46 protein-coding genes and 1 tRNA gene (2 of these 47 only partly in view) are annotated in these 57,671 nt (G+C 72.5%); 32 read left to right on the top strand and 15 right to left on the bottom strand.

The features are described from left to right. On the top strand, positions 1–425 hold the 3' portion of the coding sequence (locus TAE01_RS06720) for a type 1 glutamine amidotransferase domain-containing protein (RefSeq protein ID WP_147064718.1). 136 nt of this gene lie to the left of the window's left edge; 425 of the gene's 561 nt are visible here — the last part of the coding sequence; its start codon lies off the left edge, out of view; the stop codon is at positions 423–425. A 109-nt stretch (positions 426–534) separates the two neighbouring features. Here the strand turns inward: TAE01_RS06720 and TAE01_RS06715 are convergent, their stop codons facing one another. Beyond that, complete coding sequence (locus tag TAE01_RS06715; protein ID WP_147064716.1) at positions 535–2,172, bottom strand: LLM class flavin-dependent oxidoreductase; 1,638 nt, start codon at positions 2,170–2,172, stop codon at positions 535–537. Positions 2,173–2,200: 28 nt separating this feature from the next. On the opposite strand from TAE01_RS06715, the gene TAE01_RS06710 reads away from it, so the two are divergent. From TAE01_RS06710 to TAE01_RS06700, 3 genes are all read left to right on the top strand, one after another. Further along, on the top strand, positions 2,201–3,526 hold the full coding sequence (locus TAE01_RS06710; protein ID WP_147064714.1) for a M20/M25/M40 family metallo-hydrolase: 1,326 nt from the start codon (positions 2,201–2,203) through the stop codon (positions 3,524–3,526). A 33-nt stretch (positions 3,527–3,559) separates the two neighbouring features. Beyond that, positions 3,560–5,014 (top strand): MFS transporter, encoded by a 1,455-nt coding sequence (locus TAE01_RS06705; protein ID WP_147064711.1) that lies wholly within the window; start codon positions 3,560–3,562, stop codon positions 5,012–5,014. A gap of 125 nt (positions 5,015–5,139) precedes the next feature. Beyond that, positions 5,140–5,517: a TfoX/Sxy family protein gene (locus TAE01_RS06700; protein WP_147064709.1), complete on the top strand. Its 378-nt coding sequence runs from the start codon at positions 5,140–5,142 to the stop codon at positions 5,515–5,517. 83 nt (positions 5,518–5,600) lie between these two features. Here the strand turns inward: TAE01_RS06700 and TAE01_RS06695 are convergent, their stop codons facing one another. Next, positions 5,601–6,998, bottom strand: a complete 1,398-nt coding sequence (locus tag TAE01_RS06695) for a DUF2786 domain-containing protein (RefSeq protein ID WP_147064707.1) — start codon at positions 6,996–6,998, stop codon at positions 5,601–5,603. 525 nt (positions 6,999–7,523) lie between these two features. Here TAE01_RS06695 and TAE01_RS06690 point away from each other — a divergent pair. From TAE01_RS06690 to TAE01_RS06675, 4 genes are all read left to right on the top strand, one after another. Beyond that, positions 7,524–8,204 (top strand): SPFH domain-containing protein, encoded by a 681-nt coding sequence (locus TAE01_RS06690; protein ID WP_147064705.1) that lies wholly within the window; start codon positions 7,524–7,526, stop codon positions 8,202–8,204. 228 nt (positions 8,205–8,432) lie between these two features. After that, positions 8,433–10,751 (top strand): hypothetical protein, encoded by a 2,319-nt coding sequence (locus tag TAE01_RS06685; protein ID WP_147064704.1) that lies wholly within the window; start codon positions 8,433–8,435, stop codon positions 10,749–10,751. Positions 10,752–10,781: 30 nt separating this feature from the next. After that, a complete protein-coding gene (locus TAE01_RS06680; RefSeq protein WP_147064702.1) occupies positions 10,782–11,516 on the top strand; it encodes an alpha/beta hydrolase in 735 nt (244 codons plus the stop codon). Continuing rightward, a complete protein-coding gene (locus TAE01_RS06675; protein WP_147064700.1) occupies positions 11,513–12,766 on the top strand; it encodes an ATP-grasp domain-containing protein in 1,254 nt (417 codons plus the stop codon). Before TAE01_RS06680 ends, TAE01_RS06675 begins: the two co-directional genes overlap by 4 nt. Here the strand turns inward: TAE01_RS06675 and TAE01_RS06670 are convergent. After that, positions 12,759–13,025: a hypothetical protein gene (locus TAE01_RS06670; protein WP_147064698.1), complete on the bottom strand. Its 267-nt coding sequence runs from the start codon at positions 13,023–13,025 to the stop codon at positions 12,759–12,761. The two genes, TAE01_RS06675 and TAE01_RS06670, sit on opposite strands and share 8 nt — an antisense overlap. 275 nt (positions 13,026–13,300) lie before the next feature. On the opposite strand from TAE01_RS06670, the gene TAE01_RS06665 reads away from it, so the two are divergent. Further along, positions 13,301–13,741: a DUF5994 family protein gene (locus tag TAE01_RS06665; RefSeq protein ID WP_246111198.1), complete on the top strand. Its 441-nt coding sequence runs from the start codon at positions 13,301–13,303 to the stop codon at positions 13,739–13,741. 47 nt (positions 13,742–13,788) lie between these two features. Here the strand turns inward: TAE01_RS06665 and TAE01_RS06660 are convergent, their stop codons facing one another. Further along, positions 13,789–14,436, bottom strand: a complete 648-nt coding sequence (locus tag TAE01_RS06660; RefSeq protein WP_147064694.1) for a DUF1345 domain-containing protein — start codon at positions 14,434–14,436, stop codon at positions 13,789–13,791. Between the two features lie 150 nt (positions 14,437–14,586). On the opposite strand from TAE01_RS06660, the gene TAE01_RS06655 reads away from it, so the two are divergent. Genes TAE01_RS06655 through TAE01_RS06645 form a run of 3 tightly spaced genes read left to right on the top strand, consistent with a single transcriptional unit; the run spans position 14,587 to position 17,079 of the window. Beyond that, positions 14,587–15,615 (top strand): diacylglycerol/lipid kinase family protein, encoded by a 1,029-nt coding sequence (locus tag TAE01_RS06655; RefSeq protein WP_147064693.1) that lies wholly within the window; start codon positions 14,587–14,589, stop codon positions 15,613–15,615. Between the two features lie 13 nt (positions 15,616–15,628). Beyond that, complete coding sequence (locus TAE01_RS06650; RefSeq protein WP_246111186.1) at positions 15,629–16,351, top strand: phosphatase PAP2 family protein; 723 nt, start codon at positions 15,629–15,631, stop codon at positions 16,349–16,351. Next, the gene (locus TAE01_RS06645) at positions 16,348–17,079 is read left to right on the top strand and encodes a phosphatase PAP2 family protein (protein ID WP_147064688.1); all 732 of its coding nucleotides are present in this window, start codon (positions 16,348–16,350) and stop codon (positions 17,077–17,079) included. Before TAE01_RS06650 ends, TAE01_RS06645 begins: the two co-directional genes overlap by 4 nt. An 89-nt stretch (positions 17,080–17,168) precedes the next feature. Here TAE01_RS06645 and TAE01_RS06640 read toward each other — a convergent pair whose 3' ends face one another. After that, positions 17,169–17,954, bottom strand: coding sequence for a DUF1206 domain-containing protein (locus tag TAE01_RS06640; RefSeq protein WP_147064687.1), 786 nt, complete (start codon positions 17,952–17,954; stop codon positions 17,169–17,171). Positions 17,955–18,103: 149 nt separating this feature from the next. Beyond that, positions 18,104–18,946: an acyl-CoA thioester hydrolase/BAAT C-terminal domain-containing protein gene (locus TAE01_RS06635; RefSeq protein WP_222594083.1), complete on the bottom strand. Its 843-nt coding sequence runs from the start codon at positions 18,944–18,946 to the stop codon at positions 18,104–18,106. A 77-nt stretch (positions 18,947–19,023) separates the two neighbouring features. On the opposite strand from TAE01_RS06635, the gene TAE01_RS06630 reads away from it, so the two are divergent. Then, the gene (locus TAE01_RS06630; RefSeq protein ID WP_147064685.1) at positions 19,024–19,467 is read left to right on the top strand and encodes an SRPBCC family protein; all 444 of its coding nucleotides are present in this window, start codon (positions 19,024–19,026) and stop codon (positions 19,465–19,467) included. 72 nt (positions 19,468–19,539) lie between these two features. Here the strand turns inward: TAE01_RS06630 and TAE01_RS06625 are convergent, their stop codons facing one another. Beyond that, on the bottom strand, positions 19,540–22,089 hold the full coding sequence (locus TAE01_RS06625; protein ID WP_147064683.1) for a DEAD/DEAH box helicase: 2,550 nt from the start codon (positions 22,087–22,089) through the stop codon (positions 19,540–19,542). Positions 22,090–22,146: 57 nt separating this feature from the next. After that, positions 22,147–23,115 (bottom strand): FUSC family protein, encoded by a 969-nt coding sequence (locus TAE01_RS06620; protein ID WP_246111185.1) that lies wholly within the window; start codon positions 23,113–23,115, stop codon positions 22,147–22,149. Positions 23,116–23,378: 263 nt separating this feature from the next. On the opposite strand from TAE01_RS06620, the gene fdh reads away from it, so the two are divergent. Genes fdh through TAE01_RS06600 form a run of 4 tightly spaced genes read left to right on the top strand, consistent with a single transcriptional unit; the run spans position 23,379 to position 30,350 of the window. Continuing rightward, positions 23,379–26,705 carry a formate dehydrogenase gene (gene fdh, locus TAE01_RS06615; RefSeq protein ID WP_147064679.1) on the top strand — a complete coding sequence of 1,109 codons (3,327 nt, stop codon included), beginning with the start codon at positions 23,379–23,381 and terminating at the stop codon, positions 26,703–26,705. 3 nt (positions 26,706–26,708) lie between these two features. Then, the gene (locus tag TAE01_RS06610; RefSeq protein ID WP_147064677.1) at positions 26,709–27,893 is read left to right on the top strand and encodes a 4Fe-4S dicluster domain-containing protein; all 1,185 of its coding nucleotides are present in this window, start codon (positions 26,709–26,711) and stop codon (positions 27,891–27,893) included. Next, the gene (gene nrfD / locus TAE01_RS06605; RefSeq protein ID WP_147064675.1) at positions 27,890–28,987 is read left to right on the top strand and encodes an NrfD/PsrC family molybdoenzyme membrane anchor subunit; all 1,098 of its coding nucleotides are present in this window, start codon (positions 27,890–27,892) and stop codon (positions 28,985–28,987) included. Before TAE01_RS06610 ends, nrfD begins: the two co-directional genes overlap by 4 nt. A 43-nt stretch (positions 28,988–29,030) precedes the next feature. After that, entirely contained in the window at positions 29,031–30,350 is a 1,320-nt protein-coding gene (locus tag TAE01_RS06600) for an L-lactate MFS transporter (RefSeq protein ID WP_147064673.1), read from the top strand. A gap of 142 nt (positions 30,351–30,492) precedes the next feature. On the opposite strand, the gene selD is transcribed toward TAE01_RS06600, so the two are convergent. After that, positions 30,493–31,473: a selenide, water dikinase SelD gene (gene selD / locus TAE01_RS06595; protein ID WP_147064671.1), complete on the bottom strand. Its 981-nt coding sequence runs from the start codon at positions 31,471–31,473 to the stop codon at positions 30,493–30,495. Between the two features lie 112 nt (positions 31,474–31,585). On the opposite strand from selD, the gene TAE01_RS06590 reads away from it, so the two are divergent. From TAE01_RS06590 to selB, 3 genes are all read left to right on the top strand, one after another. Further along, positions 31,586–31,681: transfer RNA gene (locus TAE01_RS06590), tRNA-Sec, on the top strand. Positions 31,682–31,706: 25 nt separating this feature from the next. Further along, positions 31,707–33,038, top strand: a complete 1,332-nt coding sequence (selA, locus tag TAE01_RS06585; protein ID WP_147064669.1) for an L-seryl-tRNA(Sec) selenium transferase — start codon at positions 31,707–31,709, stop codon at positions 33,036–33,038. Between the two features lie 2 nt (positions 33,039–33,040). Continuing rightward, positions 33,041–34,918 (top strand): selenocysteine-specific translation elongation factor, encoded by a 1,878-nt coding sequence (gene selB, locus TAE01_RS06580; RefSeq protein WP_147064667.1) that lies wholly within the window; start codon positions 33,041–33,043, stop codon positions 34,916–34,918. A 24-nt stretch (positions 34,919–34,942) separates the two neighbouring features. On the opposite strand, the gene TAE01_RS06575 is transcribed toward selB, so the two are convergent. Further along, on the bottom strand, positions 34,943–35,755 hold the full coding sequence (locus TAE01_RS06575) for a DeoR/GlpR family DNA-binding transcription regulator (protein WP_147064665.1): 813 nt from the start codon (positions 35,753–35,755) through the stop codon (positions 34,943–34,945). 244 nt (positions 35,756–35,999) lie between these two features. Between TAE01_RS06575 and TAE01_RS06570 the strand changes: the two genes are divergently transcribed. From TAE01_RS06570 to TAE01_RS06525, 10 genes are all read left to right on the top strand, one after another. Further along, positions 36,000–37,277 carry an ABC transporter substrate-binding protein gene (locus TAE01_RS06570; protein ID WP_246111183.1) on the top strand — a complete coding sequence of 426 codons (1,278 nt, stop codon included), beginning with the start codon at positions 36,000–36,002 and terminating at the stop codon, positions 37,275–37,277. Positions 37,278–37,332: 55 nt separating this feature from the next. Further along, positions 37,333–38,295 carry a carbohydrate ABC transporter permease gene (locus tag TAE01_RS06565; protein WP_147064664.1) on the top strand — a complete coding sequence of 321 codons (963 nt, stop codon included), beginning with the start codon at positions 37,333–37,335 and terminating at the stop codon, positions 38,293–38,295. 2 nt (positions 38,296–38,297) lie between these two features. Next, positions 38,298–39,182, top strand: coding sequence for a carbohydrate ABC transporter permease (locus TAE01_RS06560; RefSeq protein ID WP_147064662.1), 885 nt, complete (start codon positions 38,298–38,300; stop codon positions 39,180–39,182). A gap of 42 nt (positions 39,183–39,224) precedes the next feature. Next, positions 39,225–40,085 carry a ketose-bisphosphate aldolase gene (locus TAE01_RS06555; RefSeq protein WP_147064659.1) on the top strand — a complete coding sequence of 287 codons (861 nt, stop codon included), beginning with the start codon at positions 39,225–39,227 and terminating at the stop codon, positions 40,083–40,085. Then, positions 40,082–41,308 (top strand): ADP-dependent glucokinase/phosphofructokinase, encoded by a 1,227-nt coding sequence (locus TAE01_RS06550; protein ID WP_186815072.1) that lies wholly within the window; start codon positions 40,082–40,084, stop codon positions 41,306–41,308. The genes TAE01_RS06555 and TAE01_RS06550 overlap by 4 nt, the downstream gene beginning before the upstream one ends. A 1-nt stretch (position 41,309) precedes the next feature. After that, entirely contained in the window at positions 41,310–42,626 is a 1,317-nt protein-coding gene (locus TAE01_RS06545; protein ID WP_147064655.1) for an AGE family epimerase/isomerase, read from the top strand. A gap of 100 nt (positions 42,627–42,726) precedes the next feature. Beyond that, a complete protein-coding gene (locus TAE01_RS06540) occupies positions 42,727–43,239 on the top strand; it encodes a universal stress protein (protein ID WP_147064652.1) in 513 nt (170 codons plus the stop codon). Between the two features lie 78 nt (positions 43,240–43,317). Beyond that, on the top strand, positions 43,318–48,243 hold the full coding sequence (locus TAE01_RS06535; protein WP_147064650.1) for an ATP-dependent helicase: 4,926 nt from the start codon (positions 43,318–43,320) through the stop codon (positions 48,241–48,243). A gap of 196 nt (positions 48,244–48,439) precedes the next feature. Next, positions 48,440–49,309 (top strand): DNA-formamidopyrimidine glycosylase family protein, encoded by an 870-nt coding sequence (locus TAE01_RS06530; RefSeq protein ID WP_147064899.1) that lies wholly within the window; start codon positions 48,440–48,442, stop codon positions 49,307–49,309. A 68-nt stretch (positions 49,310–49,377) separates the two neighbouring features. Beyond that, on the top strand, positions 49,378–49,803 hold the full coding sequence (locus TAE01_RS06525) for a VOC family protein (protein ID WP_147064648.1): 426 nt from the start codon (positions 49,378–49,380) through the stop codon (positions 49,801–49,803). 78 nt (positions 49,804–49,881) lie between these two features. Here TAE01_RS06525 and TAE01_RS06520 read toward each other — a convergent pair whose 3' ends face one another. From TAE01_RS06520 to TAE01_RS06510, 3 genes are all read right to left on the bottom strand, one after another. After that, positions 49,882–50,793, bottom strand: coding sequence for a carbohydrate kinase family protein (locus TAE01_RS06520; RefSeq protein ID WP_147064646.1), 912 nt, complete (start codon positions 50,791–50,793; stop codon positions 49,882–49,884). A 37-nt stretch (positions 50,794–50,830) separates the two neighbouring features. Continuing rightward, entirely contained in the window at positions 50,831–52,066 is a 1,236-nt protein-coding gene (locus TAE01_RS06515) for a hypothetical protein (RefSeq protein WP_147064644.1), read from the bottom strand. Positions 52,067–52,154: 88 nt separating this feature from the next. Continuing rightward, entirely contained in the window at positions 52,155–53,879 is a 1,725-nt protein-coding gene (locus TAE01_RS06510; protein WP_147064642.1) for a glycerol-3-phosphate dehydrogenase/oxidase, read from the bottom strand. A 136-nt stretch (positions 53,880–54,015) separates the two neighbouring features. On the opposite strand from TAE01_RS06510, the gene glpK reads away from it, so the two are divergent. Next, entirely contained in the window at positions 54,016–55,542 is a 1,527-nt protein-coding gene (glpK, locus tag TAE01_RS06505) for a glycerol kinase GlpK (protein WP_147064641.1), read from the top strand. Positions 55,543–55,550: 8 nt separating this feature from the next. On the opposite strand, the gene TAE01_RS06500 is transcribed toward glpK, so the two are convergent. Beyond that, entirely contained in the window at positions 55,551–56,057 is a 507-nt protein-coding gene (locus TAE01_RS06500; protein WP_147064639.1) for a MarR family winged helix-turn-helix transcriptional regulator, read from the bottom strand. 91 nt (positions 56,058–56,148) lie between these two features. Here TAE01_RS06500 and TAE01_RS06495 point away from each other — a divergent pair, with 91 nt between their 5' ends. Continuing rightward, positions 56,149–57,417, top strand: a complete 1,269-nt coding sequence (locus TAE01_RS06495; protein ID WP_147064637.1) for an MFS transporter — start codon at positions 56,149–56,151, stop codon at positions 57,415–57,417. Here the strand turns inward: TAE01_RS06495 and tpx are convergent. Next, positions 57,387–57,671, bottom strand: the 3' portion of a protein-coding gene (tpx, locus tag TAE01_RS06490; protein WP_147064635.1) for a thiol peroxidase. It continues 210 nt past the right edge of the window; only the last 285 of its 495 coding nucleotides appear in the window; the start codon falls outside the window, past its right edge; its stop codon occupies positions 57,387–57,389. The genes TAE01_RS06495 and tpx overlap by 31 nt on opposite strands.

Below are 57,671 nucleotides of genomic sequence, written 5' to 3'. Positions count from 1 at the left end.
TCAACCACCTCGACAAGGGCGACACCAAGCCCGTCGACGTGACGGTCGCCGACGCCAAGGTCGAGGACTTCGACGCCCTCGTGCTGCCCGGCGGCGTCGCGAACCCCGACAACCTGCGCACCCACGAGGGCGCGGTCGCCCTCGTGCGTGACTTCGTCGCATCCGGTCGCCCGGTCGCGGCCATCTGTCACGCTCCGTGGACGCTCATCGAGGCCGATGTCGTCAAGGGCCGTCGCCTCACGTCGTGGCCGAGCCTGCAGACCGACCTCCGCAATGCGGGCGGCGAGTGGGTCGACGAGTCCCTCGTCGTCGATGGCAACCTCATCACGAGCCGCAACCCCGACGACCTGCCGGACTTCTGCGGCGCCGTCGTCGAGGCGCTCGAGCACGGCTCCGCCGCCGCCACCGCGGCCCCGTCGGCCTGACCGACGCCGCACCGGCCGCGCCGCGGCCCCATGGTCGACCGCCCCTCCCGGACCCCTGCCGGGAGGGGCGGTCCCGTGTCCGGGCGCGTCGTGTCCGGTCTCGGTGCGCTCAGCCGAACCCGTGGCGGGCGAGCGGGTGCAGCAGCTCGCGCTCCTCGTAGGCGAGGTGCGACAGCAGGGTGTCGGTGAGCAGGTCGAGGGCGCGCTGGATCTCGTCCAGGGCCTCCTGCCCGGACCGGCCGTACGCGTCGGTGCCGACGAGCCCGACGAGCGCGTCGTCGACCTGCTCGAGCACGTCCGCGATAACGTGGTGCTCCTGCTCCAGCCGGTCGATGACCGGAGCGAGGTCGGGCTGGGCCCCGCGCAGGTGGACGAAGATGCTCCGGTCCTCGAGCGTGTGGTGCCCGGTCACGAGACGGCAGTACGTCTCGCAGTAGGCGCCGAGGGTCCAGTTGTTCTGTCGCAGGGCCATCGTGTTGATGACCGACCGGGCCGCGCCCGTCGACAGGGAGCCGCGCCGCACCTGACCCACGACGTCGCGCAGCTGGGCGAGCTCACCACGGAGGTGGTCGTGCACGTCGACGAGGTGCTGGGGCACGGCCTGCTGCGCGGGGGTATATGCCGTCCCCTCGGGCTTCGTGGTCACCGGTCGCTCGTCCTCGCGCCAGGGGAGGGCGCGGCTGAGCCGGACCCCGTCGTCGGGGGTGGGTCGGACGATGAGCGGGGAGACGTCGGCGCGAGTCGTCGGCGTCGGGTCGGGCAGCGACTCCCCTGCGGACACGGGGGTGGACTCGGGGGTGGACTCGGGGGTGGACTCGGGGGTGGTGGGGTTCGCGGATGCGCCGGCGCGACGGGCGCGCTCGGCGTCGACGAGGTCACGCACGGCCGGGGCGACCTCGGCGGCATACCGCCTGACGACGTCGGGGTCGTCGGTGCCGAGGACGTAGGTGCTCATGCCCTCGGTGAGCGTCAGCTCGGCGAGCTGCTCGGCCCACGCGTCCGCCGTGCCGCGCAGGAAGCCGCTGCCCGTCCCGAACGAGCCGAAGACGTTGTACATCCGCCGGATCGTCCGGGGTCCCCGGCCCGCGCGCTCGGCAGCCTCGTCGATGACCGCGTTCATGGCCGCGAGCGCCTCCGGGTCGGCGTAGCCCATGCTGGGCAGCCACCCGTCGGCGAGCCGAGCGGTGACGCGCAGCATCCGGGGCCGGTAGGCACCGAGCCAGATGCCGACGTGGTGCACGGGGAACGGGCCGGCGTGCATCCCGGTGACGGAGTAGTGCTCACCCCCGAGCGTGACCGACCGGGCGCCGGGGTGCTGCGGGTCCTGGCCCCAGGTGGCGCGGATGACGTGGATGGCCTCGACGAGGGCGTCGACCGCCTCTGCGGGCGTGCGGCGCTCGCCGCCCGCGGCCACGATGGCGTCCCAGAAGGCGCCCGTGCCGAGGCCCAGCTCGGCGCGTCCGCCGCTGACGATGTCGAGGCTCGCGACCTGCTTCGCGAGACCGACTGGAGGTCGCAACGGCAGGTTGGCGACGTTGGCCGCCACGCGGATGGCGCTCGTCCGGGCCGCCACCGCGGTGAGCAGCGTCGAGGTGTCGAGGTGCTTCGCGTTGTAGGGGTGGTCCTGGACCGTGAACAGGTCGAGACCCACGACGTCGGCCAGCTGTGCCAGCTCGAGGGTCTCGTGCACGCGGGAAGCCTCCGGGCTCGCGAACACACCGAACTGCAGCTCGTGCCCATAGTCCATGCGGCCAGCGTGGCATACGCTCCCGGTCATGAACGGGGACGACGCTGCGGTCGAGGCGCTGCGGGCGCTCATCCGCATCCCGACCGTGTCGGACTGGGACCCGGCGAAGGAGGACCGCGCCGTCTTCGAGGCACTCCTCGCCGAGCTGCGCTCGCGGTTCCCGCGTCTCCACGCGACGTGCGAGGTCGAGCGGATCAGCGGGGACGCCCTGCTCGTGCGATGGCCCGGTCTCACCCGCGAGGCACCGGTCGTGCTCATGGCGCACCTCGACGTCGTCCCCGTCGACGACCCGTCGGTGTGGACGCACCCACCGTTCGCCGGTGAGCTGGTGGACGGGCACGTCTGGGGCCGTGGGGCGCTCGACTGCAAGGGCTCGCTCGTCGCGACCTGTCAGGCGGTCGAGGACCTCCTCGCCGACGGTGTGACCCCCGGCAGGGACGTCTGGCTCTCCTTCGGCTGCAACGAGGAGGTCTCGGGGCGTGCGGCCAAGGACGCCGTCGCGGTCCTGCGCGAGCGAGGCGTCGAGCCGTGGTTCGTCGTCGACGAGGGTGGCGCGATCGTGCAGGGAGCGCTGCCGGGCATCGAGGCCCCGATGGCCGTCATCGGCGTCTCCGAGAAGGGCACGGTCGACGTCGAGCTCGTCGCGCGAGGCGACGGCGGCCACGCGTCGGCTCCACGCCGCATGGGGGCGACGAGCCGGCTCGCGCGCGCCATCCTGCGGCTCGAGCGCAACCCCTTCCCCAGCCACCTGCCCGACGCCACGGTCGACATGCTCGAACGCGCCGGCGCCCACGCGCGCCTGCCGTATGCCGCGGTCTTCGGTCGGGCGCGGCGCCTGCGGCCCGTGCTCTCCCGGGTGCTCCCGCGGCTCGGGCACGAGACGGCCGCGCTGACGAGGACGACCGTCGCCGTCACCCAGCTGTCGGGGTCCTCGGGGGCGAACGTCATCGCCGCGACGGCGCGCGCCCACGTCAACATGAGGGTCATGGTCGGCGAGACCGTCGCCGGTGCCCTCGCGCGAGTTCGCAGCACCATCAAGGACCCTCACGTCGAGGTGACCCTCGTCAGCGGCGACGAGCCGAGCCCGGTGTCACCGACGGACGACCCGGCATACGCCCTCCTCGAGTCGACGCTCGAGGACGTCTTCCCGGGGACGGTCGCGGTGCCCTACGTCATGCTCGCGGCCACGGACTCGCGGCACTTCCACCGGGTGTGGCCGCGCGTCTACCGCTTCACGCCCTTCCGCATGACCGATGCCCAGCGCGCCTCCATCCACGGCGTCGACGAGCGCATCGGCGTCGACGACCTCCACGAAGGCGTGCGGTGGTACCGCCGCCTCATCGAACAGCTCTGACGTCGAGCACCCCACCGCGAGAACAGGATCCGCATGTCAGACAGCACGGCCGTCTCCGACGCTGCCCGGGCCGTGGCCCACAGCCCGATCACCAGGGTCGTCGGCTTCCTCATCTGCGTCGAGCTGGCGAGCGGAGTGCTGCAGGGCTACTACACCCCGGTCTTCACCGACATCGCCCGGCACCTGTCGGTCAAGGACGCCGACGTCAACTGGTTCGAGGCCGCCCAGCTCATCGTGTCGGCGCTCGTCGTCCCGCTCCTCGCACGGCTCGGGGACCTCATCGGGCACCGCAAGGTGCTCCTGCTCTCCACGGTCGTCACGGCCCTCGCGTCGTGGGGCGTGGCCTTCGCGCCGACCTTCGGGCTCTTCCTCGTGGCCTGGGCGATCCAGGGCTTCTACGTCGTGTGGCTACCGATGGAGGTCGCGATCATCCACCGCCGCACCGGCGGCTCGGAGCGGCGCGTGCGCGGCGCGGCCGGTCTCCTCGTCGCCGGACTCGAGCTCGGGGTGATCGCCGGCGCGCTGACGAGTGGGGCGCTGGCCGAGTCGCTCGGCCTGACCGCCCTGCTGGCGCTGCCCGCCGTCGTCGTGACCCTGGCCCTCGTCGCGATCTGGTTCGGCGTCGAGGAGTCGCCGGTGCTCGCCGGCGGCTCGGTCGACTGGCGCGGCTTCTGGCTCGTCACCCTCGCCCTCGGTCTCGTCATGGGTGGCCTCGTCCTGGTGCGCGTCGTCGGTCCGGGCAGTCCGTGGCCGTGGGTGCTCCTCGTCGCCGGTGGCGCGGTGCTGCTGCCCTTCGCCCGGGTCGAGCTCGCCCACCCGGAGCCGCTCGTCGACCTCCGGATCCTCGGGGCCCGTGGGCAGTGGCCCGTGCAGGCGACCGCCTTCCTCTTCGGCGTCTCCGTGCTGGGCGCCCAGATCCCGCTGTCGACGTTCGCGCGCACCGACCCGGCCGTCACCGGCTACGGGCTCGGGGCCTCCGCGGGCCGGGTGTCGATCATCATCGGCGGCTACGTGCTGTCGCTCGCGGTCGGCGCCCTGCTGCTGCACCTGCTCGCACACCGCACCGGCACCCGGGTGGCGATGGTCGTCGCGGCCCTGCTCGTCGCGGTCGGCTACCTGCTCTTCCTGCCGTTCCACGCCAGCCTCGCCCAGACGATGACCAACATGGTCGTCGCGGGCCTGGGCTCCGGCGCTCTCGTCGCCGGCCTCCCGACCGCGGCTGCGGCCCAGGCGCCGCCGACCCACACCGGCCTGACGACGGGAATGACCAACACGACCAAGACGATCGGCGGGGCCTTCGCATCGAGCGTCTTCGCGATCGCGCTCGCCTCGACCGGTTCGGTCGACACGGAGGCGACGGGCCACGCGTCGCTGTCGGGCTACCTGGCGGTGTGGGCGATCTGCGGCGTGACGGCCCTCGTCGCCGCGGTCTTCCTCGCCGTCGTGCGGCCTGTCGGGTCCCGGCCCGCCGTCGGGGTGCCCGGCTGAGCACGGCGTCAGCGCTGCTGCGGGAGCTGTCCGGCCTCGAGCTGCACCGACCCAGCGCCCGGGGGTGCCGCCCGGGGTGCCGGTCCGGGCTGGTCCGTGAGGCCCGTCGGTGGTGTCATGGACGGGTGGACCTGCCGAAGCACAGCGACGAGGCCAAGGAGCGCTTCCGCTCCCTCGTGACGCCCGCACCGGGGGTAGAGGTCAGGCCGATGTTCGGGAGCGTCGGGGCCTTCGTCAACGGCACGATGTTCGCCGGTCTCTTCGGCGCCGACGTCGGCGTCAAGCTCGACGAGGCGGGGCTCGAGGAGCTGCGGGCGCTACCCGGCAGCGGACCGTTCGGTCCCGAGGGGCGACCCATGGGTGGCTGGCTGTCGCTGCCGGCCGAGCTCGACGACACGGCTCGGTCGGCGTGGGTCGACCGCGCCCGCGACCACGTGGCCACGCTTCCGCCCAAGGTCCGCAAGCCGAAGCGCCAGGCGCCCCGACGCCCCGAACGAGCCTGAGGACGCTCGGGATCCGGTGCCGTGCGGGACGCGTGAGCGCGCACGGGCGCGCACGGGCGCGCACGAGCACGCCGAGGGTGGTGTCAGGCCCGGAGCCGGGGTGCGGCGCCGAGCTGGGCCCGGTCCGCGGCGGATCGCCCCGAGTGCCAGCCCTCGGCGTCACGCGCCGCGCTGACCCTGGCCTGGCGCACCTCCGGGAACCAGGCACCCAGCGCCTCGTCGACCCGCTCGGCCCGGGCCGCCAGGAGCGGCACGAGCTCTCGGCCCTGCGAGTGCGAGGCCATGGCGGACTCCTCCTCCTGGGCCGTGGCCTCGTGGAGCCGCTCGCCGATGCGGTCGGCGAAGGCTGAGAGGAACGACTGCCGGAAGGAGCGCGTGCGGCTCCCGCCGTGGACGGCGCTGCGCGAGCCCGCGGCGGCGAGCGTGCGCGTCGCCTGGACGAGGAGCGAGGTGAAGAGCAGCTCGACGGCGTCGAGGTCGGCCTCGAAGCCGACGACGGTGCCGAACCCCAGCTCGCGCGACCACACCATCCGGCACCGGTTGGCCGAGGCCACGGCCTGGAGCAGGACGGCCTTCGGACCCTCGTAGGGGTTGTCGATCCCGATGCGCCTGCCCTGGGGGCCGTCCCGATCGGGTCGTTCGGCCTGCCGCGTCAGCAGGGCGGCGTCGATGCTGTGGCGGGCCATGAGCGACTGGGCGCCGGCGGTGAAGGTGGCCGCCTCGGCCTCGAACGTCGTCGACTCGGCCTTGGCCAGCAGCATGCGGACCCGGCTCAGGATGCGCTCGTCGGCCGCCGGTGCCTCGGCGTCGCCCGGACCGCCCGGACCGCCCGGACCGCCCGGACCGCCCGGATCGGGGCGAGCTTCTCCCGGCACCGAGGTCAGGTGCTCGAGCGCGGGCAGGCGCACGAGCAGGTGCAGCACGGTGACGACCTGTGACACGAGGGTGAACCAGTCGGTGCCGCCGGATCTCCGGGCCTCGATCCAGGTGCTGGATCGGGGAACCGGCAGCCCGTCGCCCAGCTCTCGCAGCTGCGCCAGCCACCGACGGTCGACCGTGGCGGGTGCGTACTGCCGCAGCTCGTGGGCCATGGCGTCGACCACGACCTCCTGCTCCGCCGCCGCGAGACGGCGTCCCACGAGGCGGTGGAGGTCGGCGGGCTGCCGGCCGAGCTGCCAGGCCCGGGTGGTCGCCGTCGTCACCGAGTCGAGCAGCCCCAGTACGACGGTGCGCCGGGTGTCCGGTCCGGCGCAGAGGGCGGCCACCGAGGCCGCCACGTCGTCGAGCGTGTGCTCGTCAGCCCGGTCGAGGGCGTCGTAGGCCCGGGCCAGCAGCTCGTGCAGCGCCTGGCGGACTGCATCGGCCGGTGCGGGTGTCGGCGCGCCGGCAGCCGGCGAGGGGGTGCGGAAGGCGGAACCTTCCCGTGGGTCGCGCCGGCTGCTCGGCGCCCCCTGCCGTCGACCGCGACGTGCCTTGCCCATGAGTCCTCCTCGGTCCGGGTCCCCATGGTGTCATCGCCGGGACGTGCACCGAGACACCGTCTCCGAGGCCTGTGGAGGGTGGTCGGCGGCCGGCAGGGGTGTGGACGAGGGTGTCGCCACGACTCGTCCACACGCCCGAGAGCCCCTGCTGCGCGTCGTGCGCGAAAACCATTGGCGCGCAGCCGCCCCGAGGCGCGACCCTTGAGGCGTACGGGGTGCTCGAGCAGCCGCGGTGGCGTGCCACCCGCGGTCCTGCGTGTCGGACCCACCCCGGGATGCGGCGCTCTCGAAGCGCCGACTGCAGGTAACGGTGCACTGCACCAGAGGTTCAAGTCCTCAGGGTGTCGCCGCCCGTCACCCCTCGTGGGTCGCCCTGCAGGCAGCCTCGTGGCCGTGCCCTCGCCCGGCCACGAGCAGGTCCTCCGCGGCCCGCGCCGCGGTCGGCGGCACCCGCACGGCCACGAATCCCACAGCATGGCCCGCACCACTACAGTCCACCGAACGGCACCGAAGGAGGTCGCCCGAATGTCCCTGACACGTTTCACGATCGAGCCGCGCCACTGCGCGCTGCGCTACCGACACGGCATCCTCGACCAGGTGCTGCCGGCCGGGCGGCACCGGCGCCTGCGCGGCCAGCGGCTCCTGGTCCTCGACCTGAGAGAGCGGCTGACCCAGCTGGCGCCCCAGGAGGTCCTGACGTCCGACAGTGTGTCGGTCCGGGTGTCAGCGGTCGTTCGTTGGGCCGTCGGGGACCCCGTCGCGTTCGCCGAGGTCTCCGAGGACCCGACGTCGACCGTGTACCTCGCAGCACAGGTGGCCCTGCGCGACGCGCTCGCGACGTCGACCGCGGACGACCTCGTGCGTCGCGCCGCCTCGCTGCCGACCGCACGGATCACGGCGGCGACGGTCGAGGTCGCCCGTCGCGTCGGTGCGGACGTGGCGGAGGTCGTCGTCAAGGACGTCATCGTGCCGCCGGAGCTGCGTGCCGCGGCCGCCGAGCTCGCGACGGCCCGTCGTCGTGGCGAGGCCCAGCTCGAGTCGGCCCGCGCGGAGACGGCGGCCCTGCGCTCCCTGGCCAACGGCGCCAAGCTGCTCGACGCCCACCCCGCCCTCGCCCGGCTGCGCCTGGTGCAGGCGGCCCCGCCCGGGACGCGCATCGTCATCGGCCTCCCCGACACGGCCGCCACCGGCGACGACGAGCCCTGAGGGCCTGAGCCCCTGAGCCCCTGAGTCCTGCTTCGAGGTGCTGGCGACGCCGTCGTCGGTGTCGCCAGCACCTCGAACGGGCCCGTACGCCGGATACCATCTGCAGAACCCATCGTCCTTACAGAGACCTGCCAGGGCGGCAGGGGAGAATCTCTGCAGGAAGGGGTCGGAAGCGCATCGTCCAGGTGCCCCGGCCGATCGCCGGGTTGAGGATCAGGGGGGACGGCCGTGACCGCTGTGTCGGTGCCCGGCGTCGACCCCGCGAGCCGGCTCCGGATCGTGGGCCCGCGTCTCGTGCCGTGGTTGCTGGCCCTCGTGGCCGTCACCGTGGCGATGGCGCAGACGGGCGTCCCGGCCCTCGACCTGCTGCGCTACGGCGCCTACCTCGTCCTCGGGCTGGCCCTGCCCGGCACGCTCGTGCTGCGCAGCCTCGTGCGGCAGCGCCGCTCGCTCGTCGAGGACGCCGCCCTCGGTACCGTCGTCGGCTGCGTGCTCGAGCTCGTCTCGCTCGTCGCGGCGACGCTCCTCGGGGTGCAGCACTGGCTCCGCGTGTGGCCGGCCGCCGTCATCGTCGTCTTCGCCGCGGTGCCGCGCCTGCGCCGGCACTGGCGCCGGCTGCCGGGGGAGACGACGTCGGCGCTCCCGCGGCTCTGGCACTGGGGTGTCGCCACGGCATCCGCCGTCAGTGCGGTCGGCGTCGTCCGGCTGCTCGGGGGCTACCGGCTTCCGCCGTCGGACGGCTCGTACTACCAGGACCTTCTCTGGCACCTCGGGATCGTGCGCTCGATCGAGCGCTCGATCCCGCCCGAGATCCCGCAGGTCAGCGGCGAGCTGCTGCGCTACCACTGGTTCTCGCACGCCCAGATGGCGGCGGGCCACCTCGTCTCGGGTGCGCCGGACGCGACCATCATCATGCGCCTGTGGCCGGCTGCCTTCACCGTGCTGGCGATCCTGGCCGCGGCGACCCTCGCCCGCGAGCTCTCGGGCGTCTGGTGGACCGGTCCGGTCGCCGCCTGGATCATCGCCGTCGCCGGTGTCGCCCAGATCCTGCCCGTCACGGCCTACGTCAACGCCCTGAGCCTGCTCAGCTTCTCGCAGACGTACGTCGTCGCCATCGCCCTCGCCGCCGCCACCCTGACGGCACGGGCCCTGCGCGGCGAGCGCCTGGGCGCAGGGTGGGTCGCGGTCGCCGGCATGCTCGTGCTCGCGAGCGGTTCCAAGCCGACCGCGGTGCCCATGCTCGTCGCGGGGGCCGCGGCCGTCATCGTCATCGGCCTGCTCCTCGACCGCTCCTGGATCCGTCCGGCGCTGGTCCTCCTCGGCATCGGCGCGGTCATCCTCCCGGTGTCGTCCCGGCTCGTGTCAGGCAGCGACTCGGGCTCCAGGATCAGCCTCTTCGACTTCATGGAGTGGGTCCCGCTCTACCACCAGCTCACCGGAGCATCGTTCAGACCGGCCACCGGCCCGATCCTCCCCGAGGGCGTCAGCGACCTCTCGACGCGGTCGGTCGAGGTGCTCGCGCTCGTGCTCGTCACCCAGTTCGTCCCGTTGGCCGCGGTGCTCGCCTCCGCCGTCGCCTTCCGTCACCGCAGCGTGCGCTCGGACCCCGCGGCGTGGTTCATGCTCGGCATCATCGGCTCGGGGCTGACGGTCTACCTCGTGCTCTCGCACCCGGCTCTCAGCCAGCTCTACTTCCTCTCCCTCGCCGTGGCGTTCTTCGGTCCGGTCCTCGCCTGGGGGATGGCCGCAACCGTCGAACGGGTCCCCGGCCGACCGGCCGTGCGCGCGGCGGTCGTCGTGGCCGGGGTGGCGATCGGCTGGTCGACCGCCGTTCTGGCCCTGCACGCAGCTCCCGTCGTGCCCGCCGGGCAGGAGCACAGCCTGGAGGCGTGGACCCGGTCGATCCTCGTCCCCATCGGCGTCGTCGTCGCCGTCGTGCTCGTCCTCGGCCTCGTCGTCCTCGTGCTGCGCCGGACCGGCCGGCTGCCCGCTCACGTCGGCGTCGCCCTGCTCGTGACCGCGGCGGTCCTCGGCGCGCCGATGGCAGCCTCGGGACCGGTCGTCCTCGACAGGCTCCAGACGTTCGTCCGCCAGGATCCCCTGCTGCCGGGCGGTGGACTGCCACTGCCCCGGGGCGGCGGTGCGGCGCTCGACTGGCTCCAGACGAACACGCCGGAGGATGCCGTCGTGGCGACGAACCGGCACTGCGCCACCGGGGTCCAGCGTGCCGGTTGCGCGTCGCTCGCCTTCTACGTCAGCGGCCTCGGCGGGCGGCAGGTGGTCCTCGAGGGGTGGGGCTACACGAGCCTCACCGGTGGGCTGCAGGTCGCCACCCGCTGGCCGGAGCGGCTCGCCGACAACGACGCCCTCTTCACCGACCCGACCGCCGCCGGGTTCGCCAGGCTCCGGGACGAGTTCGGGCTCGGCTGGCTCGTCGCGGACACCTCCGCCGGACCCGTGTCCCCGCGGATCACGAAGTTCGCCACCCCCAGGTTCCACGCCGGGACCGTCACGGTCTACGAGATCGACTCCCGGGCCGGTCGGTAGCCCGTCGCGCGCAGCCCCTAGGGTCGGCACGTGGCGCGAACGAGGCTGACCGTGACGAGCACGCCGGTCGGCGACGTCGAGCTCGCCGTCGTGACCCCCGTCGGGACCCGCAGGGCCGACCCGCTCCCGCTGCTCGTCGCGCACGACGGACCCGAGTACTCCCGCCGGGCGCACCTGCTCTCCCGCCTGCGGGACGCGACCGCCGCGGGCCGGGTCCCGCCGACCCGTGTCGTGCTCCTCGAGCCCGGACCGCGCCACGAGAGGTATGCCGCCAACCCCCTCTGGGCGCAGGCGCTCGTCGAGCACGTGCTGCCGACGGTGCACACGGCATACGCCCTCGACGGGAGGCCGACCGTCATGGGAGCGAGCCTGGGAGCGCTCGCGTCGCTCCAGGCCGAGTGGCGCCACCCGGGGACGTTCGGCGCCCTCTTCCTCCAGTCGGGCTCCTTCTTCCGCAAGCGCGTCGACGACGAGGAGGACTTCGAGTTCTGGCACCGCGTCACCGCGTTCGTCACCGCGGTCAGGCGCGTCCGCCACCGCCGGACCGACGCCCGGTTCGTCCTCACCTGCGGCACCGACGAGGGCAACCTGACCAACAACCGCCAGATGGCGCAGACCCTCGCCGCGAGCGGCCACGACGTCGCGTTCCACGAGACGCCGGGCCGGCACGACTGGCGATCGTGGGAGGCGGCCTTCGACCCGTACCTGTTGACACTGCTGCAAGGATCGGGGTCACCCGGACCGTCGAGCAGGAGAGGCACATGACGCAGACGCGCAACCACCTGATCGGGCTGCTGCTGGGGGCCGAGGAGGACTGGCCCACGGCCTTCGAGTCGCTGCTCGCTCTCGTCGGTCCCATCACGACGGACGACGGCGTGACGCACGAGCTCACGAGCGAGCGCCTCACCATCGAACCGTTCGACCTGCGTCAGCCGGTGCGCACCGAGCTCGTCATCGACCGCCTCGCCTACTGGTACTACCACCCGCGCGAGTGGCTCAAGAAGGCCGCGCTCATGAACGACACCTACCTGCTCAACAGCCCGTTCACCTTCCAGTCGATGGAGAAGCACAGCGCCTACGTCGCCCTGATGCGCCTGGGTCTCAAGGTGCCCGAGACGTGGCTCGTGCCCTACAAGAATCCCGTCGACAACGTGCGCTGGGCCTACACCTCGGCGAAGTACAACCGGCCGTTCGACCTCAAGGCGATCGCCAACCGGCTCGGCTACCCCATGTACATGAAGCCCTTCGACGGCGGCGGCTGGCGCGGCGTCTCCCGGATCGACGACGAGCGCGACCTCGTCAAGGCCTACGACGAGTCGGGCGAGATGCTCATGCACCTGCAGTCGACCGTCGAGTACGACCACTTCGCGCGCGCCCTGTCGATCGGGCCCGAGACGATGGTCATGGACTTCCGCCCCGAGCAGCCGATGCACAACCGGTATGCCGTGAGCTACGACTTCCTGCAGCCGTCCGCCGGCAAGCAGGCCGCCGCGATCAGCCGGATCGTCAACGCGATGTTCGGCTGGGAGTTCAACTCCTGCGAGATGCTCGTCAAGGGCGACGACGTCTATCCCATCGACTACGCCAACGCCTGTCCCGACGTCGCGGTGACGTCACTGCACTACTACTTCCCCTGGGCCATCAAGGCGCTCGTGCGCTGGTCGGCGTTCTGCCTCGTCACCGGCCGCAAGGGTCCGATGGACCTCGAGATGCGCCGCTACTTCGATGTCGCCGACCGTGCGGACCTCACCGACGAGCAGAAGCTCGACGCCTACCTCGCCATCGCCGACGAGTACTTCGACACCGCGGCCTACTGGGCGTGGTGCGACCGGCACCTGCCGCACCTCGACGCGGCGGTGCTCGAGTGGGTGCAGTCCGACGCCTTCGACAGCCTGCTGCGCTCGACGGTCGTCACGACCTACCCGGCGCACGAGCGCGATCGGTTCATGGCGCACTTCGGCGGCCTCATCGGCCTGTGGGTCAAGGACGAGACGGCCCGGCTGGCCGCTACCTGACCCGGAGCGCCCCGCGGATCCGGCGCTGGAGCCGGAGCTCGTCGCGGAGTGCGGGAGGCACGGGCAGCCTGCGTCGGAGGAGCTCGGCGGCGAGGCCCTCGAGCGCGTCGAGCAGCACCCCGCGGGCGGTCACGAGCATCGCCGGGTCGACGCGCCCGGACCGCAGGACGTCGACCTCGCTCCTGGCCGCTCGCACCCTCGCCATGAGCTCGGCGAGCTGGGGACCTCGTGACGACTCGACCGGCGGACTGCCTGGCATCTCGGACTCCGATCTGCCGGCGCCCGTTGCGTCAACCTCAGGCCGCCACCCTACGCCCGGCCGCCGTGGCCCTGGTGCCCCTGCCGTGGCCAGGACACGGCAGGTCGCCCGGGGCGTACGCTGAGCGGGAGACGTGGTGACCCGACCAGGGTCACCGTCGTCGGCAGTCAGCAGCAGGCCCGATCCTTGCGCGGTGTCGGCCTCGATGGCGGGAAGTGACGAGCGAGCCGCGGTCCACTCCACGCCACCGCTCCAGAGGAGCCGCTGTGAACGCCATGCCCCCGCCCTCGTCGACCCCGACCCCGTCGACCCCGCCCGCTCAGCCTCCGTCCGCCACCGGCGACCCGGATGCCGCGACCGCGGCGCCGAGCCGCCTCGTGCTCTCCTCCCGACCGGGCGTCGACGCCTCCGACGGTGTCTGGTGGCCGCGCACGGCCGACCTCGCCACCGAGGTGCCGCTGCTCGACGTCGCGGTCCAGGAGCGCGTGAACGCACGGATCGCCCGCATCGGCTACGAGCGCGCCCACTGGTCCGACGCCCCGGGCCGGATCCGCACCTCACTCGGCATCACCCATCTGGGCTGGTTCGAGCACAGCCGCTACCCCGACCACGTCCTGCTGTCGCTGAGCGACTACCAGCGGCTCGTGCTCACGGTGCTGCTCCCGGACTCCGACGAGGTCGCCGCGAACGCCGCCCTCGAGTCGGCCTCCGACTAGCCGGCGGGGTCTTCGGGGCCGGGCCGGCGGTGCCCGGCCCGGCGGCCTCAGCCGCCCTTGGAGCCGAGTCCGGCGATGAGGTTGATGGTCGCCGCGATGATGGTGGTGCCGTAGAGGTAGGCCAGCAGGCAGTGCCCGAGAATGACCCGACGCACCGAGGTGGAGCGCACGGCGGTGTCGGACACCTGGTAGGCCATGCCGAGGTTGAAGGAGAAGTAGGCGAAGTCGCTGAAGGCGGGGTCCTGCTTCATGTTGAAGTCGATCGGGGGTTGGCCGTCGCTCAGCTCGGCGTAGTAGAGCCGGGCGTACCGCAGGACGTAGACGGTGTGGACGCACAGCCAGCCGACGCCGACGGCCAGGGCTCCGAAGAGCGCCTCCACGACCTGGGCGCTTCCCTTGGACTGGCTGCCGATGAGCAGGATGCCCACCCCGGTCAGTCCGGCCAGGCCCACGAGGATCACGACGACGTCGTACCAGGCGGCGTCGCCGTCGCGGCCTCGGACACGCTCGCGCGTCGACGGGGCATCGTGCCGCATGACGTGGACCAGCAACGGCACCGCGAAAGCCAGGCCGGCCGTGATGAAGCCGGCGAGGCAGTGGAGCAGCAGCGTGTGGGCGGGAGCGATGGGCTCGAAGACGCCCACGACGACACCGACGACCAGGGCAACGGCGAGACGCCGGCGAATGGTGGACACGTCCGGAGGCTACCTCTGCAGGCGGCGCGATGGCTGGACACCGGCTGGGGGTGCGCTGGTGGTCGGCTGGGTGCGGTCGGCGGGTATGTCCTTGGCTGGTCGAGCTCGAGAGCGGCCTCCCCTCATGCCCTGAGCCCTAGGATCCCCACCATGCCCGACACCCCCAGCGCTCGCCGCAGCGTCACCGTCGTCTACAACCCGGTCAAGGTGGACGATCTCGACGCCGCCAAGGACCTCGTGGCCAAGGCTGCCGCGGAGCACGGCTGGGAGGACCCGGCCTGGGTCGCCACGACCGAGGACGAGACCGGCGAGAAGCAGGGCCGCGAGGCGGTGCGCGCCGGCGCCGACGTCGTCGCCTCGCTCGGTGGCGACGGGACGGTCCGGGCCGTGGCCTCGGCCCTCGTCGGCACCGACGTCGCCCTGGGCCTGCTCCCGGGCGGCACGGGAAACCTCCTCGCCCGCAACCTCGGCCTGCCCATCGACTCGCTCGACGATGCCGTCGCGGCGATGTTCGGTGGCGCCGACCGCCGCATCGACGTGGGCCTGGTCCGGGTGGCGGACCAGCCGATCCAGCCGCGCGAGAGCCATGGCACGCACGACGGCGGCTCGCAGGTCGACGACGACGAGGAGGTCTTCCTCGTCATGGCCGGCCTCGGCCTCGACGGCCAGGTCATGGCCGGCACCAACGAGAAGGTCAAGGCCGTCATCGGCTGGGTCGCCTACGTCTTCAGCGGGCTGCGCCAGGTGTTCAGCCGGGGCTTCCGCGTCGACGTGAGCTCCACGGGCAGCTCCGGGGTCACCGGTCAGCACGGCGACCACGAGCGCGAGCACGACGAGGCGAGCGGCGCCGTCAGCCGCCACGCCCGTACCGTCGTCATCGGCAACTGCGGCACGCTCCAGGGCGGTCTCGAGCTCATGCCGGAGGCGAAGCTCGACGACGGGGTCCTCGATGCCGTCGTCGTCGCGCCGAAGGGTGCGATCGGGTGGATCTCGGTCATCTCCGACCTCGTGACCCGCCACCGCGCCGGCCACCGCCGCCTCGACCGCCTGCGGGGCCGGGAGTTCACCGTCACGGCCGGCCGCCCGGTCGAGGCCGAGATCGACGGCGACCCGATCGGGGAGCACGTCTCCCTCGGCATCCGGGTGCTCCCCGACTCGCTGGTGGTCCGCGTTGCGTGACCGACGGCGGGGTGTGCGGCGACCCGCGGGTCGGGGCCGCCGCCTGCTCAGGGCCGTCGGCTACGGGCTGGCCTTCGCCGTCCCCGTCACGCTCCTCGCGTTCGTCGTGCGCGAGAAGTTCCTCCCCGTCATCGACCTCGACGAGCGGCTCACCATCGCCGCCACCGACATCACGCGCGACAACCCGTGGCTGAGGTCGACCCTGCTCGTGTGGCAGGAGATCACGCAGCCCGTCTGGGTCTACATCGCCTCCTCGGCCGTCTGCCTCGTGCTGTGGCGCCGGCACCGCGAGCTCGCCACCCGCTGCCTGTGGGCGTTCATCACGCTCATGGTGTCGTGGAACCTCCAGCTCGACCTCAAGGCGATCGTGCGCCGCGCCCGTCCCGTCATCAGCGACCCCGTCTCGCACGCGCCGGGCTACAGCTTCCCCTCGGGGCACGTGGCCTGTGCGGCCGCGATCGCGACCATCATGACGCTGCTGCTCTGGCCGGTGCTCAGCCCGGTGGCCAGGCGGTGGCTCGTCGGCGGCCTCACGGCATACGTCCTCCTCACCGCGCTCGACCGGGTCTTCCTCGGCGTGCACTACCCCTCAGACGTCCTGGCCGGAGTCCTCTTCGGCGTCGGACTGGGCACGGCGTCCTACGCCGGCTACCTCGGGTGGAACCCCAAAGGTCCGGACGACTCCCCTCCGCCGGAGGGGGAGTCCGGGCCCGAGTCATCGAAAGGCAGCTCGTGAACCACACCTTCGTCCACCGTTACGAGATCGACTCCTCACGACCCAGCGTCGGGTCGGCCCTGCGTGACTTCGCGCTGCGGGTGCTCGCGCCCGCCGTCATCCTCTTCGGGGCGATCGTCGGTCTCGGTTTCCTCATCATGGGCCCGCTCGGCGGCCTCCCCTCGGAGGAGAGCATCAGCAGGTCCCTCGCCGCGGGCCGCACGTCGACGATGAACTCGATCACGGCCGTCTGGTCGCACATCGGCAACACCGAGATCATCATCGGCGTCTGCGTCGTGGCCGTGGCCCTCATCTGGTGGCGCACCAAGCAGTGGTGGTATGCCGTCATCCCCGCCATCGCGATCGCCATGCAGGCCAGCGTTTTCGTGGCCGCCACGACCATCGCCGACCGCAAGCGCCCGGAGGTCCCGCACCTCGACCCGGCACCGCCGACGTCGAGCTACCCCAGCGGTCACATGGGCGCGTCCACGGCGCTCTACCTGACGTTCGCGCTCATGGCGCAGCGCATCGAGACGGTGTGGCTGCGTCGACTCGTCACGGTGGTCTGCGCCGTCATCCCGCTCCTCGTCGGCTACGCCCGCCTCTACCGCGGCATGCACCACCTGCTCGACGTGCTCGTCGGCATGGTCAACGGCATCGTCTGCGCCCTGCTCGCCTGGCACTACCTGCGTCGCCGGACGACCGGAGGCCGTGTCACCGAGGCGGCGCGCGAGGCCGTCTCGCGCTGAGCGCGGCCCGGCTGCGGCGCCACGCCACCCAGAATGCGAACGGCCGGGAACCCCAAGGGTTCCCGGCCGTTCGCCGCTATCGAGCGAGGTCAGACGTCGGCGTGCCGCGCCCGGCCGAAGCAGTAGATGCCGAAGGCGACGAGGCCGAGGGCGACGAGGGCGAGCAGGACGGCACCACCCGGGGCGCCGAGCAGGTTGTGCAGGGCGCCGTCGAGACCGCGGGCCTCGCTCGGCTTGTGGCGCACGGCGGCGAGGACGAAGAGTCCGCCGACGATGGCGAGGGCGATGCCCTTGGCGATGTAGCCCACGCGTCCGGCCTTGACGATCCACTGGCCGGGGTGGGTCTCGAGGTCCTGGAGGAACTTGCGCTTCCAGCCCTTGACGACGTGGTAGACGCCGACCGCGATGACGGCGAGGCCGACGAGGGCGACGAGCCACTGGCCGGCCGGCTGCTTCATGAGGCTGGCCGTGAAGTCGGTCGTCTGGCTCTTGCTCGACGTGCCCTTGCCACTGGCGAACTTGAAGGCCGTCCACGACAGCACGAAGTAGACGACGGCCTTGGCCGCGGCCTTGACGCGGTCGCTCGTCTGCCACCCGCCCGAGATCGCCTCGGTGACCTGCCACAGGCCCAGGCCGAGCCAGGCGACGACGGCGACCCAGAGCAGGAGCAGGCCGAAACCGTTGTCGGCCATGGAGCCGAGGGCCCCGGACTGGTCGGCGCTCCTGCCCTTGGACCCGAAGGCGAGCTGGAGGGCGATGACGCCGATGACGATGTGGAGCACGCCGTTGACGGCATAGCCGACGCGGGCCGCGGTCTCGAGGGCGGGATGGTCACCGGCGCGCCGTGAGGCTGCGGTGACGTCAGTGGAGTCCATGGAGCTGGTCCTGTCGGTCGAGGGGTCCCCGATGTGGGCACTGGGCAACATACCCGCGTGGCGGTCTCCCGTGACGCCTGTCGCCGCGTCTTCGTGAGCAGGTGCCGCCCCGTGCGGGGCGGTCCGTGCACACGGACCTCGGTCCGCGGTCAGGGGAGCTCGAGCACGCGCCGGATCTCGGGCCAGGCGCGCTCCCCGAGCGCGCGGTCGGCCGCTTCGGTGCCGCCCCGGGCCATGGGCTGGCCGCCCGCAGCGACCGGCTCCCCCGGGAGCACGACGCGGTGGCCCGCAGCGGGGTGGGTGACGAGCGTCGTCGGGAGGTCGAGCGCCTCGCGCCGGGCGCGCACGGCCTGCGCGAAGCCGACCGACGGCCACACCCGCTCGTCGCCGCCGGCCACGAGCAGGACGTCACCGAAGAACCGCTCGACGGGGATCGTCGCCGCGGCGACGAGGTCGGCGTGGGTGCGCAGGCTCTGCTCGTAGACGGGGGCGTAGGCCGGCGGGTCGCCGACAGGTTCGGCGGCGTCGTCGTAGGGGACGAAGGGCACCGGCCGCCCGGCCCGGCTCCACGACGAGTGCTGCGGCCGCAGCGCGCCGTCGGGTCCCGGGCCGACGTTGGCCCAGGCGACGTGGCTGGGCGCGAGCGCGACCACGGCGTCGACGGCGGGGTCGTCCGCGGCATACAGCAGGAAGGCCTCGGCAGACTTCGAGACGCCGAGGAGCACGACCCGGTCGCAGCGCTCGGCGAGCGACGCGACCGCGGGGGCGAAGGCCTCGAGCGGGTACTCCCAGATGGCGGCGGGCCGGCCGTCGCCGCCGAACCAGCGATAGGTCAGGGCGGCCGATACGCCCGCGCGCGCGAGCAGCCGGGCGCGGTCCCGCTCGACGCGGCCACTCGACCCGGAGAGCACGAGCACTCCCGTGCCGTTGCCACCGTGGGCGGGCTCGACGAGCACACCGTCGGCGTCGGTCGGGTATTCCTGCAGATCCACGGAGCCCAACCTATCCGCGGTGACAGGATGGAGCCGATCGGCGCCCGCTCGGTCGCCCGCCACGAGAGGTGACTGCCATGCCGCACCACGCCCGCACCGAGATCGTCGACGCTCCTCCGGCAGCGGTCTTCGCCATCCTCGACGACGTCACGCGCGCACCGGAGTGGCTGGCGCGCTGCACTCAGCTCGACAACCTGAGCGGTGGTCCCACGGCGGTGGGCACGCAGCTGAGGTACCACTACAAGGACGGCGGCCGCACCGGGGTGATGGACGGCCGGGTCGTGGCCCGCGAGCAGGACCACAAGCTCACGAACTCCTTCACCGACAAGATGATGGACGTGACGGTCGACTTCGACGTCGAGCCCGGACCGACGCCCCGGCAGACCCGACTGACCCACACGATCACCATCGGCACCAAGGGTTTCGGCAAGCTGCTGACGCCGGTGATCAACCGCCAGCTGCCGGCCCAGACCGAGGGTGCGATGACCGAGCTGAAGCGCCTCGCCGAGTCTGGCGGCTGAGGTCCTGCTGAGGGGCCTGCTGAGGATCCTGCCGAGGATCCTGCCGAGGAGCTCGGAGGGGTCCGGCGGGGATCAGCCGCCCAGGCGCTCGAAGCCGGTGACCGTGAGCACGGCCGCGCCGACGTCGTCGCTCGCCGCGAGGTCGATGACCGCGGTGATGCCCCAGTCCAAGTCGCCGTCCGGGTCGACGACGACCTGACGCAGCCGCCACTCGGTGGGCGTGCGCTCGACCTGCAGGAGCGCGGGCGAACGGGCGCCCTGGTCGGTGGCGATGGCGTCGTGGTCGTCGTAGAAGGCCCCGAGGGCATCGTTCCAGGCCTGGGCGTCCATGACGACCTTCTGCGGCGGGTCGGTCAGCTCGGCGACGCGCGCCTCCAGCTCGCCGAGTTCCTCCCACTCGTCGCGCGAGGCGAGCTCGACGCGGTGGAACATCGCGTTGCGGATCATCACGGTGAAGGCGCGCTCGTTGGTCGTGATGGGACGCGCCGGGGGAGCGAGGTCCGTCTGCGAGAGCACGGCGTCGCTGGGGTTGACGAGGTCCTCCCACTCGTCGAGCAGGCTCGAGTCGGTCTGTCGCACCAGCTCACCGAGCCACTCGATGAGGTCCTCGAGCTCCTCGGTGCGCGTCGTCTCCGGGATGGTGTGGCGCAGCGTGCGGTAGGCGTCCGTGAGGTAGCGCAGGACGAGGCCCTCCGAGCGGGAGAGGCCGTAGTAGGAGACGAACTCGTTGAAGGTCATGCCGCGCTCGTACATCTCGCGCACGACCGACTTGGGTGAGAGGGCGTCCTGCGAGATCCACGGGTGCGTCTGGCGGTAGGCCGCGAGGGTCACCTCGAGCAGGTCGGCGAGAGGCTTGGGCCAGCTGACCTCCTCGAGCCGCTCCATGCGCTCCTCGTACTCGACCCCGTCGAGCTTCATGGCGGCCACGGCCTCCCCGCGGGCCTTGAACTGCTGGGCCCACAGCACCTGGCGCGGGTCCTCGAGGATCGCCTCGATGACGGAGACGAGATCCCTTGCGTAGGAGTCGGACTCGGGGTCGAGCGTGTCCATGACGGCCAGGGCGAAGGGGGCGAGGGGCTGGTTGAGGGCGAAGTCCCGCTGGAGGTCGATCGTCAGCGCGTGGCGCCGACCCGACTCCTCGGGGGTCGCGAGCCGCTCGACGACGCCCGAGGTGAGCAGCTCCTTGGCGAGGACGAGCGCGTGCCGCTGCAGGCGCCGCTGGTCCTTGGGCTCGTGGTGGTTGTCCGAGAGCAGCCGCAGGGTGTGGGCGACCGGGTTGCCCTCGCGCGCGAGGATGTTGACGAGCATCGAGTGCGAGACCTTGAGGCGCGGCTGGAGCGGTTCGGGCTCGGCGGCGATGAGTCGCTCGAACGTCTCCTCCGACCAGTTGACGAAACCCTCGGGCGCCTTCTTGCGCTGGATCTTCTTCTGCTTCTTCGGGTCGTCGCCGGCCTTCTCGACGGCGCGGAGGTTGTCGACGACGTGCTCCGGCGCCTGGGCGACGACCCAGCCGCGCGCGTCGAACCCGGCGCGTCCGGCCCGCCCGACGATCTGGTGGAACTCGCGCGCCTTGAGGGTGCGCTGCTTGGTCCCGTCGAACTTCGTGAGTCCCGTGAGCAGCACCGTGCGGATGGGCACGTTGATGCCGACCCCGAGGGTGTCCGTGCCGCAGATGACCTTGAGCAGGCCGTCCTGGGCGAGCTGCTCGACGAGCCGGCGGTACTTCGGCAGCATGCCGGCGTGGTGCACGCCGATGCCGTGCCGCACGAGCCGCGAGAGCGTGCGGCCGAAGCCGGCGCCGAAGCGGAAGGCGCCGATGCGCGCGGCGATGGCCTCGCGCTCCTCCCGGGTCGTGATCTTGACGGCCATGAGGCTCTGGGCGCGCTCGAGGGCGGCCGCCTGCGTGAAGTGGACGACGTAGACGGGCGCCCGGTCCTTCTCGAGCAGCTCCTCGATGGTCTCGTGCAGCGGCGTCACGGCATACGAGAACTCGAGGGGGACGGGTCGCTCGGTGCCGGTGATCACGGCGGTCGAGCGGCCGGTGCGCCGAGTCAGGTCGTCCTTGAACATCGTGACGTCGCCGAGCGTGGCCGACATGAGGACGAACTGCGCCTGCGGCAGCTCGAGGATGGGGACCTGCCACGCCCAGCCGCGGTCGGGCTCGGAGTAGAAGTGGAACTCGTCCATGACGACGAGCCCGACGTCTGCCGAGCTGCCTTCTCGCAGAGCGAGGTTCGCGAGGATCTCGGCGGTGCAACAGATGATCGGGGCGTCGGCGTTGACCGACGCGTCCCCCGTGATCATGCCGACGTTGTCTGCTCCGAACTGCTCGCACAGGGCGAAGAACTTCTCGGAGACGAGCGCCTTGATCGGCGCGGTGTAGAAGCTGACGCGGTCCTCGGCGAGCGCCGTGAGGTGGGCGGCCGTGGCGACGAGCGACTTCCCCGAGCCGGTGGGTGTCGACAGGATGAGGTTGCTGCCGCTCAGGATCTCGAGGAAGGCCTCCTCCTGGTGCGGGTAGAGCGTCAGGCCGCGTTCGGTCGTCCACCCGGTGAAGACCTCGTAGAGGCCGTCGGGATCGGGGTCCCGCGGGATGCGCTCGCTGAGGTTCTTCGTCACCACGTGAGTATGCCGTCCGCCGGGCTGCTGCTTCGAACCGCGCCGCCCCGGAGGTGCGGCTCAGGCGTCGTGCCGCGCCGCGCGGTCCGGGACGAGGAGCAGCACCACGGCTCCGACGACGGCGCCGAGGACCGTCTCGAGCAGCCGGTCGCGCAGCAGCGGCCCGATCGGCGCCTCGTGGGCGAGCTGGCCCATGAGGAGCGCCAGCGGGGTGATGAAGAGCAGGGCGACCGCGTAGTTGCGCCCGACGAACAGCTCGGTGAGGACCTGGAGCACGACGATCGCGAGCACCGCCGTCACCGCCTGCGGGTGCCACGCCAGGACGACCGTCGCGACCCCGAGGCCGAGCAGGGTGCCGACGACCCGCTGGACACCGCGCGTCAGCCGCGAGAGCAGGTCAGGTCCGGAGAGGACGACCACGGCGGCGACCATGGCCCAGTAGGGGTGCTGCCAGTCGAGGGCCGTCGCCACGGCGCCCGCGATCGAGAGCGCCACGACGTGGCGCAGCAGGTGGGTCCCGGCGCCCGGCGCGGCGAGAGCGTCCCGGAAGCGCGGGGCGGGCAGCACGGGCGGCTCCCACGAGCCGGGCTCGCGCAGGACCCCGACCTGGGCGACCGCCAGGGATAAGAGGGCGCTCAGCGCGGCGATGCCCGCCGCCACGAGCACCGTCACCGGCGTCGAGGGCACCATGGCGCAGACGGCGAAGCCGAAGACGAGGAAGAGCGGGCCCGGCGGGTGCCAGCCATAGGCGTCCGACGTGAGCGAACCGCCGGCGGCGAGGAGGGCTCCCACCGGCACGACGAGCCACCGGGAGTCCGGGGCGAGGGAGACGAGCACGCCGAGCGTCACCGCCAGGGTGAGGAACCCGCCGGCGACGACCTGCATCCCGGCGCGTTCGGGTCGGGCGTGGTTGCGGCCGTACAACGAGGTGAAGGCGCCGAACGCGGCATACGCCGTCCACTCGACCCGACCCACGAGGACGAGGAGCAGCAGCGGCACGAGCACCGAGACGCCTGCCCGGAGGGCCACCCGGTGGGCTCCGCGGTGCGGACCCAGGGCAACCAGCCCCCGGGCCACGGACCTCGCGGGTCCTCTGGTCGGCGTGGGGTCGGGCTCTCTCGTCATCTGTGGTCGATTCTAGACAGCGGGTGGCGAGCGTCCGCGGAGCCGGGTGGGGACCATCCGTGGAGGGCGCCCGTGGACGACGTCCCCCGAGTGGGTAATGCTTGTGTGGCGTCCCCCGGGCAGCGGTGCTGTCCTGGTCCGGTCGCCCCGTCCAGAGAGGTGCAGCGGTGGATCCCAAGAAGACCTTCTTGTCCTGGCCGGTCGTCCGGCAGGTGCGCTCCGGCGACTTCCTCGGACGGGGACCGTCGGTCACCTCCGCCCACACGCGCGAGCTCGCGCCCCGCACCGCCACGGCCGACAAGGTCGTCCAGAGCGTCTGTCCGTACTGCGCGGTCGGCTGCGGCCAGCGCGTCTTCGTCAAGGACGGGCGCGTCGTGCAGATCGAGGGCGACCCGGACTCGCCCGTGTCGCGTGGCCGCCTGTGCCCCAAGGGATCCGCGAGCGAGCAGCTCGTCAACAACCCCGGCCGCCAGCGCAAGGCGCTCTACCGTCGCCCGGGTGGCACGGACTGGGAGCCCATCGAGCTGTCGACGGCCGTCGAGATGGTCGCCCAGCGCTTCGTCGAGTCGCGCCGGCGCACCTGGCAGGACCGCGACGAGCACGGGCGCCCGTTGCGGCGCACCATGGGGATCGCCTCGTTGGGCGGAGCGACGCTCGACAACGAGGAGAACTACCTCATCAAGAAGCTCTTCACCGCCGCGGGCGCCATCCAGATCGAGAACCAAGCTCGTATTTGACACTCCTCCACGGTCCCCAGTCTGGGGTCCTCGTTCGGGCGCGGCGGCGCCACGCAGTACGTGCAGGACCTGTCCAACGCCGACTGCATCGTCATCCAGGGATCGAACATGGCCGAGTGCCATCCGGTCGCGTACCAGTGGGTGACGGAGGCGCGCCTCAAGGGTGCCCGGGTCATCCACATCGACCCGCGGTTCACGCGCACGTCGGCGACGGCCGACAAGCACATCCCGATCCGCGCGGGCAGCGACGTCGTGCTGCTCGGCGCCCTCATCAAGTACATCCTCGACCACGAGCTGTACTTCAAGGAGTACGTCGTCGCGTACACCAACGCCGCGACGATGGTCAGCGAGGAGTACCGGGACACCGAGGACCTCGACGGTCTCTTCTCCGGCTACGACGACGCCAAGGGCAGCTACTCCCAGCAGACGTGGGCCTACGCGAGCAGCGACGGCGAGGACGACGAGACGCCCGGCACCATCGGGGGCCCTGCGGCCGGGCACGAGCACGGTGAGGCCAAGTCCGCGCGGGCCGCCGGCGACGAGCACGGGTCCGGCGGGCCTGCCCTCGAGCACGCCCGCGTCCTGCGCGACGAGACCCTCCAGGACCCGAACACCGTCTTCCAGATCCTCAAGCGGCACTACGCCCGCTACACGCCCGAGATGGTCGCCGACACGTGCGGCATCAGCGTCGACGACTTCGAGTACCTCGCGCGGTCCGTCACCGAGAACAGCGGACGTGAGCGCACGACGGCGTTCGTGTATGCCGTGGGCTGGACCCAGCACACGCTCGGCGCGCAGTTCATCCGCACCGCCGCCATCGTCCAGCTGCTGCTCGGCAACATGGGCCGTCCGGGCGGCGGCATCATGGCGTTGCGCGGTCACGCCAGCATCCAGGGGTCGACCGACATCCCGACGCTCTACAACATCCTCCCCGGCTACCTCGCGATGCCCGTCGCCGGTCTGCACGACACATGGGACGAGTACCTCGCGGCCATCGGCAACAAGGAGCAGAAGGGCTTCTGGGCCAACGCCGACACGTATGCCGTGAGCCTGCTCAAGGCGTGGTGGGGCAAGGCCGCGACGGCCGAGAACGACTGGTGCTTCGACTATGTGCCGAAGCTGACCGGGGCGCACGGCACCTACCAGACGACGATGGCGATGCTCGACGACCAGGTCGAGGGCTACTTCCTCCTCGGTCAGAACCCGGCCGTCGGTTCGGCCCACGGGCGCATGCAGCGCCAGGCCATGTCGCACCTCAAGTGGCTCGTCGTCCGCGACTTCAACATGATCGAGTCCGCGACGTTCTGGAAGGACGGACCCGAGATCGCCTCGGGCGAGCTCGTCACGGAGGACATCCAGACCGAGGTCTTCTTCCTCCCCGCGGCGGCGCACACCGAGAAGAGCGGGTCGTTCACGCAGACCCAGCGCATGCTCCAGTGGCACCACCAGGCGGTCCAGCCCCCGGGCGACTGCCAGAGCGAGCTGCAGTTCTTCTACGAGCTGGGCCGGCGGGTGCGGGAGCTGCTCGCCGACTCCACCGACGAGCGTGACCGTCCGCTGCTCGACCTGACGTGGGACTACCCCACCGACGAGCACGGTGACCCGGACGCCGAGGCGGTGCTCGCCGAGATCAACGGCCGTCACCTCACGGGTGACCAGGCGGGCCGGCCGCTCTCGGCCTACACCGAGATGAAGGCCGACGGCTCGACCGACGGCGGCTGCTGGATCTACACCGGTGTCTACGCCGGGTCCGTCAACCACGCGGCCGACCGCAAGCCGGGTCGCGAGCAGGACCTCACCGCGCTCGACTGGGGCTGGGCGTGGCCGGCGAACCGCCGCATCCTCTACAACCGCGCCTCCGCCGACCCCGAGGGCAACCCGTGGAGCGAGCGCAAGCGCTACGTCTGGTGGGACGCCGAGCAGGGCAAGTGGACCGGCCACGACGTGCCGGACTTCGTGCCCGACAAGGCGCCCTCCTACCGTCCCGAGCCGGGTACGGGCGGTCCGGCGGGCCTGGCCGGCGACGACCCGTTCGTCATGCAGGCCGACGGCAAGGGGTGGCTCTTCGCCCCCAAGGGCATGCTCGACGGGCCGCTGCCGACCCACTACGAGCCGCAGGAGTCCCCGGTCCAGAACCCGCTCTACACCCAGCAGTCGAACCCGGCCCGCAAGGTCTTCCCGCGCAAGGACAACCTGTGGAGCCCGTCCGGCGACTCGCCCGGCGCCGACGTCTACCCCTACGTCTTCACGACCTACCGGCTGACCGAGCACCACACGGCCGGCGGCATGAGCCGGTGGCTGCCCTACCTGTCCGAGCTGCAACCGGAGTTCTTCTGCGAGGTCTCGCCCGAGCTGGCGGCCGAGCGGGGTCTCGAGAACGGCGGGTGGGCGACCATCGTCTCGGCCCGCGCCGCCATCGAGGCGCGCGTCATGGTGACCGAGCGCATGACGCCGCTGACCGTCACGGGTCGCACCATCCACCAGGTCGGGCTGCCCTACCACTGGGGCGTCGGCACCAACGCGGTCGTGAGCGGCGACGCCGCCAACGACCTGCTCGGCGTCGCGCTCGACCCCAACGTGCAGATCCAGGAGAGCAAGGCCGGGTCGTGCGACATCGTGCCCGGCCGTCGGCCGGCGGGCGAGGAGCTGCTGCGACTCGTCGCGGAGTACCAGTCGCGCGCCGGCAGCACGGTCATGACGAGCAACGAGCTGCGCACCGGCCACCCGGAGTCCACTCCCGACACGAGAGAAGGCTGACCGATGGGCTTCTGGCGCAACCAGCTGTCCGGCCCCACCGACCCGGCGGCCGACGCCGCGTGGGACCGGCCCGAGCCACGCAAGGGCTTCTTCACCGACACCTCGATCTGCATCGGGTGCAAGGCCTGCGAGGTGGCCTGCAAGGAGTGGAACGGCGTCCCCGAGGACGGCCTCGACCTGCTGAACCAGTCCTACGACAACACCGGTGCCCTGGGGGCGAGCACGTGGCGCCACGTCGCGTTCGTCGAGCAGACGACCGACCGGATCGAGCAGGCCCGCGAGTCGGGGCGCAAGCTCGTGTCCCTCGGTATGCCGTCGGTGCGCTCGCGTGACGACACCGCCCTCGCGGGTGGCGGGGGCACGGCGACCGCGACGCTCACGGCGCCGGGAGACCTCGTGCCCGGTGCCGCGGGAGGCCCGGGCCCGATCGACGCGGCGCTGCCGGCCGTGCGCTGGCTCATGGCCTCCGACGTCTGCAAGCACTGCACCCACGCGGCCTGTCTCGACGTGTGCCCCACCGGCGCGCTCTTCCGCACCGAGTTCGGGACCGTCGTCGTGCAGGACGACGTCTGCAACGGCTGCGGCTACTGCGTCGCCGCCTGCCCCTTCGGGGTCATCGAGCGCCGCAGCGGTCACGAGGGCCACGAGAAGGGCGCCCAGTCCCACGGCATCAGCATCAAGGGGTCGGGGGGCTCCGGAGGCTCGGGGGGCTCGGGAGGCTCGGAGGGCACGGGGGCCGCGGGCCACCAGGGTGGTGGCTCGCACCAGAACGCGCCGTCGCACGCCGAGACCAACGGCGAGGTCAAGAACGTCGGCATCGCCCAGAAGTGCACCCTCTGCTACGACCGGCTCGGCGCCGGGCAGACCCCGGCGTGCGCGCAGGCCTGCCCGACCACGTCGATCAAGTTCGGCGACCTCGACGAGATGCGCGCGACGGCTCGGGCGCGTGTGGCGCAGCTGCACGAGCTCGGCTATCCCGAGGCGCGGCTCTACGGCGTCGACGAGAACGACGGCGTCGGCGGCACCGGCTCGACCTTCCTGCTGCTCGACGAGCCCGAGGTCTACGGCCTGCCGCCGGACCCGCGGGTCACGACGGCCGACCTGCCCGACATGTTCCGCAAGGCCGGCTACGCGGGCCTGACCATGCTCGGGATGGCCGCAGCCGCGTTCGTCGGGAGGCGCAGGTGACGACCAACCCCTTCGACGCTGACCGCCCGCCCGAGCGCCGTCGCCGTCGGCACGACGACGGGTCGCCCGACACGGGGAAGCGTCGTCGCGACGAGTCGCTCATGGTCCCCGACGTCCGCTTCGACAGCTACTACGGGCGCCACATCGTCAAGCCGGCGCCGTGGGAGAAGGAGGTCGCGGCATACCTCTTCCTCGGCGGCATCGCCGCGGGCTCGGCCCTGCTCGGCGCCGGGGGCAGGGCCCGCGGTCTGCCCGCGCTCCAGCGTGCCGGACGCATCGGTGCCGTGGCCGGCGCCGCCCTCGGCGGAGCGGCACTCGCCAAGGACCTCGGCAAGCCGAGCCGCGCCCTCAACATGATGCGCACCGTCAAGCTCACGTCGCCCATGTCGGTCGGCTCGTGGATCCTCACGGCCTTCGGCAGCTTCACGGGCGCGGCGCTCGCCATCGAGCTCGGCCGTCCGATGCTCGAGCGACGTTCCCGTGCAAGCGGTTCCGGCGCTGTCGCTCTCCTGTCCACGGCGATGAAGCTGGCCGACGGTCCAGCCACCGTGGGGTCCGCGTTCTTCGCCCCGCCTCTCGCCGCGTACACCGCCGTGCTGCTCGCCGACACCGCCACCCCGACGTGGCACGAGTCCTACCGCGAGCTGCCGTTCGTCTTCGTCAGCTCCGCCAACCTCGCTGCCTCCGGCCTCGCGCTCGTCACCGTCCCCGCGCGCGAGAACGGACCGGCCCGCAAGCTCGCGGCCGTCAGCGCGATCGCCGAGCTCGTGGCCTTCGAGCGCATGCAGGACCAGCTGGGCCCGACGCTGTCCGAGCCGCTCCGCACCGGCAAGGCCGGCCGCCTCCTCAAGGCCAGCCGGGCCCTGACGATCGGCGGCGCGCTCGGGGCCGTCGCGCTCGGGGGCAACCGTGTCACTGCCGCCCTGAGCGGGGCGGCCCTCATGGCCGCCTCGGTGTGCACCCGCTTCGGGGTCTTCGAGGCCGGCATGGTCTCGGCGATCGACCCGAAGTACACCGTCGAGCCGCAGCGTGAGCGGCTGGAGAAGCGCCGGGCAGCCGGCGTCGTCGACGACTCCATCACCACGGCGCGCTGACGCGCCGGACCACCAGCACCACCACGACGAGAAGGGGAGCCTCATGAGCACCAGTGCGGTTCGGAACGACAGCACCGCCTCACCCGGCGGCAACCGCTGGCTCATCCTCGTCGCGGGGGTGCTCGTGCAGCTCGCCATCGGCGCCGTCTACGCCTGGAGCGTCTTCGCCAAGGCCATCCAGAGCCACGACGCGTTCGGCTGGTCCAAGGCGCAGGCCTCCGTGCCGTTCGAGGTCGCCATCGGCATGATCTTCGTCGGCAGCTACATCGGCGGACGCATCCAGGACCGCCGCGGCCCGCGCACCGTCGCCCTCACCGGCGGCGTCATCTACAGCCTCGGCGTCATCCTCGCCTCGTTCGCGGGCAAGGACCAGTTCTGGCTGCTCATCCTCGGCTACGGGATCATCGGAGGCTTCGGCCTCGGCATGGCCTACATCGTGCCGATCGCCATGCTGCAGAAGTGGTTTCCCGACAAGCCGGGTCTCATCACGGGCATCGCGGTGGCTGGGTTCGGCTTCGGAGCCGTCATCACGGCGCCGCTCGGTCAGCGCCTCATCGCCGGTGACCCGTCGATGCCGACCAAGGCGTTCCTGCCGCTCGGCATCGGCTACCTCGTCGCGGTCGTCATCGGCGCGAGCCTCTTCCGCAACCCGCCGAGCGGCTACCGCCCGCCGGGCATGAGCGAGCCCGCCCCCGGCGCTGCGGCGACCGCGGACGCTGCCGTCGAGGCGGACTTCACGGCCGCGGAGGCCCTCGGCACGCGCCAGTGGTACTTCCTCACCGCCATCCTCACGCTGAGCGTCACGGCAGGAATCTCCCTCATCTCGGTCGCCGCCGGCAGCGCGAGCGACGTCGCCGGCTACTCGGCTGCGGCCGCGGCGAGCCTCGTCGGCGTGCTCGGCCTCTTCAACGGTGGCGGCCGCATCCTCTGGGGCTGGCTCTCGGACCGCATCGGCAAGATGCCGGCCTTCATGGGCATCCTCGGCATCCAGGGCGTGTGCCTGCTGCTCATCCCGCACGTCGCCTCGCCGATCCTCTTCGCCGTGCTCGCTGCCCTCGTCTACACGTGCTATGGCGGCGCGTTCGGCACGATGCCGTCGACGGCCGGACGCTTCTTCGGGGTCCGCAACGCCGGGGCGATCTACGGCCTCATGCTCATCGGCTGGAGCATCGGCGGCATCGTCGGCCCCCTGCTCATCTCCTCGCTCATCGGTGAGCAGAAGGCCTACACGCTCGGCTTCACCGTCGTCGGCATCATCGCGCTCGTCGGGATGGCCCTGCCGCTCGTGACGAAGAAGCCGGCGCCCCGGACGAGCACCTCGGCGGGGTCGGGGGCGCCCACGGCACCCGCCTCGCGCCACTGATCGACCGTCCGAAACGGGACGGCTGACGCAGCTTCCCCCTTCACCCGCTTCTCCGCGTGCTCAGACAGGCAGGGGCGACTCGGGAAGGTGCGTCATCCGTCCCGTCGGCGTAGGCCGTATGCCCTGAGGCCCGCGGAGCCGGTCACCGAACGTGCATGACGTGCTCACCACGGGCCACGAGCTCGCCGATGACGGTGCCGCCCGGCACCTCGCCGGCGACGAGCAGCCCTCCGCTCGTCTGCGCGTCGGCGAGCAGCAGCAGCTCGTCGTGGTCGACCGTGGCCGTCAGGTGGGGGCTGACCCAGTCGAGGTTGCGCTGGCTGCCCCCGGGCACGAAGCCCGCTGCGAGCGAGGCCCGCGCCCCGTCGAGGTAGGGCACGGCGGCCGCGTCGACGACGGCCGTGACGCCGGACGCGCGGGCCATCTTGTAGAGGTGGCCGAGCAGCCCGAAGCCCGTGACGTCGGTGGCCGCGCGAATGCCCCGGTCCAGGGCGTGCCTGCTCGCGACGTCGTTGAGCGCGACCATCGACGCGACCGCCTCTGGGAAGACCTCACCGGTCGCCTTGTGCCGGTTGTTGAGCACGCCGACACCGAGCGGCTTGGTCAGGGTGAGAGGCAGACCTGCGACCGCGGCGTCGTTGCGCAGCAAGCGGTCCGGGTCGGCCACGCCGGTCACGGCCATGCCGTACTTCGGCTCGGGGTCGTCGATGCTGTGGCCCCCCGCGACGGGGCAGCCGGCGAGGCGCGCCACGTCGAGCCCGCCGCGCAGGACCTCCGCGGCCAGCTCGGGGGGCAGCACGTCGCGCGGCCAGCCGAGGAGGTTCACGGCGAGCACCGGCCGGCCGCCCATCGCGTAGATGTCGGACAGGGCGTTCGCCGCGGCGATGCGGCCCCAGTCGTAGGCGTCGTCGACGACCGGTGTGAAGAAGTCGGCCGTCGCGAGCACGGCGAGGCCGTCGGCCACGAGGACGGCGGCCGCGTCGTCCCCGTCGTCGAGGCCGACGAGCAGGTCGGCCCCGGCGATCCCGGTGAGCCCGCGCACCATGTCCTCGAGCTCGCCGGGCGGGATCTTGCACGCACAGCCGCCGCCGTGCGCGTACTGGGTCAGTCGCACCGTGTCCACGCCTGCAGTCTTACCCCACCCGGGCGTATGCCGTCCGCCCGGCCCACTGGACGCCCGGGCGTTGGGTGGCCCCGCGGGTCGTCCGGGCCGACCGATGGGTACGGTGGGCCGTGGAGGTGTCTGGGCACCTGGTGGTCCCCCCGGTCTTCAACACCGGTGAGGCCGAGTATCTCGGCCTGGCGGGTTCGATTCCCGTCCACCTCCGCCACGTGTGCGTGAGAGAGGACCTCGGTGTGGCGCAGTCAGATCCGCGGCGGGCCGTCCCGCGCACCGATGTCCTGATGGCCCACCCCGACCTCGTCGCCGCCGTGTCGCGCCACGGCGGGGCGACGGTCAAGGCGGCGGTGCGCTCGGCCCAGGATCGGGCCCGCAAGGGCGAGATCGGGCCGGCCGACGTCGTCGCCGCCGCGCGTGACGCCCTTCCGACCAGGAGCACGACCCTCCGGCCGCTCCTCAACGCCACCGGCGTCGTCGTGCACACCAACATCGGCCGGGCGCCCCTCTCGGACGCCGCCGTCGACGCGGTCGTGGCGGCCGCGGCATACGTCGACGTGGAGTACGACGTCGCCACGGGGGCGCGGGCCCGACGCGGCCGGGGCACCCTCGAGGCGCTCCGGTCGGCCGTGCCGGCTGCGGGCGACGCCCTCGTCGTCAACAACGGCGCGGCGGCGCTCGTCCTGGCGACGACGGCCCTGGCCGCGGGCCGGGAGGTGCTCGTCAGCCGCGGCGAGATGGTCGAGATCGGTGACGGCTTCCGGCTGCCCGACCTCATCGAGTCGACGGGCGCCCGCCTGCGCGAGGTCGGCACGACCAACCGCACCCGGCTCGCCGACTACGCGGCAGCGCTCGGACCCGACACCGGGTGCATCCTCAAGGTGCACCCGAGCAACTTCCGCGTCGAGGGCTTCACGAGCGCCGCGACCGTGCGTGAGCTCGCGACGCTGGGCGCCCCTCTCGTCGTCGACATCGGCAGCGGGCTGCTGCGACCCGACCCCGTGCTCCCCGAAGAGCCAGATGCGACAACGGCGCTCGCCGACGGCGCCACGATCGTCACAGCCAGTGGCGACAAGCTGCTCGGCGGGCCGCAGGCGGGACTCGTCCTCGGAGAGGCTGCCACGGTCGAGCGGCTGCGACGCCATCCGCTGGCCCGGGCGCTGCGCGTGGACAAGCTGACGCTGGCCGCCCTCGAGGCGACCCTGCGCGGCCCGGTGCCGCCGGTCCAGGAGTACCTCCACGTCGACCTCGACCGGCTGCGGGCCCGTACCGAGCGACTCGCCGCGGCCGTGTCGGGCGAGGTCGTGCGGGTCGAGGGAAGGGTCGGCGGCGGGGGCGCCCCGGGCCTGCCGTTGCCCGGTTGGGCCGTCGCGGTGCCGGAGGGCTGCGCCGAGCGCCTCCGGCGTGGCGAGCCGGGCGTCGTCGCCCGCGTCGAGCGGGGCCGTTGCCTCGTCGACCTGCGCTGCGTGCCACCCGAGCGCGACGTCGACGTCGAGAGGGCCGTGCTCGCGGCCCACGTCGACCACGTGAGCGGCGACCACCCGGGCGGCGACCACCCGGGCGGAGACTGACCGTGCACGTCATCGCGACCGCCGGACACGTCGACCACGGCAAGTCCACCCTCGTGCGCGCGCTCACCGGGATCGAGCCCGACCGCTGGGCGGAGGAACGCCGCCGGGGCATGACGATCGACCTCGGCTACGCCTGGACGACCCTCCCGTCGGGGGCCGACGTCGCCTTCGTCGACGTCCCGGGCCACCAGCGCTTCATCGGCAACATGCTCGCCGGACTCGGTCCGGCACCGGCCGTCGTGCTCGTCGTGGCCGCCGACGAGGGGTGGCGGCCCCAGTCGGCCGAGCACCTCGCGGCCGTCGACGCCCTCGGCATCTCCCGCGGGCTCGTCGTCGTGACCCGGAGCGACCTCGCCGACCCGGGGCCGGCTCTCGCCGAGGCGCTCGACCACGTCGGGCGCACCAGTCTCGCGGGCAGCGCGGCGCTGGCGGTGTCGGCACGCACGGGTCAGGGGCTCGACGCCCTGCGTGCCGCCCTGGACGACCTCGTCGCGGCGCTGCCGGCGCCCGAGCGGGACGCCCGGACGCGGCTGTGGGTCGACCGGTCGTTCTCGGTCCGCGGGAGCGGCACCGTCGTCACGGGCACCCTCGGCGCGGGGACGGTCCGGGTCGGGGACGAGCTCGTCGTCCACCGCACCGACGGCACGTCCCGGTCCGTCGGCGTCCGAGGTCTGCAGAGCCTCGGTCGCGCCCGGGACGAGGTCGCGGCCGTGGCGCGCGTCGCCGTCAACCTGCGGGGGGTCGGCGTCGACGAGGTGGCGCGAGGCGACGTCCTGCTGACGCCACGCGCGTGGCACGTCACGAGGACCCTCGACGTGCGGGTCGTCGGGACGGTCAGCGCGAGTCCCTCCGGTGTCCCGGGCGCCGGACCCGTGGGTGCCCTCGGTGCCGTGGGTGCCGTCGGTGCCGTCACGGGTCCGCTCGTGCCCGATCCACTCCCGTCGCACGTCATGCTCCACGTCGGCACCCTCGCCGTGGAGGCCAGGGTGCGGCCCCTCGGGCCGGGCGCGGTGCGTCTCGCCCTGCCCGCGGCGCTGCCCGTCGTCGCGGGCGACCGCATCCTGCTGCGCGACCCCGGCTCGCGCCGGGTCGTGGGGGCGGTCGTCGTCGACGCCGACCCGCCGGTGCTCGACCGCCGAGGGTCGGCCGCCCGGCGGGCCGCGGTGGTCCGGAGCCTCGACGGCGCACCGGACCTGGCCCGCGAGGTCGCGCGCCGGGGCTGCATGCGGGAGTCCGAGGCCGAGTCGCTCGGGATTGTCGTGCCTCCCGGTGACCGACCGGGAGCCACCGTGGCGAGGCGCGGAGCGTGGCTCGTCGACGACGCGACCTGGCAGGTCGCGGCGGACCGGCTGCACGCCGCCGTCCGCGGGCGGGCCGATGCCGAGCCCATCGACCCCGTGCTCGCCCTCGAGGCCGCCCGGGCCGCGGCGGGCGTGCCGGACCGTGCGCTCGTGACCGAGCTCGCCGTCACGGCAGGGCTCGAGGTCCGTGACGGTCGGGTCGGGCTCCCCGGGCGCAGGGCCGTCCTGTCGAGCGGTGCCGAAGCGGGTCTGAGCCGGATCGAGGAGCGCCTGCGGCAGCGGCCGTTCACGGCCCCGGAGCAGCACGAGCTCGACGACGCCGGCCTCGGGTCACGCGAGCTGGCCGCCGCCGAGGGGACCGGCCGCATCCTGCGCCTGCCGGGCGGCGTCGTGCTCCTGCCGAACGCGCCGGCGCTCGCGATGCGCGAGCTCGCGGCGCTGCCGCAGCCGTTCACGACGAGCGATGCCCGGCTGGCCCTGGACAGCACGCGGCGCATCGTCATCCCGCTGCTCGAGCACCTCGACGCGCGCGGCTGGACGCGCCGCCTCGACGGCTCGCACCGCGAGGTGCGGCGCTGAGCCGTCCCGGCACAGGTGGCCGGGTCAGGGCTTCTCGGGCGGCGGTGACCACAGGACCTCGACGTTGCTGCGCCGCAGTGCGGCTGCGAGCTCGGCGGGTGGCTCCCGGTCCGTGACGAACCAGTCGGCTGCCTCGAGCTCGGCGACCTGGACGAAGAGCCGCCGGTCGATCTTGGAGGAGTCCGCGAGGATCGCCACGTTGCTGGCCCGCTCGAGCATCTTGCGCATCATCGCCGCCTCGGCGAGGTTGCCGGTGAAGTAGCCGTCGAGGGAGACCCCGCCGACGGTGACGAGCGCGAGGTCGCAGCGGATGTCCATGTCCCGACCGCCGAGTGACACGGGGAAGGCGACCGGGCCGATCGTGGCCTGGGCGACGAGGCTGACGTCACCACCGAACACGTAGAGGTCGCGGAGGCACTTCGTCGGCACCTCGGCCGGGAGGCGGAGGTTGTTCGTCGCGATGGTGAGGCCGCGGTGCTGCCGCAGGTGCCGTGCCACGGCGAGGGCGGTGGTGCCGGCGTTGATGATGAGGACGTCGCCGTCGGTGACGAGGCCGGCCGCGATCGCGCCGATCCGCTCCTTGGCGGCGGGGTGCACCTGGATGCGCGTGTTGAGACTCGGGTCCATCCGCGGCATCCGGGTGGGGTCGACGGCTCCGCCGCGGGTGCGCTTGACCAGCCCCTCGCCGTCGAGCTGGTCGAGGTCGCGCCGGATCGTGTCGGCCGAGACGCCGAGACGATCGGCCAGCGCCTGCACGGTCACCTGTCCCGCCTCGGTCACGATCGCGACGACGGCGGCCTTGCGGCTGGCGGGTAGATGGGTCGAGTCGTCCTCCATGCCGTGGAGCATACGGCGGAAAGGTGCAGCAAAGGTGCCGCTCCCTGCACTTTTCTACGGTTTGTTGCCATGCAGCGCGTCTCACAGCCCGGACGGGTGCGGAAAATTCCCCCGAACTCCTTGACCGTGCGACTTTGGCGCCGTTAACTTCGCACTAAGGGGCAAGAAACAGCAACTACATGCAGGCGATGGAGCCAGGATCGGAGCAGTGATGCGAGCACAGAGTGGTGCTACACGAATGGTGATGGTGGCCGGCGCGGTCGCCGCGCTCAGCGTCGTGGCCGCGTGCGGTGGTGGGGAGGGATCCCCGATCGGCAACGCCGGCGGCGACAGCACGAAGGCGAGCGACGGGTCGGTGACCCTCGAGTTCTCGCAGTGGTGGGAGCCCGAGATGCCCAAGGGTGCGCTGCGCGGCATCATGGACGACTTCGAGAAGGCGAACCCGGGCATCAAGGTCAACCTGATCAGCGCCCCCTACGCCTCGACGCAGCAGCAGACCGTGGCCGGCGCCGCCTCCAAGACGCTGGCCGACGTCGTCGGTCTCGACGGGGCCTGGGTCAGCGACTTCGCCAAGCAGAAGGCGATCGCCGACCTCAGCACCCTCATGAAGGACTCGGGCTACGACGAGTCCCAGCTCGCCAGCCAGATCAAGGTCGGCGGGGAGACGTACATGATCCCCGTCGTCAACTTCGTCTACCCGATGTTCAGCAACGACGACCTGCTGGCCAAGGCCGGCGTCAGCGCGCCGCCCGCGACGCGGACGCAGTTCGCCGACGCCGCCAAGAAGGTCACCGCGACGGGCAACGGCGCCTACGGCTGGATCCTGCCGCTCGCGCAGGACGCGCCCAACGGCATCCAGAACGACGTCATGTCGTGGGCCTGGGCCTCCGGCGGCTCGATGCTCAAGGACGGCAAGCCCGACGTCACCAACGCCGCGGTCACGAGCGTCGTCACCTTCATCAAGTCGCTCTGGGACGCCAAGGTCATCGCACCGGGGGCCCTGACGATGAAGGAGCAGGACAAGGTCGAGCAGTTCACCAACGGCCGGGTCGGCATGATGATCGACTCGCTCGCGCACATCAACCTCATCCGGCAGAACAACCCGAAGCTGAAGTTCAGCATCTCGGCGCTGCCCGCCGAGGACGGCTACACGGGCAAGCGCGGGATGCCGTACGCGTCGTGGGGGATCGGGGTCTCCGACTCCAGCCCGCACAAGGCGCAGGCGTTCAAGCTCGTGCAGTACCTCATGAGCACCGACGTCAACGCCAAGCTGTCGTCGATCGCCAACGCCTTCCCGGGCAACACGAAGTCGGTCCCCGACTTCGTGAAGTCGGACGCGATGTTCAAGACCGCCTTCGACATCTGGAACAAGGGCGTCCCCGCCAACGAGTTCACGGGACTGCCCACCGCCGAGGACCTCATGCGCAGCTTCGACGTGCAGCTGCAGGAGACCCTCGCCAACGGCCAGCCGGTCAACACCTCACTGTCCAACGTCCAGGCCGACTGGTCATCCAAGTTCTGACCCGCTGACGGCGGGGCGGGCCACACGCCGGTCCGCCCCGCCCGGGAGGCAACACATGTCCGCACCCACGATCCCCGCGCCGACGGCGCCGAGCCCGGCGCGCCCCGGCAGGCCGGCCGGTGCCGCGCCCGGCCGACGCCGCACCTCGCTCGGACGGCGCCTCGCGCCCTACGGCTACCTGGCCCCCGTGGCCGTCCTCATGCTGGTGCTGATGATCCTGCCCGTGGCAGTGGTCATCCGGTACTCCTTCTTCGACAACGTCATCATCAGCCCGACGTCGGTGCTGGTCGGGCTGCGGAACTACGTGCAGATCCTCACGGACCCGCTGTTCCGCACCGCGACGCGCAACACCGCGGTCTTCACCGGGGTGAGCGTCCTGGCCCACCTCGTGCTCGGACTCGGCTTCGCGATGCTGCTCAACTCCCCGCTGCTGGGCCGCCGCACCAAGACGGTCTTCCGCACGATCTTCGTCATGCCGTGGCTGCTCACCGTCGCCATCATCGCGATCCTCTGGCGCCTGCTGCTCGACCCGAACGGCGTCGTCAACTTCGGCCTCCAGTCGGTCGGCCTCATCGACGGTCCGGTCGCGTGGTTCTCCGAGCTCAACCTGGCCCTGCCGGCCGTCACGGTGATGAACATCTGGGCCGGCTACCCCTTCTTCATGGTGAGCCTGCTCGCCGGTCTCCAGGGCATCTCGGCCGACCTATACGAGGCCGCCGCCGTCGACGGGGCCTCGTGGTGGCGCCGCTTCTTCCACGTCACGCTGCCCTCGCTGCGGCCCATCATCATCAGCATGGCGCTGCTCGACGTCATCTGGACCTCGCAGCAGTTCCCGCTCATCTGGATGACGACCGGCGGCGGTCCCCTCGAACGCACCGAGATGCTCAGCACCTACACCTACAAGCTGGCCTTCAGCGAGTACCAGTTCGCCCAGGCCTCGGCGAGCGCCGTGATCATGCTCCTCGTCGCGCTCGTGCTCGCCGTCTTCTACGTCCGTCACCAGCGAGCGAGGGACTGACCATGACCACCTCGAACCCCACGGTCACGCACCTTCCCGCTCGGCGGAACACGGTGCGCACCAACCGGACCCTGCAGAAGGTCGGTGTCTGGGTGAGCCTCCTGCTCGGCGCGGCCTTCGCCGGGCTGCCGATCCTCTGGATGGTCTCGAGCTCCTTCAAGGACAACTCCGAGATCTTCGCCTGGCCGCCGAAGCTCATCACCGAGAACTTCTCGTTCGCGGCATACACCTCGGTCTTCACCGACCCGGTCAAGGTGCGCTTCTTCGTCAACAGCTACGTCATCGCCATCACGGTCACCGTGCTGACGCTCGTCGTGGCCATCCTCGCCGCCTACGCGTTCAGCCGCTTCGAGTTCCGCGGCAAGGCGCTCGTCAACGTCGTCATCGTCGGCATCCAGGCGGTGCCGCCGATCACGCTGCTCATCCCGTACTTCGGCCTCATCGTCGCGCTGCGGCTCTACAACACCTACCAGGGCCTCGTGCTCACCTACATGGTCTTCACGCTGCCCTACGCCATCGTCATGATGACCGGCTACTTCAACACCCTGCCGCGCGAGCTCGACGAGGCCGCGCGGGTCGACGGCACGTCGAGCTTCGGCGCCCTGTGGCGCATCCTCGTGCCGATCTCGATGCCGGGCATCGTCTCGGTCGCCGTCTACACCTTCATGATCGCGTGGAACGAGTACCTCTTCGCGCTCACCCTCACCCGGACCGACAACATGCGCACCGTGCCGATCGGCATCCAGCTCCTCATGGGACAGCACTCCTACGAGTGGAGCGAGATGATGGCGATGAGCGTGCTCGGGAGCATCCCGGTCCTGGTCCTCTTCGTGTTCTTCCAGAAGTTCTTCATCGGCGGCATGACTGCCGGTGCCGTCAAGAACTGAGCACAGGTCACCACACCCATCCCGAGAGAAAGACGCACCCCCATGCTCGTCAACGGAGTCAAGCTCCTCCAGGTCGCCCGTGAGAACCACTTCGCGGTGCCGGCGTTCAACATCAGCGACCACGCCATGATGAAGGGCATCTTCGAGATCAGCGAGGAGACCGAGTCGCCGCTCATCATCGCCATCCACCCCGACGAGGTCAGCCACGTCGGCTCCGACTTCCTCAGCTCCGCTCTGAGCCGCGCCCGTCGCGCCACCGTGCCCGTCGCCATCCACTGGGACCACGGCGCCAGCTACGAGGAGGCCATCCGCGCCATCCAGCTCGGGTTCACCTCCGTCATGATCGACGCCTCGCTCAAGCCCTTCGACGACAACGTCGCCATCTCCCGGAAGGTGGCCGAGGCCGCGCACGCCGTCGACGTCAGCGTCGAGGCCGAGCTCGGCACCATCGGCAAGACCGACGACGAGGCCGAGGCCGGCACCGACTCGATCATCTACACCGACCCCGACGACGCCGTCCGCTTCGTCGAGCTCACCGGCGTCGACAGCCTCGCCGTCGCGATCGGCACGTGCCACGGCCTGTACCCCGACTGGATGAAGCCCGAGATCAAGCTCGACCTGCTCGAGCAGATCGAGGCCAAGGTCTCGATCCCGCTCGTGCTGCACGGCGGCTCCGGCAACCCCGACGAGGAGATCGCCAAGTCGGTCTCCCACGGCATCGCCAAGATCAACATCAGCAGCGACATCAAGGTGGCCTACCACGACAAGATGCGTGAGGTCCTCGCGGACACCAAGCTGCGGGAGCCGAACTCGATCCAGCCGCCGTGCCTCGCCGCGATGAAGGCCACGGCTGCGCACAAGATCGAGCTGTTCAACGCGACCGGGAAGGCCGCACTGTATTGAGCACTCCTCCTGTCGTCCTCGGGTTCGGGGCGGCGGTCGACCGCGAGGTCACCTGGGATGCCGTGGTGCTGGGCGAGCTGGCCCGGCACCACGGGATCGGTCCCGACGACCTCGGGGGCGTCGGGCCCATCCGGACCGAGCGCGACCTCGTCGCCTCGATCCTCGGCTACCTCGCGCACGGCGCCGGCGGCGAGCGCCGCGTCGAGGACCCTGACGTCATCACCACGTTCTGCGCCCGCTTCACCGGCGTCACCTCGCTCGGAGGCACGTGCGTGCGGGCCGCCGCGGCGATGCAGCGCCTCGGCCAGCAGGCCACCGTCCACCTGTCCTTCGTGGACGACCAGGTGCGGGCCCTGCTGCCACCGGGGACCGGTCACCTCGTCGGCGAGAGCACCGAACCGACGTATCCGCACCTCATCCTGCAGTACCCCTCCGGTGCCCGGCTGCGCACCGACCGCCTCGACCTCGTGGCGGCGCGCGCCAACCGGATCATCTACGTCAACGACCCCGCCAACGAGCGGATCGCGCTCAGCCCTGACCTCGACGAGGCCGTGGCCGGGGCGTCGGTCTTCCTCGTCTCGGGGCTCAACGCCCTGCGCACCCTGCCCGACCTGCGCTCCCGGCTCGAGACCGTCGAGCGCAGCATCGAGGGCGCTCGTCCCGATGCCCTCGTGTTCTACGAGGACGCCGGCTACCACGAGCTCGACCTGGCCGAGGTCGCTCGAGGTCACCTCACCCGGCTCGTCGACGTCTACAGCCTGAGCGACGAGGAGCTCTCCGTCGTCGTGGGTCGTCCGGTCGACCTCCTCGACGCCGCCGACGTGCTCGACGCCGTGACCGTGGTCGCGTCCGCCGCCGGAGTGCCCGTCCTCGTCGTGCACTCCCGTCACTGGGCGCTCGCCGTCGGGGCCGCGGCCTCGCACGTCGCGCCGGCGCTCGCGACCGGGGTGGCCCTCGCGACCGCGCGCTACGCCCACGGCTCGACGGCGTCGGCGGCCGACGTCGACTCCGTCCGAAACGCACCGGTCGAGGAGGCGACGACGCGCTTCGTCACCGGCCTGTCGGTGCTCGGCGGGGCCCGCGTCGCCTGCGTCCCGGTGCCCGTCGTCGAGGTCGAGCACCCGACGACGGTGGGTCTCGGAGACACCTTCGTCGGTGGCTTCCTCGCCGAGTGTGCCGCCGCTCCCGCCATCCGTACCGCCGTCTCCCGAAGGGCGTCCTGACATGACCGCACCCCTCTCGCCCGTGCCCCCACCGTCGACGCCTCCGGGCACGGCGTCGGACACGCCTCCGGGCACGGCGTCGGACACGCCGACGGCGGACGCGTCGGGCCGGCCGTGGGTCGAGCGCCCGAGCCACCAGCGATGGGCCGAGGACCGGTTCGCGCGGATGATCGAGTTCGTCCTGCCGAGCGTCCTGCCCGGCGGCGGGTTCGCCTACCTCGGCGGCGACGGGCTGCCGATGCCGGGCCGCCGACCGACGCTGCTGCTCACGGCCCGGATGACGCACGTCGCCGGTCTCGCCTCGGTGCTCGGGATCCCGGGTGCCGGACGCCTGCTCGACCACGGCCTGTCCTCCCTCTCCGGACCGTTCCACGACGCGGAGGCCGGCGGCTGGTTCGGCACCCTCGAGCGCGACGGGCGCAAGACGGCATACGAGCACGTGCACGTCGTCCTGGCGGCGAGCTCGGCGCTGGCAGCAGGTGCCCCGGGCGCCGCGCGGCTCGCGGCGCTGGCCGCGGGGGTCGTCGAGGAGCGGTTCTGGGACGAGGAGGCCGGCGCCCTGCGCGAGTCCTTCGACGCGACGTGGGGCGACCCCGAGCCCTACCGCGGGGCCAACGCCAACATGCATGCCGTCGAGGCGTTCCTGGCCCTCGGCGACGCCGCCGACGACGACCGCTGGCACGCACGGGCCCTGCGCATCTGCGAGCGCGTCGTCGAGCACGCCCGCAGTCACGGCTGGCTCATCCCCGAGCACTTCGACGCGCAATGGCGTGAGCTGCCCGACTACAACCGCGACGACCCCGACCACCCGTTCCGTCCCTACGGTGCGACGTACGGCCACTCGCTCGAGTGGGCGCGACTGCTGTGCGGGCTGCACGCGTCGCCGCGGGTCGTGACCCCGGCGTGGGTGCTCGAGGCCGCCCAGGCGCTGACCCGGACGGCGCTGGGTGCCTGGGGCGTCGACGGACGCGAGGGCCTCGTCTACACCGTCGACTGGGACGGTCGGCCCGTCTCGACCGTGCGCCTGCACTGGCCCGTCTGCGAGGGGATCCAGGCGACCGCGTCGCTGCGCGCCATCACCGGCGACGAGGAGTGGGAGCGGTGGTACCGCCGTCTCTGGGACCACGCGGCCGCCCACTTCGTCACCCCCACGGGGAGCTGGGTCAACGAGCTGGACGAGGACTTCGGGGAGGGCGGGGCCGTCTGGCCCGGGCGGCCCGACGTCTACCACGCGGCCGGGGCCTACCTCGCGCCCCTGCTCCCGGTGTGGCCCTTCCTGACCGTCGCCGCCGCCCAGCGAGGGCTGCGCCGCAGCTGACCTCGGGCGGGTCGTATGCCGTGTGGTGACCAGGGGACCAACGGCCCTGTGCGGCCGTCCCCGCTCACGCGAGGCTGGAGGAGACGAGAGGCGGCACCCCATGACCGAGCCCAGCGAGACCTCGAGCGACCCGGTGAGCGACCCGACGAGCGACCCGACGAGCGGCACGGCGACCGACCCGACGAGCGGCACGGCCCGTGGCCGGATCGTCGTGGGGGTCGACGGGTCCGAGTCCTCCAAGCAGGCGCTGCGCTGGGCCGCGCGCCTCGCCGCGACCGACGGCAGCCGGATCGAGGCCGTCACCGCGTGGGACTACCCGCCGAGCTTCAACGCGCCCGTCGACGTCGACTGGCGGCCCGACGTCGACGCCGAGACGGTCCTGACCGAGACCCTCGACGAGGTGTTCGGGGCCGACCGTCCCGAGGGGCTCGAGCCCGTCGTCGTGCACGGGCCGGCCCGGACCGAGCTCATCGAGGCCAGCCGGGGTGCCTCGCTGCTCGTCGTCGGCAGCCGGGGCCACGGTGGCTTCGCGGGTCTGCTCCTCGGCTCGGTCAGCTCGGCGTGCTCCGAGCACGCACACTGCCCCGTGCTCGTGCTCCACGACCACGACTGAGGGGCCACCCGCCCGCGGCACGAGCCGCGGGCTCGGGGCGGCTGGGGGATGTCGGTGCGGGATGGCAGGCTGGCCCCGATGGCAAAGGGCAAGCAGGCCGACGTGCTCGACCGGTTCTCCCCGGCGACCGCCGCGTGGTTCCGGGGCAGCTTCAGCGCGCCCACGACCGCGCAGGCTGGCGCGTGGGACGCGATCAGCTCCGGTCACCACACCGTCGTCGTGGCGCCCACGGGCTCGGGCAAGACGCTCTCCGCCTTCCTCTGGGCCATCGACCGGATGGCGAGCGCGCCGGTGCCCGAGGAGCGGCTCGAGCGCTGCCGCGTGCTCTACATCTCGCCGATGAAGGCGCTCGCGGTCGACGTCGAGCGCAACCTGCGCGCGCCGCTCGTCGGCATCGGCCACGCCGCCACCCGGCTCGAGCTGCCGCCGCCCGACATCAGCGTCAGCGTGCGCTCGGGCGACACCCCGGCCAACGAGCGCCGGGCCTTCGCCCGCACGCCCACCGACATCCTCATCACGACGCCCGAGTCGCTCTTCCTCATGCTCACCTCGTCGGTGCGCGAGGCGCTCAAGGGCGTCGAGACGGTCATCCTCGACGAGGTCCACGCCGTGGCGGGCACCAAGCGCGGCGCGCACCTCGCGCTCAGCCTCGAGCGGCTCGACGCCCTGCTGCCCAAGCCCGCCCAGCGGGTCGGGCTGTCGGCGACGGTGCGGCCCGTCGAGGAGGTCGCCCGGTACCTCGCGGGCGGGCGTCCCGTCGAGATCGTCCAGCCCGAGTCGACCAAGCAGTGGGACCTCGACGTCGTCGTGCCGGTCCCCGACATGGGCGAGCTCGGCAGCGCCCCGGCCGAGATCTCTCCCGGCGTCCCCGACCTGTCCGGCCCCGCCGCGGGGCAGGCGCCGCAGGCGAGCATCTGGCCGCACGTCGAGGAGCGCATCGTCGACCTCATCGCCGACCACCGTTCGACCCTCGTCTTCGCCAACTCCCGCCGCCTCGCCGAGCGGCTCACCTCGCGGCTCAACGAGATCTGGGAGGAGCGGCTCGCCGAGCAGGAGGGGCTCCCCGTCCCGAGCCTCGCCGCCCTGTCGACGCAGCCGCCCGCCCAGGTCATGGCCCAGGCCGGGTCCTCCCGGGGGGCGCCGGCGGTGCTCGCCCGCGCCCACCACGGGTCGGTGAGCAAGGAGCACCGTGCCACCATCGAGGAGGACCTCAAGGCCGGCCGCCTTCCCGCCGTCGTCGCGACGAGCAGCCTCGAGCTCGGCATCGACATGGGCGCCGTCGACCTCGTCATCCAGGTCGAGAGCCCGCCGTCGGTGGCAAGCGGCCTCCAGCGCGTCGGTCGCGCAGGACACCAGGTCGGCGCGGTCAGCCAGGGCGTCATGTTCCCGAAGTTCCGCGGCGACCTCGTGCAGACCGCCGTCGTCGTCGAGCGCATGCGGGCCGGGGCCATCGAGTCGCTGCGCATCCCCGCCAACCCGGTCGACGTGCTCGCCCAGCAGGTCGTGGCCATGTGCGCCATGGACGACTGGTCGGTCGCCGACGTCGAGGCGCTCGTCCACCGCGCGGCGAGCTTCGCCTCGTTGCCGCGCTCGGTCCTCGAGGCGACGCTCGACATGCTCGCCGGGCGCTACCCGTCCGACGAGTTCGCCGAGCTGCGCCCGCGCATCGTCTGGGACCGTGTCACCGACACGCTCTCCGGCCGCCGTGGAGCCCAGCGCCTCGCGGTCACGAGCGGCGGCACGATCCCCGACCGGGGGTTGTATGCCGTGTTCCTCGCCTCCGGGGAGGGGCCCGGTCGCCGGGTCGGCGAGCTCGACGAGGAGATGGTCTACGAGTCGCGCGTCGGCGACGTCTTCACCCTCGGCACGTCGACGTGGCGCATCGAGGACATCACCCACGACCGCGTCCTCGTCACGCCGGCGCCGGGACAGGCGGGCAAGCTGCCGTTCTGGAAGGGGGACCAGCAGGGGCGCCCCGCCGAGCTCGGCCGTGCCCTCGGCGCGTTCGTCCGCGAGATCGTCGGCCTGACCCCCGAGCGGGCCCGAGCGCGGGTCACCGCGGCCGGTCTCGACGAGTGGGCCGCCGACAACCTCATCGGCTACCTCACCGAGCAGAAGGAGGCCACGCGGCACGTCCCCGACGACCGCACCATCGTCGTCGAGCGCTTCCGCGACGAGATCGGCGACTGGCGCGTCGCCGTGCTCTCGCCCTTCGGTGGCCAGGTGCACGCGCCGTGGGCCCTCTGCGTCGCGGCGCGCATGCGCGAGCGGTTCGGCATCGACGTCCAGGCCATGCACGGCGACGACGGCATCGTCTTCCGGCTGCCCGACCTCGAGTTCGACGACGGCGCGGCCATCGGCCAGCAGCTCGTCGAGCTCGTGACGCTCGAGCCGGAGGAGGTCAGCGAGCTCGTCACGCAGGAGATCGGCGGATCCGCCCTGTTCGCAGCGCGGTTCAGGGAGTGCGCGGCCCGGGCCCTGCTCCTGCCGCGCCGCCGGCCCGACAAGCGCCAGCCCCTGTGGCAGCAGCGGCAGCGTGCCGCGCAGCTGCTCGAGGTGGCCAGCCAGTACCCCAGCTTCCCGATCGTCCTCGAGGCCGTGCGCGAGTGCGTCCAGGACGTCTTCGACGTGCCGGGGCTCGTCGAGCTCATGGGCGACATCCGCTCGCGCGCGGTCAAGGTCGTCGACGTCGAGTCGAGCCAGCCGAGCCCCTTCGCCAAGTCGCTCGTCTTCGGCTACGTCGCGCAGTACCTCTACGAGGGCGACTCGCCCCTGGCCGAGCGCCGGGCCGCGGCCCTCGCGCTCGACCCCTCGCTGCTGTCCGAGCTGCTCGGGCAGGGGGAGGCGCTCGCGCTGCGCGACCTGCTCGACCCCGAGGCGGTGGCCCGCACCGAGGCCGAGCTCCAGCGGCTGACGCCCGAGCGCGGGGCCCGTGACGCCGAGGACGTCGCCGACCTGCTCCGGGTGCTCGGGCCGCTGTCGGTGCGCGACGTCGTCGCCCGAGCGGCCGAGGGCTTCGAGCCGGCTGCCGTCGAGGCCGCCCTCACCGAGCTCGAGGCGGCGCGCCGGGTCATCGCCGTGCGGGTCGGCGGTGACGACCGCTGGGCCGCGATCGAGGACGCCGCCCGGCTGCGGGACGCCCTCGGCACGTCGCTGCCGGTCGGCGTGCCCCAGGCCTTCCTCGACCCCGTGCCCGACCCGCTCGCCGACCTCGTCGCGCGCTTCGCGCGCACCCACGGGCCCTTCGCCGTCCAGACCGTCGCGTCCTGGTGGGGCGTCGGCCCGGCGGTGGTCCACGACGCGCTGCGCCGCCTCGTCTCCGCGGGACGGGTCGTCGAGGGCGAGCTGCTGCCCACCGAGAACGGCGGTGGCCACGGTCCCGAGTTCTGCGACGCCGAGGTGCTGCGCCTGCTCCGTCGCCGGTCGCTGGCCGCGCTGCGCCACGAGGTCGAGCCCGTGGCCCAGCCCGACCTCGCGCGGTTCCTCCCGCAGTGGCAGGGCGTCGGCGGAGGGCTGCGCGGACGCGAGGGACTGCTGCGCGCCGTCGAGCAGCTGACCGGGGCGGTCGTCCCGGCGAGTGCCGTCGAGTCGCTCGTCCTGCCCGCCCGCGTCGCCGACTACCGCCCGGCACTGCTCGACGAGGTCATGAGCGCGGGCGAGGTCGTCTGGCGCGGTCACGGCTCGCTACCCGGCGATGACGGCTGGGTCAGCCTGCACCTCGCCGACGCCGCCCACCTGACGCTGACCCCACCCGAGGCCGTGGAGCTCACCGATGACGAGCAGGCCGTCCTCACCGCCCTCGAGGGCGGCGGTGCGTACTTCTTCCGCGCCCTCTCGACGCGGGTCGGTCTCGGCGACGGCGAGCTGAACGACGCGCTCTGGTCACTGCTGTGGTCCGGCCGCATCACGAACGACACCATCGCGCCGCTGCGCGCCCTGCTCGCCGGGGGCCGCACCGCCCACAAGCGCACGACGAGCGGCCCCCGCTCGACGAGGTATGCCGGCCGGCGCGGTTCGCTCGGTCGCTTCGGTTCCCTGCGGGGCCCCCTGGCAGGCACGAGTCCGGCTCAGGTCGAGGCCGCGGAGGAGGCCGCGACGGGCAAGGCGCTCGCTGCGGGCAGGGCCGTCGGGTCCGGGCCGTCGACCGGTGTCGGCCGGTGGACCGCTCTGCCGCCGGCCGAGTCCGACCCGACCGTACGGGCCGTGACCAATGCCGAGCTGCTCCTCGACCGCTACGGGGTGCTGACCCGCGGCTCGGTGGTCACCGAGGACGTTCCCGGTGGCTTCGCCGCCGTCTACCGCGTGCTCGCCGCGGCGGAGGAGGCCGGCAAGGTGCGGCGCGGCTACTTCGTCGAGGGCCTCGGCGCCTCGCAGTTCGCCTCGACCGGCGCCGTCGACCGGCTGCGGTCGATGTCCCGGCTGCCCGGTGGCGACGACGGCGGCGGTGGGCGCGTCGAGGGGGCCGACGGTGACGAGTGGCTCACGCCCTCACCGGCCGCGTCGGCGGCCTCCGGCCGCGGCGGACGGGGCGGCCGAAGCGGTCGCGAGCGCACCGGTCCGCCGGCGCTCGTCCTCGCCGCCAGCGATCCGGCCAACCCGTACGGCGCGGCCATCGGCTGGCCCGAGCGCGGCCTCACCGACGCCGCCGACGACGAGCCGGTGGCGTCCCCCGACGGCATCGACGGGGTGGCTCCGAAGGGCGCTCGGCGCAAGGGGCATCAGCCGGGTCGCAAGGCCGGAGCCCTCGTCGTGGTCGTCGACGGCGAGCTCGTGCTCTACGTCGAGCGCGGCGGCAAGACGATGCTGTGCTGGTCCGACGACCCCGAGCACCTGCAGGCGGCCGCCGACGCGCTGGCGCTCGCCGTCCGCGAGGGCGCCCTCGGCCGGCTCACCGTCGAGAAGGCCGACGGCGCCTCGGTGCTGGGCTCGGACCACCCTCTCGTCCAGGCGCTGTCACAGGCCGGCTTCCACATGACTCCCCGAGGCCTGCGCCTGCGCCGCTGAGCCGCGAGATCAGGGCGGCGGTCGACTCCGCGCCGCGTCGCGCCCCCGCTCACCGGCGCGACCGTCACACCACCGGCCCGGGTATGCCGTGGGGTGCGAGACCATGGCGTCGACCGTCCTCACGACGGTCCACGGCGCCGCGGCGCTGCACGACGAGGGCGTGACCCGCCCGGTTGACCCGAGACGAGGAGGTGGCGTGCCCGAGGGAGACACCGTGTGGCGCACCGCCACCCGTCTGAACGAGGCGCTCGCGGGGCGCGAGATCGTCGAGTCCGACCTGCGCTGGCCCGAGATCTCGACCGTGGACCTGACGGGGCGCACGACGCTCGAGGTCGTGAGCCGGGGCAAGCACGTGCTCCATCGGGTCGAGGGCGGCCTGACGCTCCACTCGCACCTGCGCATGGAAGGGCAGTGGCGGGTCGAGGCGACGCCCGGACTCGCCTCGCGCTGGCGCCGCAGCCCGCAGCTGCGTGCGCTCGTCGCGGCCGCCGACTGGACGGCCCTCGGTCTGCGGCTCGGCATGCTCGACCTCGTCCCGACCGCGCGGGAGTCCGACGTCGTGGGGCACCTCGGACCCGACGTCCTCGGTGCGGACTGGGACCTCGCGCGCGCTGTCGACAACGTCGTCGCCGGCCACGTCCCCGTCGGGCAGGCGCTGCTCGACCAGCGCAACCTGGCCGGGGTGGGCACCATGTGGTGCGCCGAGACGCTCTTCCTCGAGCGCGTGCCACCGTGGACGCCGGCCGACGAGCTCGGTCGCGACACGGTCGAGCGGGTCGTGGCCCGGGCCCACCGCCTCATCGACAACGGCCGCCGGCACGCGGTCCAGTCGAGCACGGGCAGCTACCGGCTCGACGAGGCGCACTACGTCCACGCCCGGAGCGGCCGGCCGTGCCGTCGGTGCGGCACGACGGTGCGGGTCGCCATGATCGGGGAGCCCACGCGGGAGCGCACGATGTTCTACTGTCCCGGCTGCCAGGGAGGACTGGGCCCGACCGACGACGGACGGCCGCAGGCGCCGCTGGGGTCCAACCGTGGCGCCGCCCGCTCGCGTCGGTCGTACTGAAACGCCGGTGCCGGTCGGCCGTCGGTCCTACGGTGGTGGGGATCAACCCCATCGAGAGGAGCACGGCCATGGCGTCCCGCCTCAACCCCTACATCGGTTTCAAGGACAGCGCCCGAGCGGCGATGGAGTTCTACCAGTCGGTCTTCGGTGGGGAGCTCACCGTGTCGACCTTCGGCGAGTTCGGCCAGCCCGGCCCGGGCGCCGACAACGTCATGCACGCCCAGCTCGAGACCCCGAGCGGCTACACCATCATGGCCTCGGACACCCCGGAGGGGATGCCCTACGAGGAGGGTTCGCGCATCACCGTGAGTCTCAGCGGCGACGACGGGGACGATCTGCGCCGCTTCTGGGACGGCCTCGCCGAGGGCGGCACGGTGACCATGCCGCTCGAGAAGCAGATGTGGGGCGACGAGTTCGGCATGGTCAACGACAAGTTCGGGGTCGGCTGGCTCGTCAACATCGCCGGGCAGCAGTCGGCGGACGCGCCCGCCTGACGGCGGCCCGACGTCGGCCGGGTGGGCCGGACAGGAACGAGGGGCGGCCCCGGGAGACCTCCCGGGGCCGCCCCTCGCTCACCGTCGTGCGGCCAGCTGCCGGTCCAGCTCGTCCGGGTCGATGAGGCTCGAGTGCGTGCCGGGCGTCCCGCACGCCCATGCGCCGGCGATCGTGCCGCTCCGCGCGGCCGCGTGCGCGTCACCGCCCGCGAGCCACGAGTGGAGGAAGGCCGAGACGTAGGCGTCGCCCGCACCGTTCGAGTCGACCGCGGGCCGACCCGGGATGTCGATCGCCGGCACGGCGAACGAGCCGCCGTCGCGCACCGTCACACGGCTCCCGCGGGCGCCGTCCATGACGACGACGAGCCGGGCCCGTCCCCGGTCGAGCACGTCGGAGACGACGTCGCCCTCGATCCCGGCCAGACGCGAGCCCGAGACGAAGACGAGGTCAGCGGCATACGCGAACGGACGGTGGTGAGGCTGGTGCCCGTCCCAGTCGTGCAGGTCGGTCGAGGTCGTGACCCCGGCGGCCGTCGCGTCCTCGAGGGCCGCCACGGTCCAGGGCATGATCGACGCGTGCAGGTGCCGTGCCTGCTCGAGCGCACCACGCCAGAGGGCGGGATCGGGAGACAGGTCGTAGGGGTGGCGCGGGTCGTAGAAGGACATCCGCCGCCCGCCCGCGTCGACGAGGTTGACCGCGCGTCGGGTGCCGCTCTCGTGCACCACGTGGTCGAACGACAGGCCCTCGGCCGCGAAGCGGTCGAGCAGCATCCGGCCCTCGTGGTCGTCACCGATGACGTCGACGAACCGTGTGGCGAGCCCGAGGCGGTGGCAGCCGAGCGCGACGCCGCTCCCGGTGTGGCCCACGACGGTGTCGATCGGCGGGACGACGTGCGAGTCCGCGAACGGGACCGGCAGGGCCTCGACGCGCACGATGGTGTCGACGCCGGCGCCCCCGACGACGAGGACGTCCGTGGTCTGAGCTGTCACCGGACCATTGTGCCTGCGGGCACCCGCCGTCGAGGCGTCAGGGACGGGTGACGCTGAGCAGGCCGAGGCACATCTCGTCGGTGGTGCCTTCGCCCCAGACCACGTAGCGCTCCGGCAGACCCTTGAGGTCCGGCAGCTTGTCGCGCCAGGCCTGGTCGTGGGTGCAGCTGACCTTGATGGAGTCGCCGGGACGGATCGCCGTCGGCGGGATCGGGACCGAGCCCTGGTTGTCGAAGTCCCACACCTTGATGTCGAGCAGGGTCCGCGCCCGCGGGGTCCCCGGGTCGAGCTCGATGCGCAGCGACGATCCGAGCAGGTGCATGTGGCCGGCGACGGCGCGGATCGTGGCCGGGGCCTCGACCCTGCGGGTGCACGACTGGGTGGGACCCGGCGTCGGGATGATCGTGCCGTCGCACACGAGGAGCAGCCCGTTGACGATCGGCCCCGACATGGCGCCGAAGCGCGCGGTGACGTCGGCGATGGCCGCAGAGCGGTCGCAGAGCGGTCCGGACCTGCCCGGACGGCAGGGCAGCTCGACCGGTGCGGGGTAGAGCATGGTCTCGAGCGGCTTGAGCTGCGTCGACGACGACAGCCGCAGCTTCACGGACGTCCGGTCCGGCGTCACGCCGTGGCGGAGGTTGTAGTGCACCTGCATGACGAGGAGCGAGCCGCGTTCGAGCGGGATGCCGACATCGGCGGGCAGGACGTTCTCGCGGCCGCCCGGCGCCCACGCACCCACCCACGGTGCGTCGTCGAGGCTGGCCCCCCGCGAGCCGAGCCCCGTGCCGCCGAAGCAGGTCCACCCGTGGCCACCGCTCTCGGCGTCCCTGGCCCGTGCTGCGGCAGCCGCCGACGGCGGCACCCGGAAGAGGATGACGTGGTGCACCTCGGCGGGCTGCCCGGGCGCGATGTCGAAGCCGGTGACGAAGGAGTCCCGCGCGAGCTTCGGGTCGAGGACGAAGCAGCGGTAGTCGTCGGTGCCCGTCGTCGGTGCCTCGGGGGTGTAGGAGACCGGTGAGGTCACGGTCCGCATCGTCTCGCCGGCGCGCAGCGCCGCCGGCGGGGCCGTGGCCGTCGGGGTGGCCGCGTGACCCGTCGCTCCCGTGGCGGCGTGCTCGGTCGAGTCGGCCGTCGAGTGCCCGGTCGAGTGGGCCGTCGAGTGCCCGTCCAGCCGCGCCTGGGCCGCGGGGTTGGGCGTGCCGCAGCCGGCGGCCAGCAGCGCGACGGCAGCCAGCGCTGCTGCGATGGCGGGCACGCCGCGTCGGGTCCTCATCCAGCCAGTCTAGGAACGCCGTCCGTCCCTGACAGGGTTGTCGAGCCTTGGAGCCTCAGCGCGAGCCGGCGCCTGCCGTCAGGAGCCGTCAGGAGCCCTCGGGCGCCCGACTCACGGGGATCCGGCGCACGTCCGGCGCGCTGAGCCGTTCGGCGTTGGCCTCCGAGTCGGCGAGCTCCTTCTGGGACTCGAGCTCGGCCTCGACGCGGGCGGCGTAGCCCGACACCTCGGCCTCGACCCGTTCGGCGTCCCAGCCGAGCACGGGCGCGACGATGTCCGCGACGGCGCGGGCGCTCTCGACCCCACGGCTCGGAGTCTCGATGGAGATGCGGGTGCGGCGGGCGAGCACGTCGTCCAGGTGCAGCGCTCCCTCGTGCGTCGCGGCATACAACGCCTCGACCGTGAGGTACTCCTCGGCGCCGGGCAGTGGCTCGTAGAGCGAGCGGTCGTCCTCGGCGAGGGCGAAGAGCTCGTGGACGAGCGAGCCGTAGCGCTCGAGCAGGTGCGTGACGCGCCAGACGGGCAGGCCCTGGTGGCGGGCGAGGCGGTCGATCTGGTTGACGAGGGCGACGTAGCCCTCGGCGCCGGAGAGGGGGATGAACTCGGTGACGCTGTCGGAGACGTCGCCGCCGATGTCCTCGCGCGCGGCGTCGACGGCGTCGGCGGCCATGACGCGGTAGGTCGTGTACTTGCCGCCCGCGATGGAGATGAGCCCCGGCTGCGGACGGGCCACGGCGTGCTCGCGCGAGAGCTGGCTCGTGTCCTCGCTCTCACCCGACAGCAGCGGCCGCAGCCCGGCGTAGACGCCCTGGATGTCGTCGTGCGTCAGCGGCACCTTGAGCACGGTGTTGATGTGCTCGAGGATGTAGTCGATGTCGGCGCGCGTCGCGGCAGGGTGCGCGAGGTCGAGGTCCCAGTCGGTGTCGGTCGTGCCGACGATCCAGTGCGTGCCCCACGGGATGACGAAGAGCACGGACTTCTCGGTGCGCAGGATGAGGCCGGTCTCGGAGTTGATCCGGTCGCGCGCGACGACGATGTGCACGCCCTTGGAGGCCCGCACGTGGAAGCGGCCACGGCCGCCGGCCATCGTCTGGATGTCGTCGGTCCACACGCCGGTGCAGTTGATGACGACGCTCGAGCGGACCTCGGTGCGCTCGCCGGTCTCGACGTCCTCGACGACGGCCCCCACGACGCGCTCGCCGGCCCGGAGGAGCTCGACGACACGGGCCGAGGCGACGACGGTGGCGCCGTAGGCCGCCGCGGTGCGCACCGTCGTCAGCGTGTGGCGGGCGTCGTCGGCCTGGGCGTCGTAGTAGAGCAGGCCACCGGTGAGGGCGTCGCGCTTGAGGGCGGGCGCGAGCTTGAGCGCGCCGGTGCGGGTCAGCTGCTTGTGCCGCGGCACGGAGCGGGCGCCGCCCATGGAGTCGTAGAGCGTCAGGCCGGCCGTGACGTACGGACGCTCCCAGCCGCGGTTGGTCAGCGGGTAGAGGAAGGAGACCGGCTTGACGAGGTGCGGGGCGATGCGGCTCAGCATGAGCTCGCGCTCCTTGAGCGCCTCGCGCACGAGGTCGAAGTTCATCTGCTCGAGGTAGCGCAGCCCGCCGTGGAAGAGCTTCGACGACCGCGACGACGTGCCCGAGCCGAAGTCGCGCTGCTCGACGAGGGCGGTCGACAGGCCGCGCGTGGCCGCGTCGAGGGCGACCCCGCCGCCCGTCACCCCGCCACCGATGACCAGCACGTCGAAGTGCTTGGTGGCGAGACGCTTCCACGCCTTCGCCCGGTACTCCGCGTCCAGCCGCACTGGGCTCGTCATCGGTTTCCCTTCACCGTCGCTGCCGAGGAGGCCACTCTATCGAGCCGCGTGGACCTTCCGTGTGCCGTCGTGCGGGGCCAGCCGGCCGTGGCGCCGACCCGTGACGCCCCGCCGAGCACGACGGTACGGTCTGGTCATGCCGACGGAGCAGCGCAGCCATGTCGTCTCGATCGACCAGGGCACCACGAGCACCAGGGCGATGGTCTTCGACCGGCGCGGCCGTGTCGTGGCCGTCGACCAGCAGGAGCACCGGCAGATCTTCCCGCGGGCCGGCTGGGTGGAGCACGACGCGATGGAGATCTGGGAGAACACCCGGCTCGTCGTCGGCGGCGCCCTCGGCAAGGCCAACCTCAACGCCACCCACGTAGCGGCGGTCGGCATCACCAACCAGCGCGAGACGACCGTCGTCTGGGACCGGTCGACGGGGCGCCCCGTCCACAACGCCATCGTCTGGCAGGACACCCGCACCCAGGCGATCTGCGACGAGCTGGCGCGCGACGGCGGCACCGACCGCTTCAAGGCCGTGACGGGCCTGCCGCTGGCGACGTACTTCGCCGGGCCCAAGGCGCGCTGGATCCTCGACCACGTCGACGGGGCGAGGGAACGGGCCGAGGCCGGCGAGCTGCTCTTCGGCACCATCGACACGTGGCTGCTGTGGAACCTCACCGGGGGCGCGGTCGACGGCGGCATCCACGTCACCGACGTCACGAACGCCTCCCGGACCCTGCTCATGGACCTGCGCACGCTCCAGTGGGACGCCGCGGCCGCCGAGGCGATCGGGGTGCCGCTCGCCATGCTCCCCGAGATCCGGTCGTCGTCGGAGGTCTACGGCACGTGCAAGCCGGGCATCCTCATCGACGTGCCGGTCGCCGGCATCCTCGGCGACCAGCAGGCGGCGACCTTCGGGCAGGCGTGCCTCGACGTCGGCACGGCCAAGAACACCTACGGCACGGGCAACTTCATGCTGCTCAACACGGGCGAGGAGATCGTCGCGTCGACCCACGGGCTGCTGACGACGGTCTGCTACCAGCTCGGTGACGCGAGGCCCGTCTATGCGCTCGAGGGCTCGATCGCGGTGACGGGCTCGCTCGTGCAGTGGCTGCGCGACAACCTCGGGCTCATCAAGGACGCCAAGGAGATCGAGACGCTCGCGGCCACGGTGGAGGACAACGGTGGCGCCTACTTCGTGCCTGCCTTCTCCGGGCTCTTCGCGCCGCACTGGCGTCCCGACGCGCGCGGGGCGCTCGTCGGGCTCACGCGCTTCGTCAACAAGGGCCACGTCGCCCGGGCCGCCCTGGAGGCCACGGCCTTCCAGACGCGCGAGGTCCTCGAGGCGATGAACGCCGACTCGGGAGTGCCGCTCACCGAGCTGCGCGTCGACGGCGGCATGGTGGTCAACGAGACCCTCATGCAGTTCCAGGCCGACCTGCTCGGTGTCGACGTCGTCCGACCCGTCGTGGCCGAGACCACGGCGCTCGGGGCCGCGTATGCCGCGGGGCTGGCCGTCGGCTACTGGCGCAGCACCGACGAGATCAGGGAGAACTGGGGCGAGGATCGGCGCTGGTCGCCGCAGCTCGACGAGAAGGAGCGCGAGCGTCTCTTCCGCACGTGGAAGAAGGCGGTCCAGCGCACCCTCGACTGGGTCGACGACGACACACCCTGAGGCGCGGCTCAGCCGTCACCCTCGAGGTGCAGCACCACCTTGCGGAGCAGGACGTTGAGCGCCACGAGCTCCTTGGCGGTGAGGCTCGAGAAGGCCGCCTGTTCGCGAGCCATGCCGGCCTCGATCCCCTTCTCCCAGAAGGTTCTCCCGGAGGTGGTGGGTCGGATGAGGATGCGGCGACGGTCGACCGGGTCGACCTCGCGGGTCGCGTGGCCGCGCTGGACCAGCCGGTCGAGGCGTGAGGTCATCGCCGCGCGGGTGACGCCGCACGCATCGGCGAGCTGCGCCGGGGTCGCCTCCTCCGGGTACGGCTGGATCATCAGGGCGTGCAGCGTGTGGTGGTCCTCGATGGTGTCGTCGGTGCCCGCATAGCTCGCGTGGTGGCCGGCCCTGAGCCGCTTCGTGATCGCCTGCATGCGCGTCACCGCACCCTCGACCTCGGGGTCCATGTCCTCGAGGAGGCCGCTCCAGCGGGCGACGTGACGGTCGACCGAGTCCTGCCGCGCTCTCGCCATGACCTCAGTCTCGCAGACGCCGGGCGTCTTCGTGCATCCCCCTTGACTATTCGTTGACAGATAATCAGACGTCTAACTATGGTCTCTGACCATGACCCTCCGAGACCTCATGAGCATCCGTGACGTCCGGCTCCTGCTCGTCGGGCAGGGGCTCTCGTGGGTCGGGGACGCCTTCAACCCCATCGCCCTGTCGGTCGCGGTCGTCCTCTCGGGCGGGGGAGCGGGTGAGCTCGGGATCATCTTCGCGAGCGGCGTCGTCGCACGGCTGCTCTGCACCCTCGTCGGTGGCGTCTGGGCCGACCGCGTCACCCCGCACCGGATCATGGTCGTCGCAGACCTCGTCCGCGCGGCCTCGGTCGGTGCGACAGCGGTCGCCTTCGCCGCGCTCGGCGACCCTCCCGTCGCCGTCCTCGCCGGGCTCGCCGCCGTCACGTCCGGGGCCGGGGCGTTCTTCTTCCCGGCGTTCGTCTCGCTCCGCCCGCTCATCGTGCCCGGCGAGGGACTGCAGTCCGCCAACGCCGCGATCAGCTTCCTGCAGTCGAGCGCCCAGATGGCGGGGCCGGTGCTCGCGGGCGTCGTCGTCGCCGCGTTCGGCTCGGTGCCCGGCTTCGCCGTCAACGCCCTGACCTTCGCGTGGTCGGCCGCCTGCGTCGCGCGGCTGCGCGCTCGCTCCGTGCCGGGGGTGACCCGCAGCCGGATGCTCACCGAGGTGCGCGAGGGTCTGGGCGAGATCCGCAGCCGTGACTGGCTGTGGACCGGTCTCGTGTCGGCGGGGATGTTCCACGTGGCCAGTGGCGTCTTCGTGGTCCTCGTCGAGGTGACCGTGGTGCGCGACCTCGGGGGCGCCCACGCGCTCGGCCTCGTCACCGCCGCGCTCGGCGTCGGTGGTCTCGTCGGGGGACTCGTCGCCCTCCGGGTGCAGCCGCGGCGGATGCTGCTCTGGGCCTTCGTGTCGCTCGCCCTGTTCCCGCTCTTCCCCGTGGCCTTCGCCTGGTCCGGCGGGCTCTGGACGGTCATGGCCCTGGGCCTCGTCGCCCAGGCGGGGCTGCTCTACTTCGACGTCGGCTGGCAGACCGCCGTGCAGCAGGGCGTCCCGCACGACCGGCTCGCCCGGGTCGCCTCGTGGGACGTGCTCATCTCGTTCGTGGCGCTGCCGGTCGGCAACGTCCTCGCCGGTCCGCTGAGCGGCCGCTTCGCGACGCCCGACCTCATGGGCGGCATCGCGGCATGGATGCTGCTCGCCGGCTGCTGGCCGCTGCTGGTCCGCAGCGTCCGGGGCCTCACCCGTGGTGGCGGCGCTCCGTCCGCCACCACGGGTGGGGAGGGCGCTCAGCCCAGCGCAGCGATCGCCGCGTCGTAGTCCGGCTCCTGGCCGATGGCCGGGACGAGCTCGGTGTGCGCGACGGTCCCGTCGGCCTCGACGACGACGACGGCGCGGGCGAGCAGCCCGGCGAAGCCACCGTCCTCCATGCGCACGCCGTAGTCGTAGCCGAAGCCCGACCGGAACGACGACGCCGCCACGACGTTCTCGATGCCCTCGGCGCCGCAGAAGCGGTTCAGGGCGAAGGGCAGGTCGGCCGAGACGCAGACGACGGTGGCGTTGTCGAGCCCCGC

The sequence above is a fragment of the Terrabacter aerolatus genome, assembly GCF_007991735.1.
In the GTDB taxonomy this organism is placed as follows: Bacteria; Actinomycetota; Actinomycetes; order Actinomycetales; family Dermatophilaceae; genus Terrabacter; species Terrabacter aerolatus.
This window is presented reverse-complemented; position numbering and strand designations above follow the sequence as displayed.

Bases quoted from the DNA above. Each gene is read 5' to 3' on its own strand.
- TAE01_RS06715 (WP_147064716.1), bottom strand. From the start codon at position 2,172: ATGGACTATGGGCACGAGCTGCAGTTCGGTGTGTTCGCGAGCCCGGAG.
- TAE01_RS06710 (WP_147064714.1), top strand. From the start codon at position 2,201: ATGAACGGGGACGACGCTGCGGTCGAGGCGCTGCGGGCGCTCATCCGC.
- TAE01_RS06705 (WP_147064711.1), top strand. From the start codon at position 3,560: ATGTCAGACAGCACGGCCGTCTCCGACGCTGCCCGGGCCGTGGCCCAC.
- TAE01_RS06695 (WP_147064707.1), bottom strand. From the start codon at position 6,998: ATGGGCAAGGCACGTCGCGGTCGACGGCAGGGGGCGCCGAGCAGCCGG.
- TAE01_RS06690 (WP_147064705.1), top strand. From the start codon at position 7,524: ATGTCCCTGACACGTTTCACGATCGAGCCGCGCCACTGCGCGCTGCGC.
- TAE01_RS06675 (WP_147064700.1), top strand. From the start codon at position 11,513: ATGACGCAGACGCGCAACCACCTGATCGGGCTGCTGCTGGGGGCCGAG.
- TAE01_RS06670 (WP_147064698.1), bottom strand. From the start codon at position 13,025: ATGCCAGGCAGTCCGCCGGTCGAGTCGTCACGAGGTCCCCAGCTCGCC.
- TAE01_RS06665 (WP_246111198.1), top strand. From the start codon at position 13,301: ATGCCCCCGCCCTCGTCGACCCCGACCCCGTCGACCCCGCCCGCTCAG.
- TAE01_RS06655 (WP_147064693.1), top strand. From the start codon at position 14,587: ATGCCCGACACCCCCAGCGCTCGCCGCAGCGTCACCGTCGTCTACAAC.
- TAE01_RS06640 (WP_147064687.1), bottom strand. From the start codon at position 17,954: ATGGACTCCACTGACGTCACCGCAGCCTCACGGCGCGCCGGTGACCAT.
- TAE01_RS06630 (WP_147064685.1), top strand. From the start codon at position 19,024: ATGCCGCACCACGCCCGCACCGAGATCGTCGACGCTCCTCCGGCAGCG.
- TAE01_RS06610 (WP_147064677.1), top strand. From the start codon at position 26,709: ATGGGCTTCTGGCGCAACCAGCTGTCCGGCCCCACCGACCCGGCGGCC.
- TAE01_RS06600 (WP_147064673.1), top strand. From the start codon at position 29,031: ATGAGCACCAGTGCGGTTCGGAACGACAGCACCGCCTCACCCGGCGGC.
- TAE01_RS06575 (WP_147064665.1), bottom strand. From the start codon at position 35,755: ATGGAGGACGACTCGACCCATCTACCCGCCAGCCGCAAGGCCGCCGTC.
- TAE01_RS06570 (WP_246111183.1), top strand. From the start codon at position 36,000: ATGGTGGCCGGCGCGGTCGCCGCGCTCAGCGTCGTGGCCGCGTGCGGT.
- TAE01_RS06565 (WP_147064664.1), top strand. From the start codon at position 37,333: ATGTCCGCACCCACGATCCCCGCGCCGACGGCGCCGAGCCCGGCGCGC.
- TAE01_RS06560 (WP_147064662.1), top strand. From the start codon at position 38,298: ATGACCACCTCGAACCCCACGGTCACGCACCTTCCCGCTCGGCGGAAC.
- TAE01_RS06555 (WP_147064659.1), top strand. From the start codon at position 39,225: ATGCTCGTCAACGGAGTCAAGCTCCTCCAGGTCGCCCGTGAGAACCAC.
- TAE01_RS06545 (WP_147064655.1), top strand. From the start codon at position 41,310: ATGACCGCACCCCTCTCGCCCGTGCCCCCACCGTCGACGCCTCCGGGC.
- TAE01_RS06540 (WP_147064652.1), top strand. From the start codon at position 42,727: ATGACCGAGCCCAGCGAGACCTCGAGCGACCCGGTGAGCGACCCGACG.
- TAE01_RS06535 (WP_147064650.1), top strand. From the start codon at position 43,318: ATGGCAAAGGGCAAGCAGGCCGACGTGCTCGACCGGTTCTCCCCGGCG.
- TAE01_RS06525 (WP_147064648.1), top strand. From the start codon at position 49,378: ATGGCGTCCCGCCTCAACCCCTACATCGGTTTCAAGGACAGCGCCCGA.
- TAE01_RS06515 (WP_147064644.1), bottom strand. From the start codon at position 52,066: ATGAGGACCCGACGCGGCGTGCCCGCCATCGCAGCAGCGCTGGCTGCC.
- TAE01_RS06510 (WP_147064642.1), bottom strand. From the start codon at position 53,879: ATGACGAGCCCAGTGCGGCTGGACGCGGAGTACCGGGCGAAGGCGTGG.
- glpK (WP_147064641.1), top strand. From the start codon at position 54,016: ATGCCGACGGAGCAGCGCAGCCATGTCGTCTCGATCGACCAGGGCACC.
- TAE01_RS06500 (WP_147064639.1), bottom strand. From the start codon at position 56,057: ATGGCGAGAGCGCGGCAGGACTCGGTCGACCGTCACGTCGCCCGCTGG.
- TAE01_RS06495 (WP_147064637.1), top strand. From the start codon at position 56,149: ATGACCCTCCGAGACCTCATGAGCATCCGTGACGTCCGGCTCCTGCTC.